Below are 56,577 nucleotides of genomic sequence, written 5' to 3'. Positions count from 1 at the left end.
CATTTGTCTGACAATAGATAAAAAACAGGCAGCCAACGCCAAAACCATCAGCAACAGTCGGCGGGGCCGACAATCCATGGGAGGATTATGACATGAAGAAACTGCTCGTCCTGAGCGCTCTGGCGGCGATGCTCGCCTCGGGCACGGCGCTTGCCGACACCAGCGGCAAGAAGATCGCCTTCTCCAACAATTACGCCGGCAATTCGTGGCGCCAGGCGATGCTCGACAGCTACGGCATCGTCACCAAGAAGGCGGTGGAGGACAAGATCGTCGGCGCCGCCGACATCTTCACCACCGCCGACAAGGAAGTGCCGACGCAGGCTGCCCAGGTGCAGAACCTGATCCTGCAGGGTTATGACGCCATCGTCATCAATGCCGCATCGCCGGATGCGCTGAACGGCGCCATCAAGCAGGCCTGCGATGCCGGCATCGTCGTCGTCTCCTTCGACGGGACGGTCACCGAACCTTGCGCCTACCGCGTCGTCGTCGACTTCAAGGACATGGGCAAGCAGGAAGTCGAGCAGATGGCCAAGTTCCAGCCCAAGGGCGGCAATTTGCTGGAAATCCGCGGCCTTGCCGGCACCTCGATCGACGATGCCATCCATGCCGGCATCCTCGAAGGCGTCGCCGCCCATCCCGAGTTCAAGATCGTCGGTTCGGTGACCGGCGACTGGGACCAGACGACGGCGCAGAAGGCGGTCGCGACGATCCTGCCTTCGTTGCCCGACATCGTCGGCATCGTCGACCAGGGCGGTGACGGTTATGGCGCGGCACAAGCCTTTGCCGCCGCAGGCAAGCCGCGTCCGACCATCATCATGGGCAACCGCCAGGACGAGCTGAAATGGTGGAAGGAGCAGAAGGACAAGGATGGCTACCAGACCTGGTCGGCCTCGATCGCGCCCGGCGTGTCGTCGCTGGCCTTCTGGGTGGCGCAGCAGGTGCTCGACGGCCGCACCGACATTCCGCATGACCTTTTGGTGCCGTATCTCGCCTTTACCCAGGACAATTTCGAGACCGAGCTGCCGAAAATCAAGGAGGGCGGCGTCGCCACCCACGAATACAGCCAGCAAGACGCAATCGCGGCGATCAAAGCCAATATCAAGTGATGCATTGCATTCATTGCCAGCGGCATGACCGACCGGATATCGTTGAGCATGCCTGAGGCCAATACGGACATCATCAGACTGGGCGGCGCCGAAAAACATTTCGGCGCCGCCCATTTGGACATCATCAGGCTTAACGGCGCCGAAAAACATTTCGGCGCCGTTCGGGCGCTTAACGGCGTCGACTTCCATGTTGTATCAGGCGAATGCGTCGGGCTGGTCGGCCACAACGGAGCCGGCAAATCGACGCTGATGCATATGGTGGCCGGTACGCTGCAGCCCGATGGCGGTGAGATCGCGGTGCGTGGCAATGCCGAAACCGACTACTCGGTGGCGCGCGCGCTGAAACTCGGCATACGCTGCGTGTTCCAGGAACTGTCGCTCTGCCCTAACCTCAGTATCGCGGAGAATACGCGCATCAACCATCCGGCGCTCACCGGCTTCGGCTGGCGACGCAAGGCGGCTGCTCTCATTGCCGCCAAGCTGGACGAAATCTTTCCGGATCACGGCATCTCGGCAGACGACATTGCCGGCGATCTCTCCATCGGCCGGCGGCAGATGGTCGAGGTGGCGCGCGCCTTCACGGTGACGCGCGATCCGCTCGACTTGGTCATTCTCGACGAGCCGACCTCTTCGCTGGACGCGCATACTGCGGGCCAGCTGCTTGCCTTCGTGCGCCGTTTCGTAGCCACCGGGGGCAGCTGCATCCTGATCTCGCATGTGCTGGGCGAGGTGCTGCAGAATGCCGACCGCATCGTGGTCATGCGCGACGGCAAGGTGGTCGCCACGGACGTTGCAAAAGCGTTCGACCGCGACCGGCTGGTGGCCACCATGGGCGGCGCGGAAGCGCGCGAGAAGATCGCGGCGGAGATCGCCGCCAGGTCGGCGGCGGGCCCGCTCAGGGTGCGGGCGCGGCCCGAGCGGCAGCAGGACGGCAAGGAGCTTGTCGCTCGCGCCGGCGAGATCATCGGGCTTGCCGGGCTTGCCGGCCATGGCCAGACCGACCTGTTGCTGGCGATCTTTGCCGCCGCGACGCGTAGAAGGCTTGATATCGAGGTGACCGCCCCGGTGGCGCTGGTGGCCGGAGACCGCCAATCGGACGGCATTTTCCCGCAATGGTCTATTGCCGAAAACATCGGCATCCGCTCGCTGGCGCGGCTGCGCAAAGGGTTGCTGATCTCGCCGCAGCGCGAGGCCGAGCTTGCCGAGTTCTGGAAGCAGAAGATCGGCATCCGCACGCCTGACATGACCAACAACATCTTCTCGCTGTCCGGCGGCAACCAGCAGAAGGCGCTGTTTGCCCGCGCACTGGGTTCCGATGCGCAGATCGTGCTGATGGACGATCCGATGCGCGGCGTGGACATCGGCACCAAGCTCGAGGTCTACGATCTCGTGCGCGAGGAGGCGGCCAAGGGCCGGACCTTCCTCTGGTACACCACCGAGACCGAAGAGCTCGACAATTGCGACCACATCCATGTCTTCAAGAACGGCCGCATCGTCGCCAATCTCACGCGCGACGAGCTGACCGAGGAAAAGATCATCCAGTCCTCATTCGGCGACGCGGCCTGAGATGACGGCAGTCGCTCCCGGCCCTACGTCCTCGCCGCGCAGCAGCGCGGCCCGCGCGCGCCTGCTGCGCAGCCTGTTGCCGGCGCTGTCGCTGGCGCTGGTGGTTATCGCCATCGCCTGGCTCAACCCACGCGCCATCAGCTATTTCGGCTTCAGCCTGATGTTGAACCTCGCTATTCCGATCGCGCTGGCGACGATCGCCCAGATGTTCGTCATCGCCGGCAATGAGCTCGATCTGTCGATCGGCACCTTTGTCGGCTTTGTCGGCTGCGTCACCGCGACCTGGCTGAAGGACGCGCCGCTGCTCGGCGTGATCATCCTGCTCGGCTCCATAGGCGTTTATGCGCTGCTCGGCGCACTGATCCATCTGCGCAATCTGCCGTCGATCGTGGTGACGCTGGGCATGAGCTTCGTCTGGCAGGGGCTTGCCATTCTGGTGCTGCCCAAGCCCGGTGGCAAGGCGCCGGACTGGCTCTTGTCGCTGATGGCCTTCAAGCCGCCCTTCATTCCGTTCCCTATCATCGCCGCGCTGGCGATCGCAGCGGTGGTGCATTTTGGGCTGATGCGCACCTCCTATGGCGTCATCCTGCGGGGATCCGGCGGCAATCCGGCGGCGCTCAGGCGCGCTGGCTGGTCGCTGCTTCGAACCAAGATCGTGCTGTTTGCGCTGACCGGCCTATTCGGCGTTCTGTCCGGCATGGCGCTGATCGGCATCACCACCTCGGCCGACGCTAATATCGGCAATGGCTACACGCTGCTGGCGATCGCCGGCGTCATCCTCGGCGGTGGCGAGTTCGTCGGCGGCCGGGTATCGCCGATTGGCGCCGTGCTCGGCGCGCTGACACTGGCGCTGGCGGCATCGCCTCTGCTCACCTTCATGCACATTCCGCCGGATTGGCAGGTCGCCGCCAACGGCGCCATCCTGATCATCGTGCTGGCAGCCCGCGTCCTGATCAGTCGCAGGGAGAGATAGCGATGACATTTGTGAAACCGCTGGCCGCCAAACCCTGGATCTGGTCGTTCATCGGCGCGATGTTCGTCTGGCTGGCGACCATCGCTTTCACCGGCGGCTATGGCGGCGGTGGCATGGTCACGGCGGCACTGTCGCTGGCGGTGTTCACCGTCATCGTCGGAGTCGGCCAAATGTTCGTCATCACGCTCGGGCCAGGCAATGTCGACCTGTCGCTGCCGGCCAATATCGGGCTCGCCAGTGCCGTCGCCATGAAGGTCATGGGCGGCAGCGATTCCATGATCGTGGTCGGGCTGCTCGCCGCGCTCGCCTGCGGCGCTGCCATCGGTGCCGTCAACTATCTCCTGATCTGGGCGCTGAGGATCCCGCCGATCATCGCCACTCTGTCGGCCAGCTTCATCATCCAGTCGATCGACATCAGCTATGGGCGTGGCCTGCAGATCAAGCCGCCGCCCGGCTTTGCCGATTTTGCCAACTGGCAAATCCTAGGCATTCCAGTGCTGGCGATCCTTACCGTATTGTTCACCATCGGTGCGGCCATCGCCTTGCAGCGCATGATCTATGGCCGCTCGGTGCTGGCGATCGGCCAGAACATCCGCGCCGCGTGGCTTGCCGGCGTCAATGTCGGCCGCACCCGCTTCCTCACTTACACGCTGTCGGGCGCGCTCGGCGGCATGGACGGGGCGCTGCTCGCCGGCTATTTCCGCGGCGCCAATGTCGATATCGGCAACGAGTACCTGCTGGCCTCGATCGCCGTCGTCGTCATCGGCGGCACCTCGGTCGCCGGCGGCAAGGCCAATGTTCCCGGTGTCTGGGGCGCGGCGCTGTTCCTGGTGCTGCTTCTGACCATGCTCAACACGTTCGGCGTCAGCGCCGGCGTTCGGCTGTTGCTGACCGGGCTGATCATCGTCGGCGTTATCACCGTAGCCGGTGGCGAGAAGGCGGTACGCTAGCGCCGGCTCCTGCCAGCGACACCGCCAAATTTGACCATGTGGACAAAAGTCCGCACCCGTTCCATAGTTCCGCGTCTGATTTCGGAACAGCCGGCTCGACACGGCTGTCAAACAGAGGGGCACTAGATGGAAAACCGGAAAAACAAATCGCAATCGACCGGCCTGTCGCGGCGCGACGTGCTGGAACTCGGCGCACTTGGCCTGGCCGCAGCCATGCTGCCGGGTGCAGCCTTCGCCAAGGACAAGAAGCTGAAGGTGGCGGCGATCTTCGCCACGCCGATCGAGGAGCCGTGGGACAACCAGATCCACGTCGCCCTGCAGAAGGCCGAGAAGGAACTCGGCATCGAATACAAATGGTCGGAAAAGGTGCAGACCGCCGATTTCAGCCGCGTCATGCGCGAATATGCGCAAGGCGGGTACCAGCTGGTGCTGGGCGACGCCTTCGCCGCCGAGCGTGAATCGCGCCGCACGGCAAAGCAGTTCCCGAAGACGGCATGGCTGTTCGGCTCGGGCGCCGGCCCGGCCGAGCCCAATTTCGGCGTCTTCGACAACTGGATCCACGAGCCGGCCTATCTCTCCGGCATGATCGCCGGCAAGATGTCGAAGTCGGGCACGATCGGCGCGGTGGCGGCCATGGGCATTCCGGAAGTGAACCGGCTGGTCAACGCCTTCTTTGGCGGCGCCAAGGAGGTCAATCCCAACATCAAGAAGAAGGTCGCCTTCATTGGCTCGTTCTTCGATCCGCCCAAGGCCAAGGAAGCGGCGGTCGCCCAGATCGATGCCGGCGTCGATGTCATCTATGCCGAGCGCTTCGGCGTCATCGAGGCGGCGGTCGATAAGAAGATCCTCGCCATCTCCAACATGTCCGACCAGTCGAGCCTCGGCCCCGACACGGTCATAACCGGGCCGGTCTGGGACATGTACCCGACGGTCGAGCAGGCGATCAAGCTGGTCAAGGCCGGTGTCTTCACCGCGCAGGATTATGGCGATTTCTCGCGCATGGCCAAGGGCGGGTCGTTCCTGGCGCCCTACCATAAATTCGACAAGACGCTGCCGGCGGATGTGAAGGATCTGGTCGAGAAGAAGAAGGCCGAGATCCTGGAAGGCAATTTCCGGGTGGATGTCGACGAGAACACGCCGGTTTCGGATTAGCTCGGCGTACCCCTCCCCCTTGAGGGGAGGGTGGCCCGCAGGGCCGGGTGGGGTCCTCCGCGAAGTGCTCCATCCTGCTAAGTCATAGGTTGAGGCAGTTGAGGTGACCCCACCCGCCTCGCTTCGCTCGGCACCCTCCCCTCGAGGGGGAGGGGTATCTCCGCAGGAGCACCTTTGTCCGCCCCTCTCATCGAAATGCGCGGCATCACCAAGAGCTTCGGCGCCGTCAAGGCGAATGAGGCTGTCGATCTAAGCGTCGCCCCAGGTGAGATCCTCGGCCTGCTGGGCGAAAACGGCGCCGGCAAGACGACGCTGATGAATGTGCTGTTCGGCGCCTATGCGCCGGATGCCGGCGAAATTCTTATCCAGGGCAAGACCGTGCGGATCACCAGTTCGGCCGATGCGCTGGCCGCCGGCATCGGCATGGTGCACCAGCATTTTCATTTGGCGCCAAGGCTGACGGTCCTGGAAAACCTTCTGATTGGCATTCCCGGCAAATCCGGCCGCATCGACCGCGCCGGCGGACTTGCCCGGTTGTCCGACATCAGCCGTCGGCATGGGCTGACGCTGGACCCCAACCTGCCTGTCTCCGCGCTGTCGGTCGGCGAGCAGCAGCGGCTTGAAATCGTCAAGGCGCTGTTTCGCGGCGCCAGGCTGTTGATCCTTGATGAGCCAACCGCGGTGTTGGCGCCGGGCGAGGTCGACGGGCTGTTTTCGGCGCTGCGCTCGATGGCGGCGCAGGGGCTCGGCATCATCTTCATCTCGCATAAATTGAACGAGGTGCGGGCGCTCACCCATCGCTGCACCGTATTGCGGCACGGCCGCGTCGCCGGCCGTGTCGACGATCCGGCGAACACGACATCGGCAGAAATGGCGCAGCTGATGTGCGGCCATGAGATCGTGCCGGCGGCAAGAGGACCTTCGACCCCAGGCGCGGCGGTGCTGACGCTCGACGGTATTTCCACCTCACGGCATTCGGGGACGCCGCTGCGCGATGTATCGCTTGCCGTTCGCGCGGGCGAAATCCTCGGCATTGCCGGGGTCTCCGGCAATGGCCAGCGGGCGCTGGCCGAGGTGATTTCCGGCACGCGCGCGCCCGACGCCGGCGCGATGACGATAGCCGGCAAACCTGTTACGCGGTTCTCGCCGCGCGAGGTGCAGGCGCTCGGCCTTGGCCGCATCCCGGAAGACCGTATGACGACCGGGCTGGTCACCAATCTGCCGCTCGCCGATTCCATGGTGTTGCCGCGCATTGGTACTGCGGCTTTCAGCAGCCGGGGCCTGCTCAAGCCAGATGCGATCCGCGCCTTCGCCGAAGAACAGATCAAGGCCTATGACATCAGGTGCCCCGGGCCGATGACCCGCGCCGGCGCGCTGTCGGGCGGCAATCTGCAGAAGGCGCTGCTGGCGCGCGAACTGGCTTTCGACCCGAAGGTGCTGATCGTCTCGCAGCCGACGCGCGGCCTCGACATCGGTGCCGCCCGCTTCATCCACGAAAAATTCCTCGACATGCGTGCCAAGGGCTGCGGGATCATCGTCATCGGCGAGGATCTCGAAGAGCTGCTGGTGCTCTGCGACCGCATCGCGGTGATGTATGAGGGCCGCATCGCCGGCACGCTGGACAGCGCCGATGCGACCATCGCGCGGCTTGGGCTGCTGATGACCGGGGCGGAGGGCAGAGCCTAGATGGACTTTCTCACTCGGTTCCTCGCAGAAACCTCAAATAATACTGCCCGCTTTTGGCTGACTTTAAGCGTCAGCGCTGCCCCTCACCTGCCTGCCGGCATCCTCTCCCCGTATAGAGGCGGGGAGAGGGGCTCTCACCCATGGTTTCGCCAATCACCACAGCTGCAAGAGGGGAGTTGCATAGGGCCCGGATCCCTTCTCCCCGTGTCTATACGGGGAGAAGGTGCCGGCAGGCGGATGAAGGGCGGCGCGACCGTCTGGGCGGCGGAGGGGCATAGCTGATGTTCCGCCTCGAAGCCCGCAGTTCCACCCCCGCCTGGTTCAATCTCGCTTTGCCGCTGCTGGCCATCGGCGCAGCGCTGGTCCTGTGCAGCGGCCTCATCGCGCTGGCCGGCGCCGGCGTGCTTGAGGCCTATGGCGTGATGCTGTCGGCCTCGTTCGGCGACAGCTATGCCATCACCGAAACGCTGGTGCGCGCCGCCCCGATGATCTTCACCGGGCTGGCTGTGGCCGTCGCCTTCCGGGCCAAATTCTGGAACATCGGCGCCGAGGGCCAATTGCTGGCCGGCGCCGTGGCCAGCTGCTTCGTCGGCGCCATCCCAATGCCGGGCGCGCTGGCGATCCTGTCGATGGCGCTGGCCGGCGCTGCTGCCGGTGCCGCTGTCGCGCTTGTGCCGGCGACCCTGCGAGTGAAATTCAAAGTCGATGACGTCGTCAGTTCGCTGCTGCTCAATTCGGTCATCTACTATGCGCTAATGGCGCTGATCGAGGGGCCGTGGAAGGACTCGTTCAGCGGCTATCCGATCTCGCCGCCGATCGAGGATTCGGCGAATTTCCCGGTGCTGCTCGAAGGCACAAGGCTGCATCTGGGTGTCATCGCCGCGTTGATCGCGGCACCGTTGATCTGGTTCCTGATCGTGCGCACCACGCTCGGCTTCCGGATCAGGGTCACCGGCGAAAGCCCGGAAGCCGCCCGCTATGGCGGCATCCACGTCGAGCGGGTGCTGATTTCGACGGCGCTGCTGTCGGGCGCGCTGGCCGGGCTTGCCGGCGTAGGCGAGGTCGGCGGCGTGCATTTCCAGGTGATGAGCGACATTTCGCCGGGCTATGGCTATTCCGGCATCGTCGTTGCCATGCTGGCCAGGCTCAATCCGCTCGGCGTCGTACCGGCGGCGATCTTCCTGGCCGCCGTGATGACCGGCGCCGAAGCGATGTCGCGCGCCACCGGCGTGCCGGCGTTCCTCAGCGATGTCATCCAGGGCACGGCGCTGCTCGCCATGCTGGTGGCGCTGCTGTTCACGGCCTATCGCATCCGCCGCGTCGGTGCCGCCTTATGAGCGCGGTGTTCGAACAGATCTTTCAGGTCGGCTTCCTCGCCGCCATTATCCGCATCGCCACGCCGCTGGCATTTGCCACGCTGGGCGAGATGTTCTCCGAGCGGGCCGGCGTGCTCAATCTCGGTATCGAAGGCATCATGCTGCTCTGCGCGATGACCGGCTTCACCGCCGCCAGCCTCAGCGGCAGCCTGTGGCTCGGCGTGCTGGCCGCGGTGTTGACCGGCATGGCGATGAGCGCGCTGCATGCGCTGTTCACCGTGGCGCTCGGCCTCAGCCAGCATGTCTGCGGCATCGGCGTTACTTTGTTCTCGTCCGGCCTTGCCTATTTCCTCTACCGTCTGACCTTCGGCCAGCAATCGGTGCCGCCCAGCATCAAGGGTTTTCAGACGGTGCCGATCCCGCTGCTGTCGGATATTCCGGTTCTGGGGTCAGCGGTTTTCAACCAGTTTGCGCTGGTCTACTTGGCAATCATTGCCATCCCGCTCGCTGCTTTCGTGCTCTACCGCACGCCTTGGGGGCTGTCGGTGCGGATGGTCGGCGAGAACCCGCGCGCCGCTGATTCCGCTGGGGTCAGCGTCATCGCCACGCGCTTCCAGGCGGTCATCCTCGGCGGTGCGCTGATGGGGCTTGCGGGCGCCTTCCTCACCATGGCACAGTTCAACGCCTTCACCTTTGGTGTCGTGTCGGGCCGTGGCTGGGTGGCGATCGCGCTGGTCGTGTTCGGCCGCTGGGACCCGTGGCGCTCTGCGGGCGCGGCGCTGCTGTTCGCCTTCGTCGATGCGCTACAATTGCGCATGCAGGCGAGCGGCCTCGGGCATATTCCCTATGAGACGTTCTTGATGCTGCCGTTCATTTTCACCATCGTCGCGATGGCCGTGATGTCACGCAACGCGGTTGCGCCGTCGGCGCTGCTGAAGCCGTTTCGACGAGAAGAGCGGTAAGCGAGTAGGACTTGGCGCCCTTCCTCTCCCCCGATCGACGGGGGAGAGGAAGGGCGCCAAGCCTGGGATACTCACATCGCCGTAAAACCATTATCGACAAACAGATGCGTCCCGTTAACGAAGCTGGACTCATCGCTGGCGAGGTACAGCGCTGCCTTGGCCACTTCCTCCGGCTCACCGATGCGGCCCTGCTGTGCGGCCAATGCGGCGTCCGACACGTCGACGCCGAGCTTGCCGAGATCGGCGACCTCGCGCAGGCCGTGCGGCGTGCGGATGAAGCCGGGACAGACGGCGTTGCAGCGTATGTTGCGGTCGCGGAATTCGACTGCGATGGCGCGCGCGAACATGTGGCAGGCGCCCTTGGTGGTGTCGTAGAGCACCTCCATGGGTGTGGCCGCCACAGCCGAGATCGACGAGGTGCAGACGATCGAACCGCCACCGGCAGCGATCATGCCCGGCAACACGGCGCGCGTCATCAGGAACATCGAGCGGACATTGACCGCATGCAGCCAGTCCCATTCCTGCACTGTGGTCTCCAGGAACGGCTTTATCACGATGGTGCCGGCATGGTTGAACAACACCGTGGCCGGGCCGAGCCTGACCGTCGCCGCCTTCACTGCGGCCTCGACCTGCGCCTCGTCCGAGACGTCGGCCACCCAGTGTTCGGCGATATGTCCCCGCGCGCGTATCGCCGCCGCAGTGGCTGCCGCCGCCTCGCCATTGCGGTCAATGATCGCCACCTTGGCGCCTTCGGCGGCGAACAATTCCGAGGCCGCTCCGCCCATTCCGGTCGCGCCGCCCGAGATGATTGCAATCTTGCCGGCTAGTCTTGTACCCATGTTCTGTTCCCCGTTCCCGATCGAAATGATCCGCATTTACGCCGGAATGGCGATGCTATCGCCTATGCAGACGTCGGCCAAGCTTGTCGCTCGCTTGTCGCCAACAGGGGGCTCCCAGCAATGCCAAACCAAATAATAAGGAATACTGAGAAAATCGTTCTACATATCCCCAAAAAATAGCACTCGACAAAGTCTACTGATTTTATAGATTAATCCGCAAAACGGAGGTCGATATGTCCTATATCCAGAACGCCGAGACAGACCGCACCAGCCAGAGGCTGGCCAATAGCCAGGCTTTTCGCCCGGCCTATGCCGGCGCTTTCGCCTATCTCGTCTTTGCCCTTGCGTTCGTGTTCACCGGGGCAGTCGTGCTCGGCTTGATTCCCTGACCGATCAGGCCGAAAGGGTGGCGACCTAGCGCTTTCAGTGAGTGACCGGAGTTGATGAACCGAACGCGGACGCGCTTTGGCGCTGATGCTTGTTTTTACGCATGTCGTCGTCTCAAAACCGGGGGCGACATACATCCAACGTGATGGAGGAGATGGCAATGCCGATCGAGTTCACGCATGTTCCCGGTAAAACGCACGCCGCCGATGCCGGTTCGGCCGTACCGTTCTTCTATGATTTCGTCGAGACGGCGACCAAGCTGTCGCTGATCGAGGATTCCGGCTTCCAGAACATCGTCGTCGACGACCCGGCCGGGCTGTTGACCAATATGGACATCGCCGCCCAGGCGCTGGACCGCACCTCGTCGCTGGAAGTGGTGCTGACGCACTGGGCCGGCGTGATCGCGCCAGCCGTTGCGGCGCGGCAACTGGCGGCGCTCGACGCCAGGAGCGGCGGCCGGCTGGCGCTGAGGATGCTGAGCGAGCCGCTGGATGACGACGATGCCGAGACGCGTCCGGTCGGCCACACCGTGGTCTGGCAGCGCATCGACGAATATCTGGTGCTGCTGAAGCGGCTGTGGTCGAACGACCGGCCCTTCGACCATGAAGGTGCATTCTACAGCATCAAGGGTGGCTATGTGCCGCGCAAGGGGCCGCATGGCGTCGACGTGATCATCCGCATGGGTGGCCAGTCCGGCACCGCGCTCAAGGTCGCCGGCCGCCATGCCGACGTGTTTGAACTCACGGCTGGTTCGCTCGACGAGATCCGCCAGCTGATGGAACGGGCGCGCAGCGCCGCCGCCGAGCATGGCCGCGCCGGCAAGCTGCGTTTTGCGCTTCCGGTCCGGGTCCGCTCGGAGGGTGGCGCCTCTACCGTCGGCCACAAGGCGGTCGAACTTTCCGGACCACCGGCGCAGATCGCCCTGTCGCTGCTGCCCTATGCGGCGCTGGGCATCAGCGAGTTCATGATCGTCGGTGTCGACCGGCCGCGCGAGATCGCCAGCGTCGGCCGCGAGACGATCGCGCTCTTGCGCAACTCGCTGGCACGCCGGGAGGCGGAGGTGCCGCAGCCCGGCGCGTTTGCCTCGCGGGGCGGGTCGGATATTCACGCAGGGTGAATTTGCGGGTGGAATGAAAGCTATTTCGTAGCGTTCCGTCACACCCCCCTCTGCCCGGCAGGGCAGAGGGGTGCTGTCCCGCCAGCGTCTAATCACCACTCAGCACTGCCAGCGCCTCCAGCACCGCGCCAGATTCCGTCAGCGCACCAAACACCCCGTCCTCCACCGTCACCATATGCAGCGCCGCGTCATGCGCGTATTGGTCGCCGCTGGCGCAGGCGTCGGCGATGGTCAGGCACTGGAAATTGAGGTCGCAGGCCCCGCGCAGCGTCGTGTGCACGCAGACATCGGTCGTGCAGCCGGAAAAGATCAGATGGGTGATGCCGCGTGCGCGCAGCACAAGCTCCAGATCCGTATAGGTGAAGGCGCTGTTGCAGGTCTTGTCGACGATGATGTCGTGCGGCGCGACGTCGATCTCGGCGACGATCTGAAAGCCGGGGCCGGAGCGCAGCAGCACGTCGGTGCCTTCTAGACCCGCCCGCTTGCGGCGCCATCTCTCGTACGGCGTCATGTCGGCCATGTCGCCGCGATATCCCTGCCTGGTGTGAATGATGGTAAGGCCGGCCGCGCGTGCCGCTGATATCAGTCGGTTGACCGTAGGCAGGATGGCGCGCAGCGGCGCGGGGTCATAACCCTTCCTGGCGAAATAGCCGGTCGGCGAGAGGAAATCCTCCTGCAGGTCGATGACCAGCAGCGCGGTGTTTGCCGGCACCAGCCGGCCGTCATAGGGGAAATCGAACGGTATCGCCTTGATCATCGCAGCCTGCCTCAATTGCTGCTCGGCATCGTGGCCCAGCAACCCTGGGCCGTCCATCCCTCGGTGCGACGACACCAGGTAGACCGATGCCAGGACGATGTGCCGTTGAGACATCGCGCCCACAATCGTCGGCCAAAAAGCCATCTTGTTTGTTGACTACAAAGCTCATGTTTTATAGTCAAGCAGGGGCACTCGGCCGCCTGAATTGTTTCCCAGCGGCGGTGCCGCGTTTGAGAGAAGCCAGAATCCGTGGCTGGAGTTTTCGGGGTCGAGATGGGGGTGTTCCCGCATCCCGTCACCGGCCAGCCGATCGGTTACGTGCAATGACGAAGCGAGGACGAAGCGTGTCCAGAAATGGTTTGTTGGCGGCGCTGGCCGCGGTCATGCTGTCGGCCGGCAGCGCTGCTGCGCAAGAGCAGCCAAACACGCAGCCCAGGGTGACGAGGGTGCCCGCTGCAGATCCCCAGTCGGCGCCAACCGTAGTCGAACAGCCCGCACCGGCTGCGCCTGTCGCGCCGGCTTCGCCAACTGCCGGGCAGGCGGCGCCGACCGCGCCCCAGCCGGCAAACCAGCCCGGTGCATCCGCGCAGGCCGAGCCTTCGGCAATATCGCTGACGCTGCCGCACGATCTGTCGCCCTGGGGCATGTTCATGGCCGCCGACATCATCGTCAAGGCGGTGATGATCGGGTTGGCCTTCGCCTCGCTCGTCACCTGGACGGTGTGGCTGGCCAAATCGCTGGAGATTCTCTTCGGCAAGCTCGGCGCCCGGCGCGCTGCGCGCGCCATCGGCAATGCCGCGACACTGCGCCAGGCCGGGCGCTCGCTTGGCAACAATGGCGGCCCCGGTGCGCTTTTGGTGCGGGCAGCCGAGGAAGAGACTGCCCTTTCGGCCGGTGCGCTCGGCCATGTTACCGGCGACGGGCTGAAGGAACGAGTGGCGTCGCGCCTGTCGCGCATCGAGGCGGCGGCGGCGCGGCGCGTGTCGCGCGGCACCGGCGTGCTGGCGACGATCGGCTCGACGGCGCCCTTCGTGGGCTTGTTCGGCACCGTCTGGGGCATCATGAACGCCTTCATCGGCATCTCGCAGGCGCAGACCACCAACCTCGCGGTCGTCGCGCCCGGCATCGCCGAGGCGCTGCTCGCCACGGCGATGGGCCTGGTCGCGGCTATTCCCGCAGTGGTCATCTACAACCTCTTTGCAAGGTCGATAGCGGGCTACCGGCAGATTCTTGCCGATGCCTCGGCCGGGGTCGAACGGCTGGTCAGCCGCGATCTCGATTTCCGCACGGTGCCGCAGGCGCCCGCGCTGGCGGCGGAGTGATGGGCCATGGCGGCTAGAATTCGCGAGGCTATCGATGGCGATCTCGAAGAAAACCACGAGATCAATGTCACCCCGTTCATCGACGTCATCCTGGTGCTGCTGATCATCTTCATGGTCGCTTCCCCCTTGGCGACAGTCGACGTCAATGTTGATCTGCCGGGTTCGACGGCGACGCCAGCACCCCGGCCGGAAACGCCGCTGTTCCTGACGCTGAAGGACGATCTGACGCTGGCGATCGGCAATGACAGCGTGCCGCGCCAGGCTTTCGCCGCGGTGCTCGACGGCAGAACCAAGGGCGACAAGCAGACCCGCATCTTCCTGCGTGCCGACAAGGCGGTCGGTTATGGCGAACTGATGGAGGTGATGAACCTGCTGCGCGGCGCCGGTTATCTGAAGATCGCGCTGGTGGGGCTGGAGACGGTGCCGGCGGACGCATCCGCGGCGCACCCGGGCGCCGCCCCGTGACGCAACTGGCCGCCGCCGCCCCCGCGGCGCCGCGCGCCGGCGTGCGCGAAATTGGCTTGTGGGCGGCTGCGGCCATTGTCATTGTCGGCGCGCATGTCGCGATCGCCTATGCCGTCCAGAGCTTCAGCCTGGCCAACATGGCCGATGGCGGCCCGCCGCCGGCTGTGGCTATCGAGCTGTCGCCGATGATGGTGGCGCCGGCGGTGCAGGAGGACTCGATGGCCGACGTGGTGACGCCTGAGCCGCCGAACCAGATCGAGGAGGCGGTTGCCGAACTGAAGCCCGTCGTGGAGCCCGAGCCCGGTCAGCCGGGGCCGGTCGCCGAGAAGACGGAAGCGGTTCAACCCGCCGCTCCGATCGAGACGGCAGCGGCCGAGCAGCCCGATCAATCGCCGCCGCTGGATGAGGTGGTGCCCGACATCGTCCCGACCATAGCGCCGGATGTGGTCATTCCGCCGCCCCAGACCAAGCCGGCGGAGACCAAGCCGGCGGAGACCAAGCCGATCGAGAAGGCGAAGAAGGCTGCCGAAAAACCCAAGCCGAAAGCAAAGAAAGAGAAGAAGGAAAAGGCCGCGCCGGCGAAAGCGGTCGTGACCGCCAGTGTCGATCAAAAGGCAGCGGCGAAGGCGTCGGCGCCGAAGGCTTCGCAATCGAGTGGATCATCAGTCAGTGCAAGCAAATGGAACTCCCAGCTGATCGGATGGATCAATCGGCACAAGCGCTACCCGAGCGCGGCAAGGTCGCGGCGCGCCGTGGGTACCGCAAATGTGACCTTCGTCGTCAGCGCTTCGGGCAAGGTGACCTCCGTCCGGCTGACCCGATCTTCGGGGGACGCCGATCTCGATCGCGCCGCGCTCGGCATTCTGCAGGGTGCGACGGTGCCCGCGCCACCGCCTGAGAAGGCCGGTACGGCTGTCGTGGCGCCTTTGATGTTCACGCTGCGGAACTAGAAGCAGCCGGACAAGGCCGATCCCATGACCACGTACTTTCCCGCTTGACTGACCCGCCGGACCGAATACGCTAGCGCAAAATACCGGCCTTGGTCGCCGGGCGGCAAATATGCCTCGTATGCCTCGCCCTCCGGCGCTGGCTGCGGGGCATTGTCATTTCTGAGGATCGGTTTGAAACGGCGTATCGAGATCGGCATCCTGTATTCCCGCTCGGGCAGCTACCAGTTGGTCTCCGATGCGTGCCGGATGGGCGCCACGCGCGCCATCGCCGACATCAATCTCGATCGGAGCTATGGCATCGAACTGGTTCCGGTCGAGCGCGATCCGCAAAGTAATGCCGATCGCTACGCGACTTTGTGCGAGGACATTTTCAGGACCAGCAGCGCGCGCCATGTCGTCGGTTGCGTCACCTCGTGGAGCCGCAAGGAAACCATCCCGGTGCTGGAGAAGGCCGGCGGCATGCTCTGGTATGCCTGCCCCTATGAAGGGTTCGAGGCCAACGAGCATGTCGTCTACATGCACGCCTGCCCCAACCAGCATCTGGTTCCGCTGATGGCGCATGTCGTGCCGCGTTTCGGCGCCAACGGCTTCCTGCTCGGCTCGAACTACATTTGGGGCTGGGAGATGAACCGCGTGGCGCGCGACCTGATCGCGGATGCCGGCGGCAAAGTGCTGGGCGAGCGCTATCTGCGCATCGGCGAGACCGACGTGTCGCGGTTGATCGCGGAAATCCGGGCGACGAGGCCGAGCTTCATCCTCAACAATCTGATCGGCACCTCGTCGTATGCCTTCCTGGCGGCTTACCGCGAGTTGGGCGATGAGGATGCGGCATTCAGGCCGGAAAACTGCCCCGTCATCTCCTGCAACCTCACGGAAGGCGAGTTGCCGGCGATCGGCGAGACAGGGAAAGGGCATCTGTCGGTCGGGCCCTATTTCGCGCCCCGGCCGGCTGCCTTCGCTTCGTCCTTCGAGGCCTCCGCCTATGCCTCGGTGCAGGTGATGGCCGACGTGCTGTCGCGCAACACTGATGCCGGCCCGGCGGAATTTTCCAAGGCCTTCGCCGAGCGGCGCTTCTCCACCCGGCTCGGGCCGATCGCCATCGACGCCCACTCCCAGCACGCGACGCTGCCAGTGATCATCGGCCGGATCGCCGATGGCTTCTTCGAGGTCGTCAGCCAGGAGGATGAGGTCGCGCCGGATCCCTATCTGTCGCGCTACGACCCCGCCAAGACATTCGGCCGTCCGCGTCTGAGGGTGGTGTCATGACGCGGACGCGCATCCCCAATCTCGGCGGCGCGCGGGCTTTCATCCTGCATCGCCCGCATCCGACGGTGCAGGCCATCACCAGGCAATTGTCGGCCATCGGCCTGGCTACGATCGACTGCTGGCCGGAATTGCCGCCGGAAGCTCTCGCCGCCGATTTCGTCTTCTTCGATGCCGATCTCGGTTTCGACGAGCAGTTCCCGTGGGAAGCCGGTGAGGCGCCGATGCCGCTGGTGGCGCTGATCGGTTCCGAGGCGCCGGGGCGTATCGAATGGGCGCTGTCGCACAAGGCCGATGCGCAGCTGCTGAAGCCGGTCGGCAATGCCGGTGTGTACAGCGCATTGCTGATCGCAAGGCAGAGCTTCGAGGCACGCAAGCATTTAGCCGGCGAGATAGCGTCGCTGCGCCAGCGCGTCGCCGAGCGCCAGACCATTGTGCGCGCGGTGACGGCGCTGTCGAAAGGCAGCGATGACGAGCGTGCCTATGCACAACTGCGATCGCTGGCGATGAGCTGGCAGATCAGCGTCGAGGATGCCGCGCGCAGGATCGTGGCAATGACGGATGAGGAAGGCGGCGATGACCAGTCCCATCGCGCCTGATCTCCCGGTACGCATGCCGGCAAAACCGCGCGCCGGCGTCTGGCGTCGGCTGGTCAAACGCCGCCTGGCGCTGCTCGGGCTGGTCATCGTCGCCATTGTTGTCGCCGGCGCCGTGCTGGCGCCCCGGCTGACCGGCTACGATCCCAACGAGCAGATGTTCGACGGCCTGACCATCGAGGGCTCGCCGCTGCCGCCCAGCGCCCAGTATTGGCTCGGCACCGACCTGCTCGGACGTGACCTCTTGACCCGCATCCTCTACGGCGCCCGCACCTCGCTGATCATCGGCATCGTCGCCAATGGCGTGGCGCTTTTGATCGGCACTTTGGTGGGCGTCACCGCAGGCTATTTCCGCGGCTGGATCGGCAGTGCGCTGATGCGCTTCACCGATCTGATGATGGCGTTCCCGGCGCTGCTGCTCGCCATCTGCCTGGCGGCAGTGTTTCAGCCGAGTCTGTGGATCGTCGCCATGGTCATCGCGCTGGTCAACTGGGTGCAGACGGCGCGTGTCATCTACACCGAGACCTCATCGCTGGCCGAGCGCGAGTTCATCGATGCCGAGCGCAGCATCGGGGCGAGTGCGCCGCGCATCCTATTTCGCCACATCCTGCCGCATCTGCTGCCGACCATCATCGTCTGGGGCACGCTCGGCATCTCGACCACGGTTCTGCTCGAGGCGACGCTTTCCTTCCTCGGCATCGGTGTGCAGCCGCCGACCGCGTCGTGGGGCAACATCATTTTCGAGAACCAGACCTATTTCCAGGCCGCGCCCTGGCTGGTGTTCTTCCCCGGCGCCGCAATCCTCGCGTTGGCGCTGGCCTTCAATCTGATCGGCGACGCGTTGCGCGACATCCTCGATCCGACGCAAAGGGGCCGGGAATAATGGGGGGCCGGTCATGATCGCCTATCTCGGCCGCCGGCTGATCCAGTCGCTGCTCATCCTGCTTGGCGTCTCGCTGATCACTTTTGCGCTGCTCTACCTCTTGCCGGCCGACCCGGTGCGGCAGATCGCCGGCCGCAGTGCCACGCCGCAGACGGTGGAAAACATCCGCCAGCAACTCGGCCTCGACCAGCCTTTCGTGGTCCAGTACTGGCACTATCTGACGAAGCTACTCAGCGGCGATCTCGGCCGCTCCTACATCCAGCGCTCGGAGGTCACCGAACTCATCGTCTCGCGGCTGCCGGCCAGCCTGCTTTTGATGGTCGGCGCCATCCTTTGCGAATTGCTGATCGGGCTCTCGATGGGGCTGATCGCCGCCGTCAAGCGCGGCTCCGCCACCGACCAGACCCTGATGGTGGCCTCCTTCGTCGGCGTCTCGGCGCCGCAATTCGTCGTCGGCTTGTTGCTGCTCTACGTCTTTGCCGTGCGGCTAAGCTGGTTTCCGATCGGCGGCTACGGCACATGGCGCCATCTGGTGCTGCCGTCGCTGACCATGGGCATACTCGGCGCCGGCTGGTACGCGCGCATGATGCGTTCGTCGATGATTGACGTCCTGCGCCAGGATTATGTCCGCACGGCGCGGGCCAAGGGCCTGGCGCGCAGCGCCATCATATTCCGCCACGCACTGCCGAATGCCATCCTGCCGGTCATCGCCATGATCGGCATCGACATCGGCATCTTCATGGGCGGCATCGTCGTCGTCGAAAGCGTGTTCGGCTGGCCGGGTATCGGTCAGCTGGCGTGGCAGGCGATCCAGCGCGTCGACATTCCGATCATCATGGGCGTCACGCTGGTCTCGGCCTTCGCCATCGTGCTCGGCAATCTGCTCGCCGACATCATCGCGCCGTTCATCGATCCCCGCATCAAGCTCAGATGAAAATGAAACAGAGAAAGGGAACACAACAATGAAAAAGTTTCTCGCATCCACAGTCGCGGCATCGGCCTTGGCCCTCATGCTCGGCATGACAAGCGTCCGCGCCGAAGACACGGTCGATCCCAACGCCAAGCAAGGCGGCGCCATCACCATCACCTACAAGGACGATGTTGCGACCCTCGATCCGGCGATCGGCTATGACTGGCAGAACTGGTCGATGATCAAGAGCCTGTTCGATGGGCTGATGGATTACGAGCCGGGCACCACCAATTTGAAGCCCGATCTGGCAGAAAGCTACGAGATTTCGCCCGACGGCCAGACCTTCACCTTCAAGCTGCGCCATGGCGTGAAATTCCACAATGGCCGCGAGATGACGGCCGACGACGTGAAATATTCGCTCGACCGCGTCACCAATCCGAAGACGCAGAGCCCCGGCGCCGGCTTCTTCGGCTCGATCAAGGGCTATGACGATGTCGCCGCCGGCAAGGCCGAAGGCCTGTCCGGTGTCACCGTCGTCGACCCCTACACGGTCAAGTTCGAACTGACCCGGCCCGACGCCACCTTCCTGCATGTCATGGCCATCAATTTCGCCCATGTCGTGCCGAAGGAAGAGGTCGAGAAATATGGCGCCGATTTCGGCAAGCATCCGGTCGGCACCGGCGCCTTCAAGCTCGCCGAGTGGACGCTGGGACAGCGCATCGTCTTCGAGCGCAATGCGGACTATTGGCACAAGGGCCTGCCGCATCTCGACAAGATCACCTTCGAGATCGGCCAGGAGCCGATCGTGGCGCTGCTGCGCTTGCAGAAGGGCGAGATCGATGTTCCCGGCGACGGCATTCCGCCGGCCAAGTTCCAGGAGGTGATGGCCGATCCCGAGCAGAAGGCGCGTGTCGTCGAAGGCGGTCAGCTGCACACCGGCTACGTCACCATGAACACCACCATGGCGCCGTTCGACAATGTTAAGGTGCGTCAGGCCGTCAACATGGCGCTCAACAAGGCGCGCATCATCCAGATCATCAACGGCCGCGCCGTGCCGGCCAACCAGCCGCTGCCGCCGTCGATGCCGGGCTACGACAAGGACTACAAGGGTTATCCCTATGACGTAGCCAAAGCCAAGGCGCTGCTGGCCGAGGCCGGTCATGCCGATGGTTTCGACACGCAGCTGTTCGCCATGAACACCGATCCCAACCCGCGCATTGCCCAAGCGATCCAGCAGGACCTGGCGGCGATCGGCATCAAGGCCAGCATCCAGTCGCTGGCGCAGGCCAATGTCATCGCCGCCGGCGGTGACAAGGCCGGCGCGCCGATGATCTGGTCGGGCGGCATGGCCTGGATCGCCGACTTCCCCGATCCGTCGAATTTCTACGGCCCGATCCTCGGCTGCGCCGGCGCGGTGCCCGGCGGCTGGAACTGGTCGTGGTATTGCAACAAGGATCTCGACGCCAAGGCGGCCGAGGCGGATTCGGTGGTCGACCCGGCAAAGGCCGGCGAACGCGACAAGATGTGGAGCGCCATCTACGACAAGGTGATGGAAGACGCGCCCTGGGCGCCGGTCTTCAACGAACAGCGCTTCACCATGAAATCCGCGCGCATGGGCGGCGCCGACAACCTCTATGTCGACCCGGTCCATATCCCGATCAACTACGACAATGTGTACGTAAAAGATGTGCAATAACTGCGACTACACCATCCATGGGCGCCACCACCATTTCGGCTGGGACAATTCCTTTGTCCCGGCCGAGCGGGTGGCGCCCGGCGCGACCATCGAGTTCCAGTGCCTCGATGCCGCCGGCGGCCAGCTGAACGCCGACAGCACGGTTGCCGAAATCGCCAAGCTCGACTTCGCCGGGGTCAACCCGGTGACCGGGCCGATCTTCGTCGAGGGCGCCGAGCCGGGTGACGCGCTCAAGGTGACGATCGAGATGTTCAAACCGTCCGGCTTCGGCTGGACGGCGAACATTCCGGGTTTCGGCCTGCTCGCCGACGACTTCACGGAACCGGCGCTGAACATCTGGAAATACGATGCAGCCGCGCTCGAACCGGCGCTGTTCGGGAAAAACGCGCGCGTACCACTGAAGCCGTTCGCCGGCACCATCGGCAATGCGCCGGCTGAGATGGGGCTTCACTCGGTGGTGCCGCCACGGCGGGTCGGCGGCAATCTCGACATCCGCGATCTCGCTGCCGGCACGACGCTCTATCTGCCGGTTGAGGTGGCCGGCGCGCTGTTCTCGGTCGGCGATACGCACGCCGCACAAGGCGATGGCGAGGTCTGCGGCACGGCGATCGAGAGCCCGATGGACGTCGTGCTCAAGCTCGACCTTGTCAAGGACGCCAGGCTGAAGACGCCGCGCTTCACCACCGCCGGTCCGGTGACGCGCCATCTCGACGCCAAGGGCTATGAGGTGACGACGGGTATCGGGCCGGACCTGATGACCGGCGCCAAGGAGGCGGTGGCGCAGATGGTCGATCTGCTTGCTGGGCGGTATCAGATCGATCCGGTCGAGGCCTATATGCTGGCCTCGGTGTGCGGGGACCTGCGCATCAGCGAGATCGTCGACATGCCGAACTGGGTGGTGTCGTTCTATTTTCCGCGTTGCGTGTTTGAATGACGGTACGTCGGCGCCGCACCCCCACCCCGCTGCTTCGCAGCGACCCTCCCCACAAGGGGGAGGGTAAAGCGCTGCCACCCTACCTCCCCCTTGTGGGGAGGTCGGACCGGAGGTCCGGGTGGGGGTCAGCGCCAAGGTTTGTGCGAATGGTGCGACGGAACCAATCCGTCGCAGGGCTCCACCCACAATGACCCTCGCCGACAACCCCATCCTCTCCATCGCCAACCTCTCCGTCAGCGTGCGCGGCGAGGACGGCGAGCGCGATGTCGTCTCCAACCTGTCGCTGACGCTGGCGCGCGGCGAGACGCTCTGCATTGCCGGCGAATCCGGCTCCGGCAAGTCGATGACCGCGCTGGCGATCATGCAGCTTTTGCCGCAGCCGGCGGCGCGCATATCGTCAGGCATGATCCGTCTTCGGGATGGGAATCGGGGCGACACCGACCTAGCAACCCTCGACGAACGCCAGATGCGGCGCATTCGCGGCGACCGCATCGCCATGATCTTCCAGGAGCCGATGACCTCGCTCAACCCGGTTCTGTCGATCGGCCGGCAACTCACCGAATCAATCGAGGCGCATACCAGCCTGTCGTCGGCGCAAGCCCGCCGGCGCGCCATCGAGGCGTTGAAGGCGGTGCGCATTTCGGAGGCGGAAAGCCGGTTAAAGCAGTTTCCGCACGAACTCTCCGGCGGCATGCGCCAGCGGGTGATGATCGCCATGGCGCTGGCGCTCGAGCCCGACGTGCTGATCGCCGACGAACCGACGACGGCGCTCGACGTCACCGTGCAAGGCGAAGTGCTGGAGCTGTTGCGCGACCTGCAGCGCCAGCATGGCACCAGCGTCATCCTGATCACCCACGATATGGGCGTGGTTGCCGAAATGGCCGACCGGGTCATCGTCATGCGCGACGGCCGCATGGTCGAAGAAGGCACGACATCGCATATTTTTGTCCAGCCGCAGGCCGACTATACGCGCGAACTGCTGGCTGCCGTGCCGCGCATCGGCAGTGGCGTCGGTCGACAGAAATCCAGGGATGCGATTGACGTCTTGAAACCGGCCAATGTCGCCGAGATCAACGACCTGTATGTCCGCTTCGATCTGCGTGGCGGCATCTTTGGCCAGGTCACCCGCCGCGTCCACGCCGTCGAGGGCGTCAGCTTCTCGATCGCGCCCAACGAAACGCTTGCTCTGGTCGGCGAATCCGGCTGCGGCAAGTCGACGACCGCCAAGGCGCTGGCCGGACTGGCGCCGTATAGCGGCGACATCGTCATTGGCGGGCGCAATCTCTCCGGTCTTGGCCGCGACGAGCGCAAGGCGGTGCGCCGTGACGTCCAGATGATTTTCCAGGATCCCTTCACTTCGCTCGATCCGCGCATGCGCGTCGGCGAGCTCGTCGCCGAGCCGCTGGTGATTCATGGCATCGCCTCCAAGGACGAGCGCCGCGAACGAGTGGGGGCGCTGTTCGAGCGCGTCGGCCTGTCGGCCGACCAGATGGAGCTTTACCCGCACGAATTCTCCGGTGGCCAGCGCCAGCGCGTCTGCATCGCCCGAGCGCTGGCGCTACGACCAAAACTGATCATCGCTGACGAAAGCGTCTCCGCGCTCGACGTCTCGGTGCAGGCGCGTGTGCTCGATTTGCTGAAGGAATTGCAGCGCGAATTCGGCGTCGCCTATCTCTTCATCTCGCACGACATGGCGGTGGTCGAGAACATTTCCGACCGCGTTGCCGTCATGTATCTCGGCCAGATCGTCGAGATGGGCACGCGCGACCAGGTGTTTTCCAACCCGCGCCATCCCTACACCAGGCGGCTGATCGACGCCGTGCCGGTGCCCGATCCGGCGCAGCGCAGAACGCGCTTCGCGCGCCTCGACCAGGAAATCCCGAGCGCCACCCGCAGGATCGGGGAGGCGCCGCTGAAGCTGGCGCTGAACGATGTCGGCGGCGGCCATCTGGTTGCTGCGGAAAGCTGAGCCCGCACTGGCTGGCAGCTGTTCTTTTACTTTGTTGAGTACAACCAAGAACTGCCGTCTCGGGTTTACCGCGTCTTAGGTGGACGGCGGCCACTATACGGTCGGAGTTCTTGCCACGGGGAAAAATAGTGCTCAAGGCGGTTCTGCAGCTGCTGCCGGGTCGGTTCATGGATGTGCGCATGCGCGTATCCGCCGACTACGAGACGCGTGTCGTGGAGCGGCCCGGGCGCTGGATGAAGGCGGCCGAGCTGGAGCAGTTGAGCAGCGATCTGCGGCTGGTGGCGTCGAAGACGCTGAAAGTCGGCAGCCTGACCTACGGTGTGTTTTCCGGCGACCGCAGCCGGCTGGAACATTCCATCATCACCATCGTCTATCGCCGCAGCGACGGGCGGCCGATCGCCTTCAACGCGCTGGCGCTGATGGAGATTTCGCTGGCCGGCAAGCCCTATGAAGTCTTGCACCTCGGTCTGGTCATGATCGATCCGGACGAGCGCAGCCGCGGTCTCAGCTGGATCCTCTACGGCCTGACCTGCTTCCTGATGTTTTTGCGCAACCAGTTCAGGCCGATCTGGATCTCCAACGTCAGCCAGGTGCCGGCCGTCGTCGGCATGGTCGCGGAGGCGTTCAGCAATGTGTTTCCCGGACCGCATGCCGGCGCGCGGCGCTCGCTGACCCATGTGCTTCTGGCGCGGCAGATCATGGCGCGGCACCGCCATGTCTTCGGCGTCGGCCCCGAAGCGGGTTTCGACGAAGAGCGTTTCGTCATCACCAATGCCTATACGGGCGGCTCGGACGATCTGAAGAAAACCTTCGACGAGACGGCCAAGCACCGCGAGGAGACCTTTAACGAGTTCTGCCGCAAGGAACTCGACTACGGGCGCGGCGACGATGTGCTGCAGATCGGCCAGATGAGCTTCCAGTCGGCGCGCACCTTTCTCGCCGACACGGTTCCGCGCCGCTCGCTTGCAGCACTTGCCGTGGCCGGCGCGGCCGCCACGCTGCAGCGGCTGGTGCTGCCGGTGGTTCACTGGGCCGATAGCACCCGCCAATGGAATGTGCTGAGACCATGGACACGCTGATGGCTTCATTCGTGGCGTCTCGGTTTATCCGCAAGCTGATGGCAGCCGGCCGATGATGAACCTCGACGGCACGCTCGTCGCCGACACCATCACCTCGCTAGCGGCGCTGGTTGGCCTGCTTGTCGTGATATCGATCATAGGCGGGCGCGACACGGGCGATCCGCTGTCGCGGCGCTTTCTATTCGGCCTCAAGGTGCTGGCAGTGCTGCTTGCCTGCCGCATCCTCGACTGGACCACGGGTCTTGCCTTTTTCCGGTTCGTCACCATCACGGCGGCGGGTCTGCTGCCGCTGGCCGCACTGCTGCTGACCGAAGGCCTGCTGCGCCGGCACGCGCCGTTCGCTCTCAAATTGTTCGCCGCCGGCGGTGCCCTGCTGTTCTTCCTTCTGGCGCCGATCCCGGCACGTTTCGCTGAACCATGGCGAATGGCGGTACTACTTGCCTTCCAGTTCGGAGGTTTTCTCGCCATCGGCTGGCTGGTGATGACGCGCGATCGCGACAGCCTGTCGGCGGCCGAAAACCGCACGGTCGAGCGCATGGCGCTGTCGCTGCTGTTGATCATTCCGTTCATGGTCACCGACTACCGGCCCGGCCTGTTCGAAGTGCCGGTTCGGCTTGGCGGCATCGCCATCCTGTTCCTGTGCTGGCTGACGATCGGCCTTGGACGCGCCAGCCTCGGCCATCGCGACACGATCGGCGCCTTTACCGTGATTACGCTGAGCTCGGTTTTCGCCGGGCTGGCGCTGGGCGGCATCGACGATCTCGGCTGGCGCGGCAGTGTGCAGGGCGTGGTGATCGTGCTGTCGGCGACGCTGCTGGCAGTCATCTACAATGACAGCGTCAGCCTCACCGCGGAGAAGCGCCGCGACTCGTTGCTGAAGCATATGGCCGAGGGCGACCTCACCGATTCGGCGCGCTTCCTGCGCGGCCTGCAGAGCCATATCCTTGTCGACGGTGCGCTGATCCTGCCGGCAGGGGACCTCGGCGACTTCGACCTGAAGGTGCTGGCCCGTGCACTGGAGCAGGAGCCCGTGCGCTCGCTCGCCGATACGCAGCCGGGGGCGCCAGTCGACCAGGATATACGCGAGCAGCTGGCATGGCTGTTCGAGAAATTTGAGGCGACCCATGTGCTGCTGGCGACGCTCGAGCCGTTGACCGTGGTGGCGCTCAACATGCCGGCGCTGGCATCGTCGCCGGGCGTGGAAATGGAGCTGCGGGCAGTCCAGCGCATGGCGATGCTGATCTCGCAGCGGCATGCGAAGGGTTGATCATCTGAACGGGCCGGCTCTTGCGTCGGCCCGTTGCCGTAGCCGGGTCAGGCGGCCTTGGTCTTCAAGGCCTCTTCGTCGCGCACCATTTTTGTCACGGCGGCGAAGTCGAGCTTGCCGGAGCCAAGGACCGGTACCTTTGAGACCACCCGCACTTCGGCCGGGACCATCAGGTCCATCGCGCCGTTGGCCTTGGCGTAGGCGAGGAATTCCGCTCGTGTGGCGCCGGATGCCTCAGTGATGAGGATCAGCTTTTCGCCCTTGCGCGCGTCGGGCACCGTGGCGACCGCCGACAGCGAGCCCTTCCACAATTCGCCGGCCAGCGCTTCGACAGCGGCGAGCGAGATCATCTCGCCGCCGATCTTGGCGAAGCGCTTGGCGCGGCCGCGAATGGTGATGAAGCCGCCTTCGTCGATAGCGACGACGTCGCCCGTATCATGCCAGCCGTCGTCGAGCGGTTCGAGCACGCCGGGCTTCTCGGCCCGGAGATAACCGGCCATGACATTGGGGCCGCGCACGAACAGCCGGCCGCCTTCGTCGACGCCGGGGACCGGATCGAGGCGGTATTCCATGCCGGGCATGATCTTGCCGACGGTTCCGGAGCGATTGTACATCGGCGTGTTGATGGAGATCACCGGCGCCGTCTCGGTGACGCCGTAGCCCTCGAGGATGCGTAGGCCGAACTTCTCCATATACGTCATGCGCGTCGCTGTCTTGACCGGTTCCGCGCCGGCAAAACAATAGCGTATCGAGCGGAAGTCGTAGGGGTGCGCGGTGCGCGCGTAGCCGGAGAGGAAGGTGTCGGTGCCGAAGATGATCGTCGCGTTCGAGCCGTAGATCAGTTCCGGCACGAGGCGGTAGTGCAGCGGCGAGGGGTAGAAATAGACCGGCACGCCGGAGATCAACGGCAGCACCGTGCCCGCGGTCATGCCGAAGGAGTGGAAGATCGGCAGCACGTTGAACACCTTGTCGCCCGAATGGAAGTCGATACGCGACGCCGCCTGGGCGGCGTTGGCCAGGATGTTGCGGTGCGTCAGAACGACGCCCTTCGGCGTGCCTTCCGAACCCGAGGTGAACAGGATCACCGCCGCATCGCCGGGCTTGCGTTTCGCGCGCGGCGTCGACTTGCGCAGCAAGCCGAGCAGCTTATCCTTGAGACTGATGGTCTTTCTGAGATCGTCGAGCCACACGATGTCGACCGAGCGACCGAGTTCCTCGACTACAGCGCCGAGCTTTGCCTGTTCGACGAACGCGCGGGACGTCAGCACGGTGCGGACTTCGGCGGCCTTGCAGGCGGACAGAATATTGGCAGCACCTGCGGTGAAGTTCATCATCGCCGGAACCTTGCCGGCGGACATGACGCCGAGCAGCGTCGCGCAAGAGCCGTTGGCGTTGGGCAGCATGATGCCCAGCGTCTGCTGGTCGGCATAAAGGGTCTGGAACTTCTCACCAAGCACGGCGGCAGCCGTGAGCAGCTTGCTGTAGCTGAGAGAACCGGTGACCGGATCCTGAACTGCGAGCTGTTTCATGCCGCGTTCGTTCGCCGTCTCGATGATCTTTTCCAGTACGGTCTTGTCGATGTCCTGGGTGCGGAAAACGAGATCCGACATCACCTGGTAGAGCGCGGAACCCGCCGCGGCGCGGCGCTTGCGGCCCTTCAGCTCCTGCGGCACCTCGAGCTTGACCGGTTCCAGAATAGTCACCTTGACCTTCGGGAACAGGCGGCGGCGCACATGCTGCGAGCTCAGCCGCGAGAAGTAGGTCTTCTCCAGCCCGTCGATGCGCACCGGCACAACCATCGAGCCGGTCTTGTCGGCAACCATGGCGGCGCCGTCATAGACCTTCATCAGGCCGCCGGTCACGGTGATGCGTCCCTCCGGGAAGATCACCAGCGGGTCGCCGCCCTGCACGATCTTGATCAGCGTGCGGGTCGACATCGGCTTGGCCGGGTTGAGCGGCAAGGCGCGGGCAAGTTTCATGAACGGCTTCATCCACCAAGCCTGGGCAATGGTGTAGTCGATGGCGAAGACCGGTTCCTCATCGGTCAGCGTCAAGGCGAGCGGACCGTCGAGGAAGCTGACATGGTTGAGCGCCAGGATCGGCGCCTTGCCGGCCGCCTTGAGGTTTTCCATGCCCTCGACTTCGAGGCGCAGGAAAGCGCGGAACAGGATGGAGACGAAGTCACGGAAGGGGTTCGTCGGCAAATATTTCAGCATCAGCCATGCGGCAATCGCATTGGCCGCGACGAGGCCGAACAGGATGCCGCCGGTCGAGACCTTCGTCTGGATCAGGGCCATGATGATGCCGCCGCCAGTCATGAAGCCGGCATTGACGATACTGACGGCGGCGACGACCCGGGCGCGCCGCGCTTCGGGCGACCAGGCCTGCACGGCGGCGAAGGTCGGCACCACCAGGAAAGCGGCTGCAATGGCCATGCCGGCGAGGTCGATGGCGACGCGGATCGTGTTTGGGCCGGCGAAGAATGCGCCAAGGGTTTCCGCCTGGGGCGACGGCGTCATGCCGGAGATGGTCCAGGCGAGATGCAGGCCGAACAGGGCGAGCAGCGCCGTGCCGACCGGTGCCGGCAACAGCACGATGCGGCCCTGCGACATCCAGGCGGCGATGGCCGAACCGATGGCGATCGAGACGGCGAACACGGCGAGGTAGACGGTGACGGCCATTTCGTTGCCGCCGAGCGAATCCTTGATCAGCACCGGCAGGAGCGAGAGCACGATGGCGCCGATCAGCCAGAACCAAGACGTCATCAGGCCGGCGCGCCAGATGCGCGTGTCGGTGCGCAATTCGGCGACCTGGCGCCAGGTCGAGCGGAAGATGTTCTTGTCGATGACAAGGTCGGGCGCCGCCGAACCGGTGGACGGGATATAGCGGCTGACGAGCCAGCAACCGACGGCGAGCGCCATCATGATCGGTCCGAACACCGCGACGCCGATACCATCGGCGGAAACGACGCCGCCGGCTATGGTGCCGCCGAGAATCGCGGCAAACGTGGCTGACTCGATCCAGGCGTTGGCCTTGGGCAGTTCCTTGCGTTCGAGGTGATCGGGCAGGATTCCGTATTTGATCGGTCCGAACAGCGCCGAGATGACGCCGAACATCAACAGCGCCGTCATCAGCACGGGAATGGACGACAGGGCGATGCCGACGACGGAGACACCCGCCGCCGCGATCTCGGCGAATTTCAGACGCTTGGCTATGAGAGCCTTGTCGAAGCGGTCGGCGAGCTCGCCGCCGAGCGCCGACAGGAGCAGGAAGGGGGCCATGAAGACGGCGCCCGCCAAGGTGACCAGTGATGCCGCCTGGTCCGCCGCCAGCGTGAACAGAATAAGGAACACCAGCGTGTTCTTGAGGAAATTATCGTTGAAGGCGGACAGGAACTGCGTCCAGAACAAGGGCGCAAAGCGCCTGGACGTCATCAGATGAGCTGTCGGTCGGTTGATCGGGGCGATTTCCATAGCGGCGACTTCCATTGGGCAAGACCGATTAAAATCCTGGCTGGATTGATCAGCGGTCTTGCGCGTTGAGCCTTGTTTAGCGGGAACCCGGTTACACTTCGTTACTGCGGCTGACTTCCATCAGCAACTTCTCGGTCTTGGCGTCTTCCAGCCGGTTGATGAAGCGGCTTGCCTCTTCCGAGTCGCGCAGCGTCTTGGTGATGGTGATCGAGGTGTGCACGAGCATGATGGCGGCCATCGCATAAAACCCCTTGGCGGCGAAGCTCGCCTCCATGAAGTAGATGCCGCCGGCCATCATCGTGGCGGCAAAGGCGAAACTGGCCATGGTGAAGGTCTTCCAGGCGCTTGAGTCCTTGGGGGAATAGGTGTTCGGGGTCATCGATATGGTCCTTTCGTTTCAAGGTTAGGTTGGTTGGGCGTGGGTCTGTTTCAGGCTGGATACAATCAGGCCGGATACAATCAGACTGGATAACAATCAGGCCGGGTACGATCAGGCCGGCTTGGTCATGGTCTTCGTGAGCCGTTCGAGCACGGCGTCGGCGCTGCTTCTCAGCGGCGCGCCGCAGCCGGCGGTCGCAAGCTTCTCTGAGACCGCGGCAGGATCGCCCGACTGTTCCATCTCGGCCATGGCGGCCGCGGTGGCGTCGATCTGCTTTTGCCTGGTGCGCAGGCGCAGCAGCGTCTCCTCGGCGTCCCTGAGCGCCGACAGGCTGGAGCCGGGCGCGCTTTCTCGCAGGCGCTGGGTCGAGTCGACCGCGGCAACGATGCGCTGGCCGCGCTGCAATTCGCGCAGGCGCATTTCGGAGACGCGGATAATCCGCTTGAGACGCTCTATCTCGGTGCCGAAGCTTTTCTGCGCCTCGGCGGAGGCGTCGCGTTCGGCTTCCAGCATGGCGATGGTTTCGGCGGCTTCGCGGGCCAGTTCATTCTGTCCCTGCTCGATCGCGGCGATCGTGCGCTTCTCCAAATCGTCGATGCGGAGGACAAGCTTCTTGAACTGCGCGACTTCCTGTTCATTCTGGGCGATGGCAATTGCAACCGCCCGGCGGGCGGCCGCGATAGCGTCGGCGCAATCGCGGATCTGCTGGCGCAGGATTATCAGCGCGTTGCGGTCGACGACCGCCTCGGCGGCTTCGTAGCTTCGGCCGCGAACGAGAGCAAAAAACTGTTTCAACATTTCCGTTTCTCCTCTATGAACGTTGTTCATGAGGCAAAGTAGCACATTGTGAACGGCGTTCAAGGAGAAAATGAACGGTGTTCATGATTGCGCATAAGAGAAGGTTAATGACCGCAAAACGGGACGCCAAACGCGAGGACCTCAAAGGCAGGCTGATCGAGGCCGCGCAAGCGCGCATCCAGTCCTCGGGGCTCGCCGGTCTGCGTGCGCGCGACATCACGGCCGATGCCGGCTGCGCGCTGGGCGCGCTCTACACCGCCTTCGCCGACCTGGACGAGCTCATCCTGCACGTCAACTCGATCACGCTGGCAAGACTTGGGGCGGCGTTGGAACAGGAGGCGACCGGCGCGGCCGAGCCAAGGGCCAAGCTGAGGGCTCTGGCCAAAGCCTATCTCTCTTTCGCGCGCGACAATCGCATGGCGTGGAAGGCGCTGTTCGAGCATCGCATGGCGCCAGGCGTGGCGGTGCCCGGATGGCATCTGGCCGAACATGCCGTGCTGATCCAGCATCTCGTCGAGCCGCTGGCGGCGCTGCTCCCGGCGGCGGCAACGCCGGAGCTTTTGGCCCGCGCGCGCACGCTGTTCTCCGCCGTGCATGGGATCGTCGCCATCTCGCTCGAAGACCGTTTCATTGGCCTGGCGTCCACCGACCTCGAAAGTGAGCTGCTGGGTTTCGTCGGCACGCTGGTGAGCGGACTGGAGACGGAAAGGGAATGAACTGCTGCGATCGGCTCTTGCCTCACGGCACTCTGCCCTTATGAAGATCGTGGCGCGAACTGCCGGTTGATCCAGGCCGGCTGAGACTGTTGGGGGATACCCGGTGACAATCGATCAGAACCGTCGGTTTCGACCCGAAATACAAGGGTTGCGCGGACTGGCCGTCGCTCTGGTCGTCGTCTTTCACCTGTGGCCCCATGCTCTTCCCGGCGGATATATCGGCGTCGACGTCTTTTTCGTCATCTCTGGCTATCTGATCACCGGGCTGCTGGCGCAGATGGCGCTGCGCGACGGTCGCGTCTCGCTGATCGAATTCTATTCGCGACGAATCCGCCGGCTCCTGCCAGCAGCGATCCTGGTTCTATTGGTGACGCTGCTCGGTACGCTGCTGTTCATTTCCAAGGCGCGCTGGGAGGAAACGGCCAACCAGATCCTGGCCAGCGCGCTCTATGTCGAGAACTGGCGTCTGGCCCACGAGGCAGTCAGCTATCTCGACGCCGACAATCTGCCGACGCCGGTGCAGCATTACTGGTCGCTTTCCATAGAAGAGCAGTTCTACATCGTCTGGCCGGTGCTCATGATCGGCGTGATCTGGCTGGCGCGGCGATGGCATCTCTCCTTGCGACGATGCTTGGCGACGACATTGTCGCTCGTTTTCCTGGCATCGCTGGCCGCCTCGGTCATCCTGACGAAAACGGATTCGGCACAGGCCTATTTCGTCAGCCATACACGCCTGTGGGAATTGGCGTTGGGCGGCCTGCTGGTGCTTGGCGAGCACCGGTTCCGCCTGGGCGCGGGTGCAAGCCGGGTGATGGCGCTTGCCGGCACCGCCGGCATCCTTGCCTCCGCTCTTCTGTTTTCAGCGGCGACACCGTTCCCTGGCCTCAGTGCGTTGCTGCCAACCCTGGCCACCGTGCTCATCATCCTGGCTGGCGAAGGCCAAGCCGGTCGGTTTCGTGGGCTCGATTTGTGGCCGCTTCGGTTCATCGGCGATAGGTCCTATTCGATCTATCTCTGGCATTGGCCGTTGATCACATTCTTCCTGGGACAGGGCTTTTCGCTGACCTTTGCCAGTGGTGCCGGCCTGATTGCGGTGACTGTGGTCCTGTCGGACCTGTCTTATCGCTATGTCGAACAACCCTGCCGGCAATCCCGGGGTGCCTGGTGGAAGCCGCTGGGATATGGCACCATCGCGGTGCTGGCATGCGTGGCGGCATCCGCGGGGCTTCTGCATTTCGTGACGACGCAACCCACCGACATTACGCTGATCGGCACAGCTGCCTACCCCGGGCCTGCCGCCTTGCTGACCGGCGCGACGATTCCGGACGATGTGGACCTCCTGCCGCCGCTGGCCCGGCTAAGGCGGGACGTGTCGGGTTTATTCTCGGCGGGATGTCAGCAAAACTTGAAAGGAGCGAAACCGGTGGGATGTGTGCTGGGCGACCCTGCCGGCACGAAAACCATCGTCCTCGTTGGCGATTCCCACGCTGCCCAATGGGGTCCAGCCTTGAACAAGATCGCCAGGGACCGCAAATTCAAACTGGTTTCTTTCTCGAAATCCGCCTGCGCATTCGCGCGTGCGCCTACCAAGTCGGACGGCAAACCGTATCCATCTTGCTACGAGTGGAGGGAGAAAGTGCTGGCTGAGGTTTTAAAGCTCAGGCCGCTCGCCGTCATCACCAGCCAGTCCAACGCCGGATCGGTTCCGGATGACCTGATGATCGAGGGGCTGCGCAATGTCTGGAGCGAACTGACCGAGGCAGGTTCGCAGATCATCGTCATCCGCAACACGCCCTTGATGCGATTCGAACCCGGCGATTGCCTGAGCGCCACGCCCGCAAAATGCTCCACCAAAAGAAGCGACGCCGAGCTCAACAACCTGTTGGCGCTTGCCGCGGAGGGTCAGAAAAACGTGCGCGTCGTCGATATGACTGACGCTTTGTGCGGACCGGAACTATGCCCGGCGGTCGTCGGCAATATGATCGTCTGGCGCGACACCGGTCATTTGACGGCCACCTATTCGCTTGCGCTCGCGCCTTATCTCGCCCCCAGGCTCGGCCTGTGATGCGATTCCCAAAGCGAAAGGGCCTCGCGCTTTCCCAAGTTGCTCCAGCAGGCACAGAGTCCAGATATTTTTCGGGACGAGCAAAGAAATGGAAATTCCGCTGGTGGAGCTGAGGAGGATCGAACTCCTGACCTCGTCATTGCGAACGACGCGCTCTCCCAGCTGAGCTACAGCCCCGTCCAGCGGATGGCGCATTTATCGAAGGCTGCGGTTTCCTGTCAAGGCGGGGTTTTGCCGAAATCCCTTGTGCCCGATGCTTGTAGGCGACCGGCCCTTGCCGGTTTCGCGCTCAATGGCTACATGTCGGCAACAATCGGAGACCGGCATGCTCGCCCTCATTCAAACAATCGTCATGGCGCTGGACCTGTACTGGTGGGTCATCATCGCCTCGGCGATCTTTTCCTGGCTCTATGCGTTCAACGTCGTCAACTCGCGCAATCAGTTCGTCGGCAGCATCGGCAACATGCTCTACCGGCTGACCGAGCCGGCGCTGCGTCCAATCCGTCGGTTCATGCCCGACCTTGGCGGCGTCGACATCTCGCCGATCATCCTGCTTCTGCTCCTGTTCTTTCTCAGGCAGCTCATTCTCACCACGATAGCGCCGCTGGTCCTGTGAACCTGACGGCGGCATGAGCGCGCCATTCCGCTTGCGCGCCGACGGCATCGACCTGTTTATCCGGCTGACGCCGAAGTCTTCCGTGGACAGGCTCGGAGGCGTGGAGACGATGGCCGACGGGCGCAGCCATTTGAAGGCGCGCGTGCGCGCCGTGCCGGAGAATGGCGCGGCCAATCAAGCATTGCAAAGACTTGTCGCCAAGGCGCTGGGAGTTCCCGCATCGGCGGTGTCGGTCGTTGCTGGCGCTACCGCTCGCTTGAAGACGCTACGCGTGAATGGCGATCCGGCGGCGCTGGTGACGAGCATCAAAGCGCTCGGCCGTTAGTCCTCAATCCCCCAGCGGCAACTTTGGATCGTCGACCTTCAGCGTGTTCACGCTCTGCTTGATGCGGCGCAGGTTTTCCAGAACCCTTGGTCCGCGCGTCTCGGCCACCGAGGTGACGATCATGTCGACGATCGAAAGCAGCGCATAGCGCGACGAGGTCGGCTTGTAGATGTTGCCGTCCTCCAGCGACTGGAACTGGATGACGGTATCGGCGGCCTTGGCCAGCGCTGATTCCGGCGGGGTTACGGCGATGGTGGTGGCGCCATATTGCTGGGCCACCTGCACGGCGTCGATCACCGAGCGCGCATAGCCGGACACCGAGAACGCGATCAGCGTCGTCTCCGATGTGGCGACCGCGGCATACATGCGCTGCAATTGCCCGTCGATCTGCGCCAGCACCGGCACGCCGAGCCTAAACAGCCGGTTCTGCATCTCGGTCGCCATCATCGAGGAAATGCCGCCGGAGCCGATGCACAGCACATTGCCCGAACTGACGATGCGCGCGGCCACGCCCACCAGCGTCTTCATGTCGAGGTTTTCGCTGGCGCGCTGGATGGCGGCGATTGCCGCTTCGGTGATGGCCGACGCAATGCGCTGCTCGCGCGCGTCCCGGTTCAGCGGTTCGGGCGATAGATACTGGCCGCCAATGGCGATCGCCTGCGCCAGGTAGAATTTGAAATCGCGCAGACCCTCGCAGCCGAGATTGCGGCAGAAACGGGTGACCGTCGGCTCGCTGACGCCGACGCGCGCGGCAATTTCCGAGATTGCCGCCTTGGAGGCAAAGTCGAGATCTGTGAGCACGAGACCGGCCAGGCGGCGGTCCGATTTGGTGCCGTCCTGCGACATCAGCTGCAGGCGCGTGATGATGTCGGCCGGCGTTTTCATTTCTGGGTTGTCGTCTTCATCGTGGTATTTTCGTTTTCATGCCGGCGCTCATAGCGGCAGGCCTGTCGCCGTGTCGAACAGATGGATGTTGCCCGGCGCTACCGAGACCGGCAGCAGTTCACCCGGCTTGACCTGGATCCGGTCGCGGAACACGGCGCGCACCGTGTCGGCACCGATCGCACCATAGACATGGGTTTCCGAGCCGGTCGGCTCGACGACATCGACCTTGATCGCCATCGCGTCGACAGCCTCGCCGATGACGAAGTGTTCGGGCCGTATGCCGGCCTCGACCGTGCTGCCAGCCGGCACCGTCTTGCTGCCGAGCGCCAGTCGCCCTCCGCCGGCCGATTCGAACCAGCTTTTCTCGGGCGTCGTCTTCAGGGCGCCGGAGACAAAACTCATCGACGGCGAGCCGATGAAGGAGGCGACGAATTTGTTGGCGGGACGGTCGTAGAGTTCCAGCGGTGCGCCGACCTGCTGGATCTTGCCGCGGTCCATCACCACGATGCGGTCGGCCATGGTCATGGCCTCGATCTGGTCGTGGGTGACATAGACGATGGTCGATTTCAGCCGCTGGTGCAGCGCCTTGATCTCGGTGCGCATCTGCACGCGCAGTTGCGCGTCGAGATTGCTGAGCGGCTCGTCGAACAGGAACACCGAGGGTTCGCGCACGATGGCGCGGCCCATTGCGACGCGCTGGCGCTGGCCGCCCGACAGTTCCCGGGGATAGCGGTCGAGATAGGAGAACAGGTTGAGGACGCCAGAGGCCTTTTTCACCTTGGCGTCGATTGCCGTGCGGCTTTCGCCGCGGATCTTTGGGCCAAAGCCGATGTTGTCGGCCGCTTTCAGGTGCGGAAACAGCGCATAGGACTGGAAGACCATCGCGATGTTACGCTGCTGTGGCGGCAAATCGTTGGCGCGCACGCCGCCGATCAAGAGGTCGCCTGCGGTGATCGGCTCCAGCCCGGCCAGCATGCGCAGCAAGGTCGACTTGCCGCAGCCGGAAGGGCCGACCAGCACGACGAACTCGCCGCTCTTGATGTCGAGGCTGATGTTTTCGAGGATCTTGTGGCGTCCGAAGGATTTCGACAGGTCACGGAACTCGACATCGGTCATGGTCAGGCTCCCAATATGTCGTCGATGAAGGGCAGGAAGCCGGCGGTCAGTCCGGCGTCGACCGGCACCACCGCGCCGGTTATCCCCGATGCGCGATCCGAAACAAGGAAGGCCACCGCTTCGGCCACTTCCGTGGCGTCGACGATGCGGCCGAGCGGATAGAGCCGCTTGAGCTTGCCGAGAACATCCGGGTTCTTGGCCAGCCGATGGTCCCATGCGGCGGTGCGGATCGAGCCGGGGCAGACGACATTGGCGCGCAGCCCGTTGCGGCCGAGTTCCACAGCGACCGCTTTGGCATAGGCATTGATGCCGGCCTTGGCCGCGGCATAGGCCGGGTTGCCGAAGTGGGCGATGGCGTTGACGGAAGAGATGAAGACGACGCTGCCCGAACCGCGCGCGGCCATTGCCTTGATCAGCGGATCGGCGAACAGCATCACCCCGGTCAGATTGAGGTCGAGTTCATGCGTGATCTTGTCGGGGGTCAGCGCTGCAAGAGTCTCGGCGCGCGTCCAGCCGGCATTGTTGATCAGGATGTCGGGCACGCCGTCTTTCTCGAGGATCGCCGTGATCGCGGCATCGGTGGAGATCCGGTCGAGAAGGTCGAAGACGTGGCGCGACGCCAGATGCGGACTGCCGAGCTGGTCTTGCGACTGGTCGCAGCCGACGACGCGCGCGCCTCGTTCGGCCAGCAGCGCCACAATAGCCGAGCCGAGCCCGCCGCCGGCGCCGGTCACCAGCACGGTCTTGCCTGCGAATTCGGCCGTTGAAACCACGCTGCGCGCCTCCCTGGGATCTACGATAATCGGAAAACGCTATTTTAAGAAATGTAATTAAGCAACAGGATAATCCGCTTGCACAGCGCGAAATCATGGATAATGTAGGAAAGTCACATAAAGCCGTGGCCGCCTCAAAGCCGCAAGAGTGCAGACGCAATCAAATGGGAGAGATCGAATGAAGCTTGCAAAATGGACTGTCGGCGTGATGGCCGGAATGAGCCTGCTCGCCCTGGCCGCGCAGGCAGATGCCGGCGAGGTGCGCGTAACCGTCGCCGAATACAGCGCCAAGACCGGCCCGTATTTCGAAGCGGTGAAAAAGGAATTCGAGGCAGCCAACCCGGGTATCACCGTCAAGTTCGAAGTTGTGCCGTGGGACGTGCTGCTGCAGAAGCTGACCACCGACATCACGGCCGGTACCAATGCCGACCTGTCGATCATCGGCACCCGCTGGCTGATCGATTTCGTCCAGCAGGATGTCGCCGAGCCGCTCGACGCCTACATCAAGCCAGACTTCAAGGACCGCTTCATCGACACCTTCCTGTCGCCGTCGATCATGGAGGGCAAGACCTATGGCCTGCCGATCGCGGCCTCGGCGCGCGCCATGTACTACAACAAGGAATTGTTCGAGAAGGCCGGAATCGCCAACCCGCCGGCAACCTGGACCGAGTTGCAGGAGGATGCGCGCAAGATCAAGGCACTGGGCACCGGCACGTTCGGCTTCGGCCTGCAGGGCAAGGAGATCGAGACCGACGTCTATTATTATTATGCGATGTGGTCGCAAGGCACCGAGATTCTCAACAAGGATGGCACGTCGGGCCTCGGCACGCCGGGCGCGCTCGAAGCCGCCAAGCTCTACAAGTCGATGATCGACGAAGGCCTGACGGAACCCGGCGTCACCTCCAACAACCGCGAGGACGTCCAGAACCTGTTCAAGCAGGGCAAGGTCGGCATGATGATCACCGCGCCCTTCCTGTCCAACCAGATCAAGGACGAGGCGCCGAACCTGAAATACGGCGTGGCCGCTATCCCCGCCGGACCGACCGGCGCGCGCGGCACGTACGGCGTCACCGATTCCATCATCATGTTCAAGAATTCCAAGAACAAGGATGAGGCCTGGAAGCTGCTCGACTTCCTGTTCACCACCGAACAGCGCGCCAAGTTCACGCAAGGGGAAGGCTTCCTGCCGGTGAACAAGGAAGAGGCCAAGATGGACTATTACGTCAACAATGCCGATCTGGCAGCGTTCACCGCGCTGCTGCCCGACGCCCGCTTTGCGCCGGTCATCCCCGGCTGGGAAGAAGTCGCCCAGATCACCTCGGATGCCATGCAGAAGATCTATCTCGGCGGCGACCCCGAGGCAGGCTTGAAGGAAGCGGCTGCCAAGGCCAACGCCGTGATCAAGAAATAGGGCGTATCTCCCTGCGCCCGGCGCGCCCCTGAGATCGGGGCGCGCCACACTTTCCTCTCCCTCCGGAGGGGGAGAGGTGGCTCGGCGAAGCCGAGACGGAGTGGGGGAACCACCTGGCAACCGCCGCGAACGGACATAGGAAGGGCAATAGGGGCAAACATCACCTCGCCTTGCGCCCCAAGGGTCGACCCCCCGAGCTTCGCTCGACACCTCTCCCCTGATCGACGGGGGAGAGGAAAGGCATTCTTCTGAAGCGCTGCTAAAGACCGATATGCAAGATTGATCCGAGCTGGCGTGCCAGCGCCACAGAACCACGGTACAAAACCGGCCGATGCAAAATCGCTTCTTGCCCTATCTGCTGACCTTGCCCAGCCTGTTGCTGGCGGCGGTCGTCATCTTCTGGCCGGTCTGGGACCTGATCCAGATCTCGACGCATGACGTCAGCCGCTTCGGCCAGCTACGCGACTTCAACGATTTCGCCAATTATTCAGCCTTCCTCGCCGATCCCGATTTCCTGGCGGCACTCTGGCGCACCGGCCTGTGGACGTTGCTGGTGGTCGGCGGCGCGCTGCTGTTGTCGGTGCCGGTGGCGATGATCCTCAACACCGATTTCTACGGCCGCGGCATTGCCCGCGTCATCATCATGCTGCCCTGGGCGGTGTCGCTGACGATGACGGCGGTGGTCTGGCGCTGGGCGCTCAACGGTGAAAGCGGCATGCTGAACTCGGCGCTGATCGGGCTCGGCCTGATCCATGAAAACATCCAGTGGCTGGCGCGCGCCGAGACGGCATTCCCGATGCAGGTGCTGATTGGCATATTGGTGACGGTACCGTTCACCACGACCATCTTCCTCGGCGGCCTGTCGTCGATCCCCGACGACCTCTACGAGGCGGCGGCCCTGGAGGGGGCGACGCCGCTGCAGCAGTTCCGCGAGATCACCTTTCCGCTGCTGAAGCCGTTCATCAACATCGCCATCGTGCTCAACACCATCTACGTCTTCAATTCCTTCCCGATCATCTGGGTGATGACGCAGGGCGGGCCGGCCAACTCGACCGACATATTGGTCACCCATCTCTACAAGCTGGCCTTCCGCATCGGCAAACTGGGTGAAGCATCGGCGGTGTCGCTGCTGATGTTCGCCATCCTTTTGATCTTCACCATGATCTATGTGCGGCTTGCCATGCGGGAGCAGCGCACATGACGCCCAAGCTGAAGCGTACGATCATCGCCTGGCTGCTGCTTTCGCCGCTGCTCGTGGTGACGATCTTCCCCTTCGCGGTAATGTTTTTGACCGCGGTCAAGCCGCGGCAGGAGGTGCTGTCGCCGACCTGGTGGCCAAGCGAATTCCACTGGTCGAATTTTGCCGACATGTGGGTGGCGACCGGCTTTGGCCAGGCGCTGGCCAATTCGCTCTATGTCTCTGTTATCGCCACCGTCGGCGCCATCCTGATCTCGGTGCCGGCCGCCTATGCCATGTCGCGGTTTCGCTTTGCCGGCTATGGCGCCTTCCGCCAGTTCCTGCTGATCTCGCAGATGATCTCGCCGATCGTGCTGGTGCTCGGCCTGTTCCGGCTGATGGCGGCCTGGGGTCTGATCGAATCCACGACCGCGCTCGGCGTCATCTACATGGCTTTCAACGTCGCCTTCACCGTGTGGATGCTGCAAAGCTATTTCGACACCATCCCGCGCGATCTCGAGGAAGCAGCGTGGATGGAAGGCGCCGGCCGATGGCTGACCTTGCGAAAAGTGTTTCTGCCGCTTTGCCTGCCGGCAATAGCGGTGACCGCCATCTTCACCTTCATCAACGCATGGAATGAGTTCGTCGTTGCGCTCACAATGCTGCGCAGCCAGGAAAGTTACACGCTGCCTATCCAGGTGTTCTCGCTGGTCGCCGGCCGCTACACGATCGAATGGCACCATGTAATGGCGGCGACGCTGCTGGCGACGCTGCCGGTGGCAATCCTGTTCATCTGGCTGCAGCGCTATCTCGTCCGCGGGCTGGCGCTCGGGGCGGTCAAATAACGGCGCCATTCACAACGGAGCTTTCATGCGCATCTTCACCGCCTCGCTGGCGACCGAAACCAACACCTTCTCGCCGGTGCCGACCGACCGGGCGTCGTTCGAGATGGCGTTCTATGCCGGGCCGGGCAAGCATCCAGACACGCCGACCTTGTGCTCCTCGCCGATGGTCGCGCTGCGCCGGCGTGCGGCTGCCGAAGGGCTGACCGTCATCGAAGGCACCGCCACCTGGGCGGAGCCGGGCGGGCTGGTGCAGCGGCAGACCTATGAGTCGTTGCGCGACGAGATTCTCGGCCAGTTGAAGGCAGCCTTGCCGGTCGACGCCGTCATCCTCGGCCTGCACGGCGCCATGGTGGCGCAAGGCTATGACGATTGCGAAGGCGATCTGCTGGAACGGGTTCGCGCAATCGTCGGGCCCGACGTGGTGATCGCGGTCGAGCTCGACCCGCACAGTCATCTGACCCCAAAGCGCGTCGCGGCATGCAATGTCATGGCCTATTTCCTCGAATTCCCGCACACCGACTTCTATGAGCGCGGCGAACATGTCGTCGAGCTTGGATTGGCGGCGGCGCGCGACGAGATCAAGCCGGTGATCTCGACGTTCGACTGCCGCATGATCCAGGTGCTGCCGACCAGCCGCGAGCCGATGCGCTCCTTCGTCGACCGCATCAAGGCGCTGCACGGCAAGGACGGCGTGCTGTCGGTCTCGGTCATCCATGGCTTCATGGCCGCGGACGTGCCGGAAATGGGCACGCGCATCCTGGTCGTCACTGACAATGACAAGGCCAAGGGCGATGCGCTGGCGGAGAGGCTAGGGCACGAGCTTTACGCCATGCGCGAAAGGACGGCGATGACGATGCTGAACACCGAGGACGGCATCGCGCGGGCACTGGCCGTGCGCAAGGAAAATCCCGGCAAGCCGGTTGTGATTGCCGACATCTGGGACAATCCCGGCGGTGGCGTCGCCGGCGACGGTACGGTCGTGCTGCGCGCCATGCTGGAACGGGGCGTGGACAATTTTGGCGTGGCGACGATCTGGGACCCGATCGCTGTCACCTTTTGCCAGGCGGCAGGCGAAGGCGCCGTCATCGACCTGCGCTTCGGCGGCAAGGCCGGGCCGCTGGCCGGCGAACCGATCGATGCCAAGGTGCGGGTGCTAAAGGCGGTTCCTGAGGGCTGGCAGAGCTTCGGGCCAAGCCGGGTGACGCTCGGGCCGACGGCGCTGGTGCGCATCGAAGGCACCGAAATCGACATCATCCTCAACACCAACCGCACGCAGACCTTCGAGCCGGATATTTTCTCGAACATTGGCATCGATCCGTTGTCGAAGGACATATTGCTGATCAAGTCGACCAACCATTTCTACGCCGGCTTTGAACCGATCGCGGCGGAGATCATCTATGTCTCGGCGCCGAGTTCGTATCCGAGCAATCCGGCGGTAACGGATTACAGGAAGCTGACGCGGCCGGTGTGGCCACGGGTGGCGGATCCTTGGCGCTGGTGATCGCCCCACTTGAGGGGGAGATGTCGCCAAAGGCGACAGAGGGGGTCCTCGCGCGTGAAGCGCCGACCTTCATCTGCCGCAGGAGGTCGAGCCCAGTCGGACCGACCCCCTCTGGCCGCTTTGCGGCCATCTCCCCCTGAGGGGGGAGATAAGCTGGCGCTATAGCAATCCCCGCTTCACCATCATCGCTTCCGGCGAAGGCATCTTGCCGCGGAACGCCGTGTACAGCTCCTCCGGATCCTTCGACCCGCCAGCGGCATAGATATTCTTCCGAAGCCGTTCCGCCAGCGCCGGGTTGAAGGGATCGCCGGTCTCCTCGAAGGCGGCGAAGGCGTCGGCGTCGAGCACTTCCGACCACATGTAGGAATAGTAGCCGGCTGAATAACCGTCGCCGGAGAAGATATGGCCGAAATGCGGGGTGCGATGACGCATGGCGATGGTGTCGGGCATATCAAGCTTTTCCAGCGTTTCGGCTTCGAAACGCAGCGGTTCCGCCGGCGCATCCGGCCGCGCGTGATACGCCATGTCGATCAGCGCCGACGCTGTGAACTCGACCGTGGCGAAACCGGCGCCGAACGTGCGGGCGGCCAGCATCTTGTCGAGCAGCGACTTCGGCATCGGCTTGCCGGTCTTAACATGCAGCGCATGCTTTTCCAGCACTGCGGGCACCGTCAGCCAGTGCTCGTAGAGCTGCGAAGGCAGTTCGACGAAATCGCGGGAAACCGAGGTGCCCGCCACCGACGGCCAGGTGACGTCGGTCAGCATGCCGTGCAAAGCATGGCCGAACTCGTGGAACAGGGTCTTGGCCTCATCGACCGACAACAGCGCTGCTTCCCCGGCCGGCGGCTTGGCGAAGTTCATGATATTGTAGATCACCGGCTTGGAGCCATCGCCAAGCTTGTAGCCCGACTTCAGCGCGCTCATCCACGCGCCGGAGCGCTTCGAGGACCGGGCGAAATAGTCGGCGAGGAACAGGCCGCGCTCGCTGCCATCGGCGTTCTTCACCACGAAGACGCGCGCGTCGGGATGCCAGGCGGCGATGCCCTTCTTCTCCTCGAAAGTGATGCCGAACAGTTTTGTGGCGACGTCGAAGCAGGCGTCGATGATGCGGTCGAGTTGCAGATAGGGTTTCAGTTCCGCCTCGTCGAAGGCGAATTTTTCGGCGCGCAATTTCTCCTGGTAGAAGCGCCAGTCCCAGGCGGCGAATTTTTCGTTGCTGCCTGCCTTGGTCGCCAGCCGCTCCAGCTCCTTCTGGTCGGCGGCGGCCTTCTCCAGCGCTTTCTCCCAGACCGGGTCGAGGAGGTCGTGCACCGCCTTCGGCGTCTTGGCCATGGTGTCGTCGAGTTTCAGCGCGGCGAACGAGGCATAGCCTAGCAGCCTGGCCTTTTCGGCGCGCAGTTTCAGCATGTCGCGCACCACTGCGGTGTTGTCGCTGGCGCCGCCATTCTGGCCGCGCATGGTGAAAGCGCGGAAGGCGCTCTCGCGCAGGTCGCGGCGTTCGGAGAAGGTCGTGAACGGCTCATAGATAGAGCGCGACAAGGTGACTGCGTAGCGGCCTTTCTGGCCGCGCGTCTCGGCGGCTTCGGCCATCGAACTCTTCACGAAGTCCGGCAGGCCCGCAAGATCAGCCTCGTCGAGGAAAAGCGCCCAGTCGCGCTCGTCGGCCAGCACGTTCTGGCCGAAGGTCGTGCCGAGCGAGGACAGCTCCTCGCTGATGTTGGCCAGCCGCTTCTTGCCGTCGGCGTCGAGTTTTGCGCCCGATCGCACAAAGCCTTTCCAGGTCTTCTCCAGCACCCGCAGCGTCTCGGCGTCGAGTTTGAGCGTCTCACGGCGCTGGTAGAGATCGTCGACGCGGGCAAACAATTTCTCGTTCATCGAGATCGCCGAGAAATGCCTCGACATTTTTGGCGAGATATCGCGCTCCAGCGCCTGGATCGCATCGTTGGTGTGGGCGCCGGCCCGGCACCAGAAGATCGACGAGACATGGTCGAGCGGCTCACCGGCGAGCTCGAGGGCTGCCAGCGTATTCTCGATGGTCGGCGCATCCTTGTTGCCGGCGATCGCATCGATTTCGGCCTCATGTGCCTTCAGCGCCGCGTCGAACACCGAGGAGAAATCGTCGTCGCCGATGCTGGCAAAATCCGGCAGGCCGAGCGGCCCTTGCCATTTGGTCAGCGGATGGGCGGCGAGATCGACGGTTTTCGTGGACGGCATGGGGGATCTTTCGATGATTGGCGGAGCTTGCTGACCGATGTAGGGCGATGACTGGCGCGGCGCAACAGCGCGGCCGTTCAAGCCCGCGTCAGAAGCCGTCGCAATTTTCCGCGATCGCCGCTTGCGAACTGGCGGTGATGCGGTTGCCGGTGACGGCGAACGTCTCCTGCATCAGCATGTCATTGTTGGGGAAATCATAGCAGGCGATGACAGTTGTGACGCCGGCCTCGCTCTTTTCGACGCGATGCCGGATTGCGGCGCCGGCGACCGCGCCCTTCCATTCGTCGATCGACGCGATGAACTCCTGCTTCGACTGTACGACGCCGAGATCGTCGAGCTTGATGCGGACATCGTCGGCGAGCAGGTCCGACAATTCGGTGCGATCGGCGACCAGCAGCGCCGAATACCAGCGGTCGATAATGGCGCCGTCATCGGAGCGGGCAGGGACGAGCGAAATCAGCAGCGCCGCTACGGCGAAAGCGATCGCAGGCCAAACCCGCATTCTTGCCTCCTCTTATTTGACCATGCCCTTATCCGAAAACCGGTTCCCACTTTTCGGGATCATGGGTCTACGTCAAATCCGGCCGCTCGAAGTCGCCGGTGTCCTTGTTCATCACCCAGAGCTCGCCGGTCGAGATGTCGAACCAGGCGCCATGCAGCGACAGCCGCCCCTTGCCTTCGAGGATGGAGACGCAAGGGAAGGTCCTGAGATTGGCGATCGAATAGCGGATGGAAATCCGCTCCAGCGCCGTCTGCCGTTCGGTTGTCGTCATGAACGTGCTGGACGAAACGGTTTCGGCCGCCGGCGCGATCAGGCTCATCCATTTGCCGATGAAGTCGCCGGGCGACAGCGGCGCCGAATTGGTGTCGAGCGCGGCGCGGATGCCGCCGCAGCGGCCATGGCCCATCACCACGATGTTTTTCACCTTCAGGCTCTGCACGGCGAATTCGAGCGCGGCCGAGGTCGAGTGGAACTCGCCGTCCGGCGCATAGGGCGGCACCAGATTGCCGACATTGCGCAGGACGAACAGTTCGCCCGGACCGGCGTCGAAGATCGCCTCGGGGGCAGAGCGGGAATCGCAGCAGGCAACGATCATGGTTTCGGGCGCCTGCCCCTCGCGGGCAAGCTCGCGATAGCGTCCGCTCTCGGTGAGATAGCGGCCATTCATGAAGTTGCGGTAGCCGGTCCAAAGATGTTCGGGGAGATGGGGCATGGGCTAGGGATGAAGCCTTTCGGGGTTAGCGACGGCAGCTCATTTCAAGTTAGAAAGGCTCTAACGGCAAATGCCCGTCGCGGGCAATGCCGAATTGCGGATGGCTTCGTCGCAAATCGCCATGCCGCACGCATGGCGCCGCTTGCCTCACGCCCAGATCGCCAGGGGAATGCCGAAACGGTCGGCAAGCGGCGGGTCGGGAAACGGCGTTGCCTCCCCGCCGGCAATGCGTCCGGCAATCAGCATCATCGCTGCGGCGTCGAGGAAATCGTCGGCGGCAGCACCGCGTTGCGGCGGCTGGTCAAGGAAAGCTCTGGTATAGCCGTGCCGGCAGAGCAGTGCCTTGCGTTCTTCCATCCCGGCCGGATTGACGGCGCCCTTGATCTTCTTCGGCAGTGTCATCGGTTTTTCGCCGTTCAGCCGGCAGAAGGCCACTTCGGGATGCGATTCGAAGACGCGGCGGCGCAGTTGCGGACGTGCGATCAGCAGCGCGTCGATCTCGCGTATCTTGGCAAAGATGCCGAAGGCCTGGATCGAGACGCCGCGTGGCGGATCGGAGGTCGCCTTGGCCACCTCGCTGGCGCGCCGATGTGCCTCATACCAGGCCTCGACCGTGGTGAAGCCGCTGGTGTCGGCGTAGAGGGCCGGGCGGGACGGGATAGAGAAGACGCTGGATTGCCGTGCTCCGAGCATTGGCCGTACCAAGGTCTCCGGCCCGCGCCCGCCTCTTTTCGAGACGTCCGGCAGGCCGATCGGCATGTCGACGACCACTGTCGCATCGGCGGGCAAGGCGTCGAGCAGGGTCGCAAAGCTGGGAAAGACGCGGACTGACGGCGCGGCATCCAGATCGCGGCGGACGGCGATCCAGCCGGCCTTGCAGCCGTCGACGCCGACGACCACGGTCGAGGTCACGCCCGGCGGTCCCGCCCCGGATGCGTGAGGTGGCGCAGTTGCACCATCGCCATCGGATGCGACAGGCTCTGGGCATCGGTTTCAAGCTGCAACTCGTCGCCGCCACGCTTGGCGGTTCGCGCCAGGATTTCGTAGACGGCGGCGGTGGTCGATTGCAGCGCCTTGATCGGCGGCTGCCCCGACAGGATGCGGGCGAGGTAGACGGCCGCAGTCAGGTCACCGAGGCCATTCGGCGGCTTGTCGATGAGGCGGTGTTCGGCCAGCAGCGCCTGGGTGCCGTCAAGCAGCAGATTGCCGGTGCCGCCGGTCATCATCGACTGTGCCGACGTCACCAGCATTGTTGACGGTCCGGCATGGAGGGCGGCCGAGATCACCGATTTCAGATCGGGCAAAGGCGCGCCGGCCATCCACTCCAGCTCATAGCGGTTGGGGGTGGCGATGTCGGCGATCGGCATCAGCCGGTCGCGCATCGCGGCGGCCGTCGGCTCGGGCACATAGAGCCCGCCGGAATCGCCCATCACCGGATCGCATATATAAATCGCGTCCGGCGTCTTGGCCTTGACCGCCGCAACCAGCGAGGCGACGGCCTCGGCCTGGCCGGCCTCGCCGAGATAGCCCGACAGCACCGCGCCGACCTCACCCAGCCAGGGCGCGCGCTCGAGATCGGCCATCAGCGCCTTGAACTGGTCGAGCGGCGGCACGATGCGCGTGGCGCGGCCATGGCCCGGATGCCAGGGCAAGATGACCGTCGGTACCGCCCACACGGGAAAGCCCAGCGTCTCCAGCGCAAACACGGCGGCGCGGTTGCCCACCGAGCCGCGGGCGACATGGCTGGAAATGACGATGACCGCGCGCGGCGCGTCGGCTTTTTCGCTGTTCATGGAAAATCCTAGATGCGGATAATTTTTCGCTGAATCGTCATCCTGGTCTATCTCTTTGGTTGGAGCATGATCTCCGGACAAAACGGTTCCCGCTTGTCCGAGAAAACCGGTTCCCACTTTTCAGGATCATGGTCTAGCTGCCCCGGGAGACGTAGTACACGAGCCAGATCAAAAGGCCGAGGGCGACGATGAGCCCAAGTGCGCGACCGATGCGGGTGCCCCAGACCTCGATCGGATCGGATCGGTCGGCCTCCGCTGCGGTAACATGATCGCGCGCGCCTTTCGCTGCCCGTGACACCAGCGATGCGCCGCCAAGGCCGCCCTCGTTCGCCACGCGCTCGATAATGCGGCGCGATTCGCTGTCATCGTCGCGGCCTTCCGCCATGGTCCTGTCCTGTTTGCCGGCAACCATACCGTGTTCGCGCGATCAATCACAGGGCCTCGCCGGCGCATGAATGCGCGCCAGGAATGCGCGCCAGCGGCAGACATTTTCTTGAGCGCGGATTGTGCTAATGCTTCGCATGCAACTTCTGTCGAGGGACCTCACCATGTTTGCCCAGCGCCTTGCCTTCCCTTTCCGCAGTCTGCCGGCCGTGCTGATGATGGCCGTCGTGCTGCCTCTGCTCGCCGGCTGCGGCTTCAACACCATCCCGACGGCGGAGGAAAACGCCAAGGCGGCATGGAGCGAGGTGCTGAACCAGTATCAGCGTCGGTCCGACCTCATTCCCAATTTGGTCGAGACGGTGAAGGGCTATGCCTCGCATGAAAAGGACACGCTCGATGCGGTGGTCGAGGCGCGCGCCAAGGCAACGCAGATCACGGTGACGCCGGAAACGCTGAAGGACCCCGAAGCGCTCAAGAAGTTCCAGGATGCGCAATCAGGGCTGACCAGCGCGCTGTCGCGGCTGATCGCGGTGTCGGAGGCCTATCCCGACCTCAAGGCCAACCAGAATTTCCTGGCGCTGCAGGCGCAGCTCGAAGGCACCGAGAACCGTATCGCCGTGGCGCGGCGCGACTACATCCTGGCGGTCAAGGATTACAATCTGACGCTGAGGACCTTTCCGTCGGTGCTATGGGCAACCTTCTGGTTCCGCAGCAACGAGCCCTTCGCCAACTTCACCGTCGAAGAAGACAAGATGCAGCCGCCGAAGGTCGATTTCGGCACGAAGCAGGGCGGGTGATGACGTCTGGGTGAGCTTGGCCTTTGCCAGCCTTGCGTTCCTTCACACCCCCCTCTGTCCTGCCGGACATCTCCCCCGCGAGGGGGGAGATCGGCTGTCATTTTGGCTTTCGCCAATCGCCAACGTTTGAAGGGATGGGTCGACGAGGAAGCTGCCAATCTCCCCCCTTGCGGGGGAGATGTCCGGCAGGACAGAGGGGGACGCGAAGGAACGCCAACCTTGGTGTTCTTCTCGCCTTTCTGGCCGTCTTCCTGCCCCTCACCGCCTTCGCCGCCGACCTCCCCGCGCTGACCGGCCGCGTCGTCGACAATGCCGGGATCATCGATGCAGGCACCAAAGCCGCGCTCACCCAGAAACTCGCCGACTTCGAGACCAGAGGCTCCGACCAGATCGTCGTCGCAACCATCCCCAGCCTCGACGGCGAGGAGATTGAGCCTTACGCCAACCGGCTGTTCCGCTTCTGGAAGCTCGGCCAGGCCAAGGAAAACAACGGCGTGCTGCTGCTGGTGGCGCCGAACGACCGCAAGATGCGCATCGAGGTCGGCTATGGGCTGGAAGGCACGCTGACCGATTTGCACACCAAGCTGATCATCGAAAACGACATGGTGCCGGCGTTCCGCGCCGGCGATTTCTCCGGGGGCATTTCCAAGGCCGTCGACGACATGGTGATGGTGCTGGAAGGCAATCCGGAGGAATTGGAGGCGCGCGGCGAGCGCAACCAGAAGCCGCCCATCAATACCGACAATCTGTTCTTCGGCGTCTTCATCAGCATCTGGGCAATCATCTTCTTCGGCAGCATGGCCGCCTCCATCCTGCCGCCGATCTTCGGCCAAAAACTCGGTCCCGGCCGCTATCGCTGGCTCGGCATGACATTCGAGCCGCACAAGCGGTCATCCAGCGGCGGCTGGTCTTCGGGCGGGGGCGGCTGGTCGTCGGGTTCAAGCGGTGGTGGCGGCTTTTCCGGCGGCGGCGGTTCGTCCGGCGGCGGCGGCTCCTCGGGAAGCTGGTGAAGAGATGACCACACGCATCGCCAATCCCTGGCATGGCCGCTTCGCCACGATGACCGGCGCTGCCTTGCTGGTCTTGCTCGTCAGCGTCGCGGCGCTGGCAGCGGAGCTGCCCGCCCTCGCGGGACGCGTGGTAGACAATGCCGACATCATCGATGCCGCGACCGAGGCGGCGCTCACCCAAAGACTGGCCGATTTCGAGACCAAAGGGTCCGACCAGATCGTCGTCGCGACGGTTCCCAGCCTCGACGGCGAGGAGATCGAGCCTTACGCCACCCGGCTGTTCAACGCTTGGAAGCTCGGCCAGAAGGCCAAGAACAATGGCGTGCTTCTGCTGGTGGCCGTGAACGACCGCAAGATGCGCATCGAGGTCGGCTACGGGCTGGAAGCCACGCTCACCAACCAGCACGCCACACGGATCATTGAAGGCATGGTGCCGGCCTTCCGCGCCGGGGATTTCTCCGGCGGTATTTCCAAAGCGGTCGACGACATGATCATGGTGATTGAGGACAGTCATGGTGGTTGAGGGGAGCTGGTGACGGCATGACAGTAGGCGTCTTCAATCCGCCAAGACCTGGCCGCGCAGCCGCGACGATCGGCATCGCCCTGTTGACGATGCTCACCATGCTGTTTGTAGCCTTGGCGGCAGACCTGCCGGCACTCACCGGGCGGGTGGTCGACAATGCCGGTATTATCGACGCCGCGACCAAGGCGGCACTGACGCAGAAGCTCGCGGATTTTGAGACCAAAGGCTCCGACCAGATCGTCGTCGCCACCATCCCCAGCCTGGACGGCGAGGAGATCGAACCCTACGCCAACCGGCTGTTCCGCTTCTGGAAACTCGGCCAGGCCGGCGAAAACAACGGCGTGCTTCTGCTGGTGGCCAAGAACGACCACAAGATGCGCATCGAGGTCGGCTACGGGCTGGAAGGCACGCTGACCGATCTGCACACCAAGCTGATCATCGAAAACGACATGGTGCCGGCGTTCCGCGCCGGTGATTTCTCCGGCGGCATTTCCAAGGCCGTCGACGACATGGTCATGGTGCTGGAAGGCAACCCGGAAGAGCTGGAGGCGCGCGGCAAGCGCAACCCGGCCGACCGCAGCACGCCCATCGATCCCGTCGTCGCGGTCTTCCTGATCCTGTGGGCGGCGATGTTCTTCGGCGGCCTGGCGATGGCCTTCCTGCCGCCGATCTTCGGCACCAAGCTGTCGCCGGGCGTGTATAAATGGCTGGGCATGACCTTTCGCTACGGCCAGGGGCCGAGCGGATCGTCCTCGGGCTCCAGCAGCTGGACAACAAGTTCGTCGTCGGGCAGCGGATGGTCATCGGGAAGTTCGGGCAGCAGCTGGTCTTCGGGCTCAAGCAGCGGCGGCGGGTTTTCAGGCGGCGGCGGTTCGTCTGGCGGTGGCGGGTCTTCAGGGAGCTGGTGAGAGAAGATGGCAACACGACCGATCAGCCCACAGGACCATGAGCGCATCGCCACCGCGATCCGCGCGGCCGAGGCCAAAACCGACGGCGAGATCTACTGCGTCGTTGCGCATGCCAGCGACGGCTATTTCTTTCCCGCCGCCTTCATGGCGACATCAGGCATGCTGATTGCCAGCCTCGCCGTCGCTTATGGGCTGGAAGCCTGGTGGCTGTCGATCCGGCTGCCGCATTTCGTCATTGTCCAACTGCTGGCACTGGCCTCGGTGTTGGTGCTTTTGTGGGCGCTGCCGGGCTTGCGCATCCATCTGGTGCCGCGCCGGCAGCGTTATCAGGCGGCACATCACAATGCGCTCAGGCAGTTCCTCGCCCGCAATGTCCACCGCACCACGGCGCGCACCGGCGTGCTGGTCTTCGTGTCGATCGCCGAGCGTTATGCCGAAGTGGTCGCCGATTCGGGCATCGACAGCAAGGTCGGCCAGCATGTCTGGGACGGCGTGGTGCGCGATCTCCTGCAGCATGCCGGTGACGACCGGCTCGCCGACGGCTTCGTCAAGGCGATCGGGCAGGTCGGCGCGGTGCTGGCCGAGCATTTCCCGGTGACGTCGGGCGATGCCAATGAACTGGACGATCATCTCGTCGAGATCTGAAAAGCCAGCACGCGCTACCCGGACGGACGCCTGACCGCGCCGGCTGGGTGCGTTTCCAGGCAGGCTTTGCCCATTGTCAGCAGTGTCGCGATCGGCTGTGAGAAAGCGGTCGGCGGGCTGACCTCGACTCTTGCAAATGGCCGATCCGGGTTTATGGTTAACAAATCATGAATACGCTGAGCATCGACATCAGGAAAGCCGAACCGCGCGACGCTGGCGCCATTGCGGACGTGCACCAGCAGGCTTGGGAGGGCGCCTATTCCGGCATCATCCCGCATCGCTCGCTGACCTCCATGATCAACCGCCGCGGCGCCGACTGGTGGGCCAACGCCATCCGCCGCGCCGCCACCGTTCTGGTGGTCGAGATCGGCGGCACCATCGCCGGCTATGCCACGATCGGCAAGAACCGCGCCCGCGAGCTGAAGCAACAGGGCGAAATCTACGAACTTTACCTGCGTCCGGAATATCAAGGCATCGGGCTCGGCAGCCGGCTGTTCAAGGCGGCGCGGGCGCGGCTTGCCGACCACGGGCTGAAGGGAATGGTGGTGTGGGCGCTGGAAGACAACCAGAACGCACTTTCCTTCTATGCCGGCGCGGGTGGCCGTGACGTCGCCGAAGGCGTCGAGATTTTCGAGCAGAGGGCGCTCAAGAAGGTCGCCTTCGTCTGGGAATGACCGGCCTCGGTTACAAATCATCATAAACCGTGCGCTTCCGTTAGCGCTTCGCACCAATCGCCGCATTGCACCATGCCGCGCCGCCCGCTATCGATCTTGGACATCGAGAGAGGGATTTAAGCCATGCGAATCGAAGCCATAGCCATCGGAAAGAACCCGCCCGAGGACATCAACGTCATCATCGAGGTGCCGATCGGCGGCGAGCCGATCAAGTACGAGATGGACAAGGAGGCCGGCACGCTGTTCGTCGACCGTTTCCTACATACGTCGATGCGCTACCCCGGCAATTACGGTTTCGTGCCGCACACGCTGTCGGGCGACGGCGACCCGATCGACGTGCTGGTCTGCAACACGCGCGCGCTGGTGCCGGGCTGCGTCATCAATGTGCGACCGATCGGCGTGCTGGTGATGGAAGACAATGCCGGCCAGGACGAGAAGGTCATTGCCGTGCCGTCGCCGAAGCTGACGCTGCGCTACGAAAACGTCACCGAATACACGCAGCTGCCCGAGATCACCCGCGACCAGGTCCAGCACTTTTTCGAGCACTACAAGGATCTCGAGCCCGGCAAATGGGTCAAGATCGAAGGCTGGCACGATTCCAAATACGCCAAGAAGATGATCGTCGACGCGATCGCACGGGCGAAGGCGGCAAAGTAGCGCCGAGAGAGGCCTGCGTCTCGTTCAAGTAAGCGGCAAACGCCAGCGAGGCACCCCCCTCTGGCCTGCCGGCCATCTCCCCCTCAAGGGGGGAGATCGGATGTCGCAACGGCTTTCGTCAATTTTCAGCGCCGAAAGAAAAAGCGCCGCCAGCGAAGCTGCCAATCTCCCCCCTTGAGGGGGAGATGCCCGGCAGGGCAGAGGGGGGTGCCTTGCACCCACGTGGCTAGTTATCCACCCTGCCAAAAGCCGGGACGTTGCCGATGACGGTGTGCTTGTCCTTGCCACAGGCGAAACTCTTCGCCTTTTCGTCCGCCAGCTTGCGCGCCTGGTCGTTGGCCTGCGGGTTGCCGGTGGCCAGCACGAGGCCGATGGTGCAGCCGTCGCGGGCTTCCATCTGGGCGACCTTGGCGACGAGCAGCACTTCGGTCGGCTTGTTCTCGTCCTCGGGATTGCTGATCGAGCGGCGGTGGATGACGGCAAAGGGAACGGCAACGTCGCCCTTGGTCTCGATGCGCCATTCGACCCTGGCGCCGGACGAGTTGAAGCCGGAAAAGCTCTCCCAGACCGAGGTCATCTCGCCGCCGGGCGGAAACCCGTAGAACAGCGATTCACGCGCATCGTCATAGGCGATCAGCACGGGATAGCCGCGATAGCCGGAGCAGGCGAGTTCGGCCCAGTCGCCGTCACCTTCCTCGGCCTTCGCATAGGTGACGCAATCCTTTTGCGAGTCGAGGTCGGTGTAGACGCTGGATATTCCGTCGGCATGGGCGACCTGGCAGAGGCCGGCAAGGGCAAGCGAGAGCAGAAGAGCGCGCATGGCGAATAATCCCTGTGGTTATTTCGCTATCGGGCTCTGAGCCTCGCAAAAAAATATAGCGCGTACAAAGCGGAAAACGAAGCGGCTGCAACGAACGCCTGGTAGTCCATCCAGCAGATTGCGAGGAGTGACGCGCAGGCGGCAAGCAGGACGACGGGAACAAAAACATCCAGGTATAAAAATACCAAAGCGACTGCGCTTATCGACGCGATCAGAATGCGCGCCGTTTGGGTAATGCCGTGTGCCTTGCCGTCGAAATACATCCCAACATACATCGCAACCGATGCGACCAAAAACAGAAAAAGCACTCTGCGCAGAACGGCCTCCTTGACCCTGTGCTCGTTCAGGTCGAAGACCGTGGCAATATCCCTCTTTTCCTCGTGCGAGATCAACGCCAGGTCGCCCCGCTTCATGTAATTGATCCCGAACATTTTTTTGAGATCGTCCAAAATCGTCTGAGCAATGTTCAAGTCGTTACCTGCGATTCTGTTTTGATCGCTGACATGACAGCGATATTGCTTGCGGTTGGAATGGATCGCAAGAGGTCTATTTCTTCAAGCTCGCCTCGATCAGCAGGTCGGCGTTGCGGGCGACCGCTGCCGCCGGGCCGCCGAGGCCGAAGAGCTGGCCACTGATATAGGCGCCTTCGATCAACAGCAGCAGGCCGTCGCCGAGCGTCTCAGGGTCTTTAGCGCCCATCGCTGCGGCCATCGCGCGCAGGCGGTGGCGCAACTCCTGCTTGTTGGCCTCGCTGACGACGCGCGCCGGATGGCCATGTGCGGGATATTCCACCGCCGCGTTGGTCATGCCGCAGCCGCGATAGTCCGGCCTTTGCGTGCGCTTGCCGACGCGAGTCAGGAAAGCCCTGAGCTGTGCCCGCGGGTCGCCGGGATGGGCAGCCACGGCTTCGTCGAAACGCTCCCAATACTCACGGTCATATTGCCTGAGATAGGAAGCGGCGAGCTCGTCCTTGGAGGGAAAGCTGCGGTAGAGGCTGGGCTTGGTGACGCCGGCGCGCTTGACGATCTCGTCGACGCCGATCGCCCGGATGCCGCGGCGGTAGAACAGGTCGTAGGCCACGTCGAGGATTTTCTTGGCAGCCTTGGGCGGTGCGGCTGCATGACCGTCCTTGATGGTCAGTTCAATATTTTTGTCCGTTGGCATGGTATGACTCGATTGACGTGTTACCGATCGGTACGTATACATGTCCTCACCCTGCAACGTACCGGTCAGTAACATGATAGCTCAATCCCGTCCCTTTGGCCAGCGCTACGCTTTCGTCGTGGTTGGCGTCATCTTCCTTTGCCTGTTGATCGCGGCCGGGCTTCGTTCCGCACCCTCGGTGATGATGCTGCCGTTGGATAAAAGCTTCGGCTGGGGGCGCGATACGGTTTCGATTGCCGCTGCGATCGGCATCTTCCTTTACGGCCTGACCGGGCCGTTTGCCGCCGCATTGATGGAGCGTATCGGCTTGCGCCGCACGCTGCTTGCCTCGCTTGTGATCATGTCGGGCTCGACCGCGCTCAGCCTACTGATGACCGAGCCCTGGCACCTGTTCCTCACCTGGGGCGTGTTTTCCGGCATCGGCTCCGGCGCGGTCGCCACCGTGCTCGGCGCCACCATCGTCAACCGCTGGTTCAAGACCAATCGCGGCTTGGTGATGGGGCTGATGTCGGCCTCCAGCGCCACCGGCCTGTTGGTGTTCCTGCCGCTGCTGGCATCGCTCGCCCAGTCGGGCGGCTGGCAGCCCGTCGCTATCGCCGTCTCGATCGCCACCGCCTGTCTTCTGCCGCTGGTCTGGCTGTTGGTTCCGGAGCGTCCCGCTTCGATCGGCATGGTGCGCTATGGCGCCGGGGCGGATGACGTGCCGCCGGTATCGCCGGCATCGCAAGGCAATTTCCTGGCGCATACGCTGAACACGCTACGCCGCGCTGCCCGCACCCGCGTCTTCTGGTATCTGTTCGCCACGTTCTTCATCTGCGGCTTCACCACCAACGGGCTGGTCGGCACGCATCTGATCTCCTTCTGCGGCGACATGGGCATCCCCGAGGTACAGGCCGCGGGCCTGCTGTCGCTTATGGGCATTTTCGACCTGATCGGGACGACGCTCTCGGGCTGGCTCACCGACCGTTTCGACCCGCGCAAGCTGCTCGGCGTCTACTACGGCATTCGCGGCCTGGCGCTGATCTATCTGCCCTATTCCGGCTTCTCGGCGACCAGCCTGATCATCTTCGCGGTGCTCTACGGTCTCGACTGGATCGCCACCGTGCCGCCGACGCTCAGGCTCGCCAACGAGGCCTTCGGTGACCGCAGCGGCCCGATCGTGTTCGGCTGGATCGTAGCCGGCCACCAAGTCGGCGCCGCCACCGCCGCCGCCTTCGGCGGCACCATGCGCGAATTGCAGGGCAATTACGAACTGGCTTTCCTGATCGCCGGCATGACGGCGATCGTGGCTGCGTGTCTGTCGCTGCTGATCAATACGAGCAGGCCGGCTTTCGATCCGGAGCCGCAAGCGGCGTAAGGCGCGGTACTAATCTCCCCCCTCAGGGGGGAGATGGCCGCGAAGCGGCCAGAGGGGGTCCGTGCGACCGGACTCAGCCTCTTGCGCAGAGGTCGGCGCTCCAAGCGAGGCGACCCCCTTCTGTCGCCTTCGGCGACATCTCCCCCCTCAAGGGCGGAGATCACCTGTCGATTGTTATCAAAGTTTCATCTT

At 63.8% G+C, this 56,577-nt stretch carries 54 protein-coding genes, 1 tRNA gene and 1 pseudogene; 38 read left to right on the top strand and 18 right to left on the bottom strand.

Annotation, left to right across the window (positions count from 1 at the left end; genetic code table 11):
* The first annotated feature begins 92 nt into the window (after positions 1-92).
* The 8 genes from NLY36_RS14215 (at position 93) to NLY36_RS14180 (ending at position 9,711) form a co-directional block, all read left to right on the top strand.
* The gene (locus tag NLY36_RS14215; protein ID WP_023736805.1) at positions 93-1,106 is read left to right on the top strand and encodes an ABC transporter substrate-binding protein; all 1,014 of its coding nucleotides are present in this window, start codon (positions 93-95) and stop codon (positions 1,104-1,106) included.
* A 48-nt stretch (positions 1,107-1,154) separates the two neighbouring features.
* Positions 1,155-2,672, top strand: coding sequence for a sugar ABC transporter ATP-binding protein (locus NLY36_RS14210; protein ID WP_023736806.1), 1,518 nt, complete (start codon positions 1,155-1,157; stop codon positions 2,670-2,672).
* 1 nt (position 2,673) lies between these two features.
* Positions 2,674-3,645 carry an ABC transporter permease gene (locus NLY36_RS14205; RefSeq protein WP_023694460.1) on the top strand — a complete coding sequence of 324 codons (972 nt, stop codon included), beginning with the start codon at positions 2,674-2,676 and terminating at the stop codon, positions 3,643-3,645.
* Positions 3,646-3,647: 2 nt separating this feature from the next.
* Positions 3,648-4,595: an ABC transporter permease gene (locus NLY36_RS14200; protein ID WP_023736807.1), complete on the top strand. Its 948-nt coding sequence runs from the start codon at positions 3,648-3,650 to the stop codon at positions 4,593-4,595.
* Between the two features lie 126 nt (positions 4,596-4,721).
* A complete protein-coding gene (locus tag NLY36_RS14195) occupies positions 4,722-5,747 on the top strand; it encodes a BMP family protein (protein WP_023736808.1) in 1,026 nt (341 codons plus the stop codon).
* 174 nt (positions 5,748-5,921) lie between these two features.
* Positions 5,922-7,433, top strand: a complete 1,512-nt coding sequence (locus NLY36_RS14190) for an ABC transporter ATP-binding protein (RefSeq protein WP_023736809.1) — start codon at positions 5,922-5,924, stop codon at positions 7,431-7,433.
* 281 nt (positions 7,434-7,714) lie between these two features.
* The gene (locus NLY36_RS14185; protein WP_023683937.1) at positions 7,715-8,770 is read left to right on the top strand and encodes an ABC transporter permease; all 1,056 of its coding nucleotides are present in this window, start codon (positions 7,715-7,717) and stop codon (positions 8,768-8,770) included.
* The gene (locus NLY36_RS14180) at positions 8,767-9,711 is read left to right on the top strand and encodes an ABC transporter permease (protein WP_023694455.1); all 945 of its coding nucleotides are present in this window, start codon (positions 8,767-8,769) and stop codon (positions 9,709-9,711) included. The genes NLY36_RS14185 and NLY36_RS14180 overlap by 4 nt, the downstream gene beginning before the upstream one ends.
* Positions 9,712-9,782: 71 nt before the next feature.
* Here the strand turns inward: NLY36_RS14180 and NLY36_RS14175 are convergent, their stop codons facing one another.
* Positions 9,783-10,550: an SDR family NAD(P)-dependent oxidoreductase gene (locus NLY36_RS14175; protein ID WP_023698402.1), complete on the bottom strand. Its 768-nt coding sequence runs from the start codon at positions 10,548-10,550 to the stop codon at positions 9,783-9,785.
* Between the two features lie 233 nt (positions 10,551-10,783).
* Between NLY36_RS14175 and NLY36_RS14170 the strand changes: the two genes are divergently transcribed.
* Entirely contained in the window at positions 10,784-10,939 is a 156-nt protein-coding gene (locus NLY36_RS14170; RefSeq protein ID WP_023670454.1) for a hypothetical protein, read from the top strand.
* Positions 10,940-11,097: 158 nt separating this feature from the next.
* Positions 11,098-12,054 (top strand): LLM class flavin-dependent oxidoreductase, encoded by a 957-nt coding sequence (locus tag NLY36_RS14165; RefSeq protein ID WP_023726079.1) that lies wholly within the window; start codon positions 11,098-11,100, stop codon positions 12,052-12,054.
* A gap of 88 nt (positions 12,055-12,142) precedes the next feature.
* On the opposite strand, the gene NLY36_RS14160 is transcribed toward NLY36_RS14165, so the two are convergent.
* Entirely contained in the window at positions 12,143-12,811 is a 669-nt protein-coding gene (locus NLY36_RS14160) for a cysteine hydrolase family protein (RefSeq protein WP_023736810.1), read from the bottom strand.
* A 344-nt stretch (positions 12,812-13,155) separates the two neighbouring features.
* Here NLY36_RS14160 and exbB point away from each other — a divergent pair, with 344 nt between their 5' ends.
* From exbB to NLY36_RS14100, 12 genes are all read left to right on the top strand, one after another.
* The gene (gene exbB / locus NLY36_RS14155) at positions 13,156-14,133 is read left to right on the top strand and encodes a tonB-system energizer ExbB (protein ID WP_023736811.1); all 978 of its coding nucleotides are present in this window, start codon (positions 13,156-13,158) and stop codon (positions 14,131-14,133) included.
* Between the two features lie 6 nt (positions 14,134-14,139).
* Positions 14,140-14,598 (top strand): TonB system transport protein ExbD, encoded by a 459-nt coding sequence (gene exbD, locus NLY36_RS14150; protein WP_023698723.1) that lies wholly within the window; start codon positions 14,140-14,142, stop codon positions 14,596-14,598.
* Complete coding sequence (locus tag NLY36_RS14145) at positions 14,595-15,548, top strand: energy transducer TonB family protein (RefSeq protein WP_023698724.1); 954 nt, start codon at positions 14,595-14,597, stop codon at positions 15,546-15,548. The genes exbD and NLY36_RS14145 overlap by 4 nt, the downstream gene beginning before the upstream one ends.
* A 171-nt stretch (positions 15,549-15,719) precedes the next feature.
* A complete protein-coding gene (locus tag NLY36_RS14140; protein ID WP_023698725.1) occupies positions 15,720-16,814 on the top strand; it encodes a transporter substrate-binding protein in 1,095 nt (364 codons plus the stop codon).
* A complete protein-coding gene (locus tag NLY36_RS14135) occupies positions 16,811-17,410 on the top strand; it encodes an ANTAR domain-containing response regulator (protein ID WP_023693236.1) in 600 nt (199 codons plus the stop codon). The genes NLY36_RS14140 and NLY36_RS14135 overlap by 4 nt, the downstream gene beginning before the upstream one ends.
* Entirely contained in the window at positions 17,388-18,290 is a 903-nt protein-coding gene (locus tag NLY36_RS14130; protein ID WP_023693235.1) for an ABC transporter permease, read from the top strand. The genes NLY36_RS14135 and NLY36_RS14130 overlap by 23 nt, the downstream gene beginning before the upstream one ends.
* A 13-nt stretch (positions 18,291-18,303) precedes the next feature.
* The gene (locus tag NLY36_RS14125) at positions 18,304-19,224 is read left to right on the top strand and encodes an ABC transporter permease (protein WP_023693234.1); all 921 of its coding nucleotides are present in this window, start codon (positions 18,304-18,306) and stop codon (positions 19,222-19,224) included.
* A gap of 76 nt (positions 19,225-19,300) precedes the next feature.
* Entirely contained in the window at positions 19,301-20,896 is a 1,596-nt protein-coding gene (locus NLY36_RS14120) for an ABC transporter substrate-binding protein (RefSeq protein WP_460221783.1), read from the top strand.
* Positions 20,886-21,830: an acetamidase/formamidase family protein gene (locus NLY36_RS14115; RefSeq protein WP_023693232.1), complete on the top strand. Its 945-nt coding sequence runs from the start codon at positions 20,886-20,888 to the stop codon at positions 21,828-21,830. The genes NLY36_RS14120 and NLY36_RS14115 overlap by 11 nt, the downstream gene beginning before the upstream one ends.
* A gap of 187 nt (positions 21,831-22,017) precedes the next feature.
* The gene (locus NLY36_RS14110; RefSeq protein ID WP_023736812.1) at positions 22,018-23,799 is read left to right on the top strand and encodes an ABC transporter ATP-binding protein; all 1,782 of its coding nucleotides are present in this window, start codon (positions 22,018-22,020) and stop codon (positions 23,797-23,799) included.
* Positions 23,800-23,927: 128 nt separating this feature from the next.
* Positions 23,928-24,878, top strand: a complete 951-nt coding sequence (locus NLY36_RS14105; RefSeq protein ID WP_031196424.1) for a hypothetical protein — start codon at positions 23,928-23,930, stop codon at positions 24,876-24,878.
* A gap of 52 nt (positions 24,879-24,930) precedes the next feature.
* A complete protein-coding gene (locus NLY36_RS14100; protein WP_023668596.1) occupies positions 24,931-26,145 on the top strand; it encodes a hypothetical protein in 1,215 nt (404 codons plus the stop codon).
* A 47-nt stretch (positions 26,146-26,192) separates the two neighbouring features.
* Here the strand turns inward: NLY36_RS14100 and NLY36_RS14095 are convergent, their stop codons facing one another.
* The 3 genes from NLY36_RS14095 to NLY36_RS14085 all read right to left on the bottom strand — a co-directional run bounded on the left by NLY36_RS14095 (position 26,193) and on the right by NLY36_RS14085 (position 30,795).
* Positions 26,193-29,618 (bottom strand): acyl-[ACP]--phospholipid O-acyltransferase, encoded by a 3,426-nt coding sequence (locus NLY36_RS14095; RefSeq protein ID WP_023698729.1) that lies wholly within the window; start codon positions 29,616-29,618, stop codon positions 26,193-26,195.
* A 91-nt stretch (positions 29,619-29,709) separates the two neighbouring features.
* A complete protein-coding gene (locus NLY36_RS14090) occupies positions 29,710-29,997 on the bottom strand; it encodes a YiaA/YiaB family inner membrane protein (protein ID WP_023698730.1) in 288 nt (95 codons plus the stop codon).
* Between the two features lie 111 nt (positions 29,998-30,108).
* Positions 30,109-30,795, bottom strand: a complete 687-nt coding sequence (locus tag NLY36_RS14085) for a PspA/IM30 family protein (protein WP_023736813.1) — start codon at positions 30,793-30,795, stop codon at positions 30,109-30,111.
* Positions 30,796-30,902: 107 nt separating this feature from the next.
* Between NLY36_RS14085 and NLY36_RS14080 the strand changes: the two genes are divergently transcribed.
* Together NLY36_RS14080 and NLY36_RS14075 are read left to right on the top strand one after the other, a co-directional pair.
* Positions 30,903-31,511: a TetR/AcrR family transcriptional regulator gene (locus NLY36_RS14080; RefSeq protein ID WP_023698731.1), complete on the top strand. Its 609-nt coding sequence runs from the start codon at positions 30,903-30,905 to the stop codon at positions 31,509-31,511.
* A 103-nt stretch (positions 31,512-31,614) separates the two neighbouring features.
* On the top strand, positions 31,615-33,576 hold the full coding sequence (locus tag NLY36_RS14075) for an acyltransferase family protein (RefSeq protein ID WP_081740621.1): 1,962 nt from the start codon (positions 31,615-31,617) through the stop codon (positions 33,574-33,576).
* A 101-nt stretch (positions 33,577-33,677) separates the two neighbouring features.
* On the opposite strand, the gene NLY36_RS14070 is transcribed toward NLY36_RS14075, so the two are convergent.
* Positions 33,678-33,753, bottom strand: a tRNA-Ala gene (locus NLY36_RS14070).
* Positions 33,754-33,901: 148 nt separating this feature from the next.
* Between NLY36_RS14070 and NLY36_RS14065 the strand changes: the two genes are divergently transcribed.
* Positions 33,902-34,192, top strand: coding sequence for a YggT family protein (locus NLY36_RS14065; RefSeq protein WP_023668602.1), 291 nt, complete (start codon positions 33,902-33,904; stop codon positions 34,190-34,192).
* 13 nt (positions 34,193-34,205) lie between these two features.
* Positions 34,206-34,517: a DUF167 family protein gene (locus NLY36_RS14060; RefSeq protein ID WP_023698733.1), complete on the top strand. Its 312-nt coding sequence runs from the start codon at positions 34,206-34,208 to the stop codon at positions 34,515-34,517.
* Positions 34,518-34,520: 3 nt separating this feature from the next.
* Here the strand turns inward: NLY36_RS14060 and NLY36_RS14055 are convergent, their stop codons facing one another.
* From NLY36_RS14055 to NLY36_RS14045, 3 genes are read right to left on the bottom strand one after another with little or no spacing between them, the layout of a single operon-like run.
* Positions 34,521-35,402 carry a MurR/RpiR family transcriptional regulator gene (locus NLY36_RS14055; RefSeq protein ID WP_023681445.1) on the bottom strand — a complete coding sequence of 294 codons (882 nt, stop codon included), beginning with the start codon at positions 35,400-35,402 and terminating at the stop codon, positions 34,521-34,523.
* A gap of 48 nt (positions 35,403-35,450) precedes the next feature.
* Entirely contained in the window at positions 35,451-36,518 is a 1,068-nt protein-coding gene (locus NLY36_RS14050; protein WP_023698734.1) for an ABC transporter ATP-binding protein, read from the bottom strand.
* A 2-nt stretch (positions 36,519-36,520) separates the two neighbouring features.
* Positions 36,521-37,291: an SDR family oxidoreductase gene (locus NLY36_RS14045; protein ID WP_023688835.1), complete on the bottom strand. Its 771-nt coding sequence runs from the start codon at positions 37,289-37,291 to the stop codon at positions 36,521-36,523.
* Between the two features lie 178 nt (positions 37,292-37,469).
* On the opposite strand from NLY36_RS14045, the gene NLY36_RS14040 reads away from it, so the two are divergent.
* From NLY36_RS14040 to NLY36_RS14025, 4 genes are all read left to right on the top strand, one after another.
* A complete protein-coding gene (locus tag NLY36_RS14040) occupies positions 37,470-38,702 on the top strand; it encodes an ABC transporter substrate-binding protein (protein WP_023736814.1) in 1,233 nt (410 codons plus the stop codon).
* Positions 38,703-39,033: 331 nt separating this feature from the next.
* Entirely contained in the window at positions 39,034-39,903 is an 870-nt protein-coding gene (locus NLY36_RS14035) for a carbohydrate ABC transporter permease (RefSeq protein ID WP_023681441.1), read from the top strand.
* Positions 39,900-40,724, top strand: coding sequence for a carbohydrate ABC transporter permease (locus NLY36_RS14030; protein WP_023668609.1), 825 nt, complete (start codon positions 39,900-39,902; stop codon positions 40,722-40,724). Before NLY36_RS14035 ends, NLY36_RS14030 begins: the two co-directional genes overlap by 4 nt.
* A gap of 25 nt (positions 40,725-40,749) precedes the next feature.
* Positions 40,750-42,225 (top strand): M81 family metallopeptidase, encoded by a 1,476-nt coding sequence (locus NLY36_RS14025; RefSeq protein ID WP_023736815.1) that lies wholly within the window; start codon positions 40,750-40,752, stop codon positions 42,223-42,225.
* A gap of 159 nt (positions 42,226-42,384) precedes the next feature.
* On the opposite strand, the gene NLY36_RS14020 is transcribed toward NLY36_RS14025, so the two are convergent.
* The 6 genes from NLY36_RS14020 to NLY36_RS13995 all read right to left on the bottom strand — a co-directional run bounded on the left by NLY36_RS14020 (position 42,385) and on the right by NLY36_RS13995 (position 47,831).
* Positions 42,385-44,439, bottom strand: a complete 2,055-nt coding sequence (locus NLY36_RS14020) for a M3 family metallopeptidase (RefSeq protein WP_023688838.1) — start codon at positions 44,437-44,439, stop codon at positions 42,385-42,387.
* A gap of 88 nt (positions 44,440-44,527) precedes the next feature.
* Positions 44,528-44,941, bottom strand: a complete 414-nt coding sequence (locus NLY36_RS14015; protein ID WP_023688839.1) for a hypothetical protein — start codon at positions 44,939-44,941, stop codon at positions 44,528-44,530.
* A gap of 67 nt (positions 44,942-45,008) precedes the next feature.
* On the bottom strand, positions 45,009-45,653 hold the full coding sequence (locus NLY36_RS14010) for a carbonic anhydrase (RefSeq protein WP_023668613.1): 645 nt from the start codon (positions 45,651-45,653) through the stop codon (positions 45,009-45,011).
* A gap of 147 nt (positions 45,654-45,800) precedes the next feature.
* A complete protein-coding gene (locus tag NLY36_RS14005) occupies positions 45,801-46,565 on the bottom strand; it encodes a DUF429 domain-containing protein (RefSeq protein WP_023693218.1) in 765 nt (254 codons plus the stop codon).
* Complete coding sequence (gene pdxY / locus NLY36_RS14000) at positions 46,562-47,446, bottom strand: pyridoxal kinase PdxY (RefSeq protein WP_023668615.1); 885 nt, start codon at positions 47,444-47,446, stop codon at positions 46,562-46,564. The genes NLY36_RS14005 and pdxY overlap by 4 nt, the downstream gene beginning before the upstream one ends.
* Positions 47,447-47,579: 133 nt before the next feature.
* Positions 47,580-47,831: a hypothetical protein gene (locus NLY36_RS13995; RefSeq protein ID WP_023698736.1), complete on the bottom strand. Its 252-nt coding sequence runs from the start codon at positions 47,829-47,831 to the stop codon at positions 47,580-47,582.
* Positions 47,832-47,994: 163 nt separating this feature from the next.
* On the opposite strand from NLY36_RS13995, the gene NLY36_RS13990 reads away from it, so the two are divergent.
* The 7 genes and pseudogenes from NLY36_RS13990 to ppa all read left to right on the top strand — a co-directional run bounded on the left by NLY36_RS13990 (position 47,995) and on the right by ppa (position 53,044).
* On the top strand, positions 47,995-48,627 hold the full coding sequence (locus NLY36_RS13990) for a LemA family protein (RefSeq protein WP_023681434.1): 633 nt from the start codon (positions 47,995-47,997) through the stop codon (positions 48,625-48,627).
* Between the two features lie 167 nt (positions 48,628-48,794).
* Positions 48,795-49,637, top strand: a complete 843-nt coding sequence (locus tag NLY36_RS13980; RefSeq protein WP_023736816.1) for a TPM domain-containing protein — start codon at positions 48,795-48,797, stop codon at positions 49,635-49,637.
* Between the two features lie 49 nt (positions 49,638-49,686).
* Positions 49,687-50,142, top strand: a pseudogene (locus NLY36_RS13975) (TPM domain-containing protein); the annotation flags it as partial.
* A gap of 35 nt (positions 50,143-50,177) precedes the next feature.
* Positions 50,178-51,068 (top strand): TPM domain-containing protein, encoded by an 891-nt coding sequence (locus tag NLY36_RS13970; protein WP_023736817.1) that lies wholly within the window; start codon positions 50,178-50,180, stop codon positions 51,066-51,068.
* A gap of 6 nt (positions 51,069-51,074) precedes the next feature.
* Entirely contained in the window at positions 51,075-51,713 is a 639-nt protein-coding gene (locus NLY36_RS13965; RefSeq protein WP_023668621.1) for a TPM domain-containing protein, read from the top strand.
* Between the two features lie 167 nt (positions 51,714-51,880).
* Entirely contained in the window at positions 51,881-52,387 is a 507-nt protein-coding gene (locus NLY36_RS13960) for a GNAT family N-acetyltransferase (RefSeq protein WP_023668622.1), read from the top strand.
* A 123-nt stretch (positions 52,388-52,510) separates the two neighbouring features.
* Complete coding sequence (ppa, locus tag NLY36_RS13955; RefSeq protein WP_023668623.1) at positions 52,511-53,044, top strand: inorganic diphosphatase; 534 nt, start codon at positions 52,511-52,513, stop codon at positions 53,042-53,044.
* Between the two features lie 226 nt (positions 53,045-53,270).
* Here the strand turns inward: ppa and NLY36_RS13950 are convergent, their stop codons facing one another.
* From NLY36_RS13950 to NLY36_RS13940, 3 genes are all read right to left on the bottom strand, one after another.
* A complete protein-coding gene (locus tag NLY36_RS13950; protein ID WP_023736818.1) occupies positions 53,271-53,864 on the bottom strand; it encodes a hypothetical protein in 594 nt (197 codons plus the stop codon).
* 26 nt (positions 53,865-53,890) lie between these two features.
* Positions 53,891-54,334 carry a hypothetical protein gene (locus NLY36_RS13945; protein ID WP_023681428.1) on the bottom strand — a complete coding sequence of 148 codons (444 nt, stop codon included), beginning with the start codon at positions 54,332-54,334 and terminating at the stop codon, positions 53,891-53,893.
* Positions 54,335-54,410: 76 nt separating this feature from the next.
* Positions 54,411-55,028, bottom strand: coding sequence for a TetR/AcrR family transcriptional regulator (locus tag NLY36_RS13940; RefSeq protein WP_023736819.1), 618 nt, complete (start codon positions 55,026-55,028; stop codon positions 54,411-54,413).
* A gap of 73 nt (positions 55,029-55,101) precedes the next feature.
* Between NLY36_RS13940 and NLY36_RS13935 the strand changes: the two genes are divergently transcribed.
* Positions 55,102-56,385 carry an MFS transporter gene (locus NLY36_RS13935; protein WP_031198487.1) on the top strand — a complete coding sequence of 428 codons (1,284 nt, stop codon included), beginning with the start codon at positions 55,102-55,104 and terminating at the stop codon, positions 56,383-56,385.
* The last annotated feature ends 192 nt before the right edge of the window (positions 56,386-56,577 follow it).

This window comes from Mesorhizobium sp. C399B (assembly GCF_030323185.1).
Lineage (GTDB): Bacteria > Pseudomonadota > Alphaproteobacteria > Rhizobiales > Rhizobiaceae > Mesorhizobium.
This window is presented reverse-complemented; position numbering and strand designations above follow the sequence as displayed.

Excerpts from the sequence above, each read along its gene's own strand:
- NLY36_RS13960 (WP_023668622.1), top strand. The coding sequence starts at position 51,881 with ATGAATACGCTGAGCATCGACATCAGGAAAGCCGAACCGCGCGACGCT.
- NLY36_RS14120 (WP_460221783.1), top strand. The coding sequence starts at position 19,301 with ATGCTCGGCATGACAAGCGTCCGCGCCGAAGACACGGTCGATCCCAAC.
- NLY36_RS14110 (WP_023736812.1), top strand. The coding sequence starts at position 22,018 with ATGACCCTCGCCGACAACCCCATCCTCTCCATCGCCAACCTCTCCGTC.
- NLY36_RS14080 (WP_023698731.1), top strand. The coding sequence starts at position 30,903 with ATGACCGCAAAACGGGACGCCAAACGCGAGGACCTCAAAGGCAGGCTG.
- NLY36_RS14205 (WP_023694460.1), top strand. The coding sequence starts at position 2,674 with ATGACGGCAGTCGCTCCCGGCCCTACGTCCTCGCCGCGCAGCAGCGCG.
- exbD (WP_023698723.1), top strand. The coding sequence starts at position 14,140 with ATGGCGGCTAGAATTCGCGAGGCTATCGATGGCGATCTCGAAGAAAAC.
- NLY36_RS14095 (WP_023698729.1), bottom strand. The coding sequence starts at position 29,618 with ATGGAAATCGCCCCGATCAACCGACCGACAGCTCATCTGATGACGTCC.
- NLY36_RS14040 (WP_023736814.1), top strand. The coding sequence starts at position 37,470 with ATGAAGCTTGCAAAATGGACTGTCGGCGTGATGGCCGGAATGAGCCTG.
- NLY36_RS14085 (WP_023736813.1), bottom strand. The coding sequence starts at position 30,795 with ATGTTGAAACAGTTTTTTGCTCTCGTTCGCGGCCGAAGCTACGAAGCC.
- NLY36_RS14025 (WP_023736815.1), top strand. The coding sequence starts at position 40,750 with ATGCGCATCTTCACCGCCTCGCTGGCGACCGAAACCAACACCTTCTCG.
- NLY36_RS13940 (WP_023736819.1), bottom strand. The coding sequence starts at position 55,028 with ATGCCAACGGACAAAAATATTGAACTGACCATCAAGGACGGTCATGCA.
- NLY36_RS14090 (WP_023698730.1), bottom strand. The coding sequence starts at position 29,997 with ATGACCCCGAACACCTATTCCCCCAAGGACTCAAGCGCCTGGAAGACC.
- NLY36_RS14125 (WP_023693234.1), top strand. The coding sequence starts at position 18,304 with ATGATCGCCTATCTCGGCCGCCGGCTGATCCAGTCGCTGCTCATCCTG.
- NLY36_RS14175 (WP_023698402.1), bottom strand. The coding sequence starts at position 10,550 with ATGGGTACAAGACTAGCCGGCAAGATTGCAATCATCTCGGGCGGCGCG.
- NLY36_RS14215 (WP_023736805.1), top strand. The coding sequence starts at position 93 with ATGAAGAAACTGCTCGTCCTGAGCGCTCTGGCGGCGATGCTCGCCTCG.
- NLY36_RS14010 (WP_023668613.1), bottom strand. The coding sequence starts at position 45,653 with ATGCCCCATCTCCCCGAACATCTTTGGACCGGCTACCGCAACTTCATG.
- NLY36_RS14210 (WP_023736806.1), top strand. The coding sequence starts at position 1,155 with ATGCCTGAGGCCAATACGGACATCATCAGACTGGGCGGCGCCGAAAAA.
- NLY36_RS14180 (WP_023694455.1), top strand. The coding sequence starts at position 8,767 with ATGAGCGCGGTGTTCGAACAGATCTTTCAGGTCGGCTTCCTCGCCGCC.
- NLY36_RS14115 (WP_023693232.1), top strand. The coding sequence starts at position 20,886 with ATGTGCAATAACTGCGACTACACCATCCATGGGCGCCACCACCATTTC.
- NLY36_RS14195 (WP_023736808.1), top strand. The coding sequence starts at position 4,722 with ATGGAAAACCGGAAAAACAAATCGCAATCGACCGGCCTGTCGCGGCGC.
- NLY36_RS13965 (WP_023668621.1), top strand. The coding sequence starts at position 51,075 with ATGGCAACACGACCGATCAGCCCACAGGACCATGAGCGCATCGCCACC.
- NLY36_RS14165 (WP_023726079.1), top strand. The coding sequence starts at position 11,098 with ATGCCGATCGAGTTCACGCATGTTCCCGGTAAAACGCACGCCGCCGAT.
- NLY36_RS13950 (WP_023736818.1), bottom strand. The coding sequence starts at position 53,864 with ATGCGCGCTCTTCTGCTCTCGCTTGCCCTTGCCGGCCTCTGCCAGGTC.
- NLY36_RS14185 (WP_023683937.1), top strand. The coding sequence starts at position 7,715 with ATGTTCCGCCTCGAAGCCCGCAGTTCCACCCCCGCCTGGTTCAATCTC.
- NLY36_RS14200 (WP_023736807.1), top strand. The coding sequence starts at position 3,648 with ATGACATTTGTGAAACCGCTGGCCGCCAAACCCTGGATCTGGTCGTTC.
- NLY36_RS14170 (WP_023670454.1), top strand. The coding sequence starts at position 10,784 with ATGTCCTATATCCAGAACGCCGAGACAGACCGCACCAGCCAGAGGCTG.
- NLY36_RS14015 (WP_023688839.1), bottom strand. The coding sequence starts at position 44,941 with ATGCGGGTTTGGCCTGCGATCGCTTTCGCCGTAGCGGCGCTGCTGATT.
- pdxY (WP_023668615.1), bottom strand. The coding sequence starts at position 47,446 with ATGAACAGCGAAAAAGCCGACGCGCCGCGCGCGGTCATCGTCATTTCC.
- NLY36_RS14060 (WP_023698733.1), top strand. The coding sequence starts at position 34,206 with ATGAGCGCGCCATTCCGCTTGCGCGCCGACGGCATCGACCTGTTTATC.
- NLY36_RS14065 (WP_023668602.1), top strand. The coding sequence starts at position 33,902 with ATGCTCGCCCTCATTCAAACAATCGTCATGGCGCTGGACCTGTACTGG.
- ppa (WP_023668623.1), top strand. The coding sequence starts at position 52,511 with ATGCGAATCGAAGCCATAGCCATCGGAAAGAACCCGCCCGAGGACATC.
- NLY36_RS14035 (WP_023681441.1), top strand. The coding sequence starts at position 39,034 with ATGCAAAATCGCTTCTTGCCCTATCTGCTGACCTTGCCCAGCCTGTTG.
- NLY36_RS14135 (WP_023693236.1), top strand. The coding sequence starts at position 16,811 with ATGACGCGGACGCGCATCCCCAATCTCGGCGGCGCGCGGGCTTTCATC.
- NLY36_RS14130 (WP_023693235.1), top strand. The coding sequence starts at position 17,388 with ATGACCAGTCCCATCGCGCCTGATCTCCCGGTACGCATGCCGGCAAAA.
- NLY36_RS13970 (WP_023736817.1), top strand. The coding sequence starts at position 50,178 with ATGACAGTAGGCGTCTTCAATCCGCCAAGACCTGGCCGCGCAGCCGCG.
- NLY36_RS13995 (WP_023698736.1), bottom strand. The coding sequence starts at position 47,831 with ATGGCGGAAGGCCGCGACGATGACAGCGAATCGCGCCGCATTATCGAG.
- NLY36_RS14020 (WP_023688838.1), bottom strand. The coding sequence starts at position 44,439 with ATGCCGTCCACGAAAACCGTCGATCTCGCCGCCCATCCGCTGACCAAA.
- NLY36_RS14160 (WP_023736810.1), bottom strand. The coding sequence starts at position 12,811 with ATGATCAAGGCGATACCGTTCGATTTCCCCTATGACGGCCGGCTGGTG.
- NLY36_RS14030 (WP_023668609.1), top strand. The coding sequence starts at position 39,900 with ATGACGCCCAAGCTGAAGCGTACGATCATCGCCTGGCTGCTGCTTTCG.
- NLY36_RS14055 (WP_023681445.1), bottom strand. The coding sequence starts at position 35,402 with ATGAAAACGCCGGCCGACATCATCACGCGCCTGCAGCTGATGTCGCAG.
- NLY36_RS14100 (WP_023668596.1), top strand. The coding sequence starts at position 24,931 with ATGATGAACCTCGACGGCACGCTCGTCGCCGACACCATCACCTCGCTA.
- NLY36_RS14050 (WP_023698734.1), bottom strand. The coding sequence starts at position 36,518 with ATGACCGATGTCGAGTTCCGTGACCTGTCGAAATCCTTCGGACGCCAC.
- NLY36_RS13935 (WP_031198487.1), top strand. The coding sequence starts at position 55,102 with ATGATAGCTCAATCCCGTCCCTTTGGCCAGCGCTACGCTTTCGTCGTG.
- NLY36_RS13990 (WP_023681434.1), top strand. The coding sequence starts at position 47,995 with ATGTTTGCCCAGCGCCTTGCCTTCCCTTTCCGCAGTCTGCCGGCCGTG.